The organism is Candidatus Poribacteria bacterium (assembly GCA_026706025.1).
Taxonomy (GTDB): Bacteria; Poribacteria; WGA-4E; order WGA-4E; family WGA-3G; genus WGA-3G.
The window spans coordinates 1-57,621 of sequence record JAPOZO010000021.1 but is presented as its reverse complement, the minus strand read 5'-3'; the positions used below and the strand labels follow the sequence as shown (position 1 = coordinate 57,621).

The window sequence follows — 57,621 nt, the reverse complement described above, 5'->3', positions numbered from 1 at the left end:
CACCTCTTTAATCACGAAGGACTTCCTGAAGCAGAAACGGAATCGGCGATTGCAGACCTCCATGAGCATCTCAGTTGGGATCCCATTTTTACAAACCAAGTCGTGAAATACGCGCTGAACAACCAATATGTCTCGCGAAAAGAGACGCAGTTGGCTTTAACAGAACACGGACGTACGATCGCGCAGCAGGCACTTGTGCAATAACCGTGCTATATGACATCTTCACACGTTATGTTCAATAGCAGAGGTTGCTACTATGAAAAACACTATACAGAAAATTCTTGTTGTTCTAATCTTACTTAATTTTATGTGGATAGTAAGTGCCGATGAAGCAGCACTTAAAAATCCAGACGGTTCATGGAAATGGACGAATCGGCTTATCCATGAAACCAGTCCGTATCTACTACTTCATGCACATAACCCTGTAGAATGGTACCCCTGGGGTGATGAAGCAGTGGCACTCGCGAAGAAAGAAAACAAAATAATTTTTCTCTCGGTCGGTTATTCTACGTGCTATTGGTGTCATGTGATGGAACGAAAGGTCTTCTCAAATCCAGAAATCGCCGCGGTAATGAACAAGAATTTCATCAATATCAAGATTGACAGAGAAGAACGCCCAGACCTTGACGAAATCTATATGACCGCGACGCAACTGCTGGTGCAACGTGGAGGCTGGCCCAATTCCGTTTTCCTCACGCCTGACCTAAAACCCTTTTACGCTGGCACCTATTTCCCACCGGCAGATATGCCGGGCAGACCCGGGTTCCCAACGATCCTTGATGCTGTTCAGGAAGCGTGGGTAACGCGAGAGGCAGAGGTCATCGAATCCGCAAACCAAATCTCAAATACCATTGAGATGGCAACCAGCCGTGGGTTCACCGCACTTAACGCGAGAGTACTGGATAGAACGCTCATTACTGGTGCCTTGGATTACCTTCGGACGAACTATAGCCAAGCTTATGGTGGGTTTGGCACAGCACCGAAATTTCCGAGTCCGGCTAATCTCGAATTCCTACTGAGTGAATATCAGAGAGAATCGGGGATACAAACCTCTCCCGAAAAAGACGAATCGTTATTGAAAATGGTGACACGGACGCTGGATATGATGGCTTACGGCGGTATGTATGACCAAGTCGGCGGCGGGTTTCATCGATATTCCGTTGACGCGAAATGGCTCATCCCACACTTTGAGAAGATGCTTTACGATAACGCGCAATTGGCGAAAGTATATCTTCAGGTTTATCAATTGACACAAGCACCGCGTTACCGACGCGTTGCCGAAGAAATCTTCAGTTTCATTTTCCGGGAGATGACGGCACCCGAAGGCGGTTTCTATTCGGCATTGGATGCTGAAACGGATGCCGAAGAAGGGAAATACTATGTCTGGACAGCTGCTGAAATCCAGAAGATTCTCGGAAACCCAAAAGACACGTCCGACTTCAACGAAGTTTATGGCGTGAATAAGGGACCCAATTTTGAAGGTAAAAACGTTCTTTATGTCCCTGAAGGGTCAGCAGTAGAGAGTTCTGTGAAAAGATTGTCAACAGCACGCGAAAAACTTTTGACAGCACGCTCTGAACGCGAATATCCGTTGTTGGACACAAAAATCATTGTCAACTGGAACGGTTTGATGATAGACGCGCTCGCCTACGGCTATCAAGTGCTTGGTGAGGAACGTTATCTCGCCGCAGCATCGAAGGCTGCTCGGTTTATTCTTGACGCCTTGAGAAAACCCGATGGTGAGTTATGGCATACCTATACGGCTGGTGTTGTCAAGCAGGATGCGTATCTTGATGACTACGCCTTCTTTGTCCGTGGCCTGCTCGGATTGTATGAGGCGATGGATGAGAATCAGTGGTTAGATTCGGCACGTACACTTACCGATAAGATGATCCAACTTTTCTGGGACGATAAAAACGGTGGTTTCTATTACACGAAAGCGGATGCGAAACATCTTATTGTACGTACCAAGAAACCTTATGACTCCGCCATTCCGTCTGGTAACGCTGTCGCTGTTAAAAATCTGTTAGCACTTGGAGCAGACTATCGGGATTATGCTGAGAAAACATTACGCATTTTTGCAGAGTCCATGGGACAAAGTCCATCATCTTTCATGTATATGCACTTTGCCCTTAACGACTACCTAACACTGGAAGAGGACCAAGATACCTCCGGATCATCAACAGTAACCGCAACGGCTAAAGTTAAAGAGAAAGCCGATGCAGTTTTCAACGTGGAACTTCAGCTTAAAATCGCTGCAGGTTGGCACATTAACGCCAACCCTGCGGGACAAGATAATCTGATTCCGACAACTGTTACAGTGGATGTGAACGCTCCGGTAGAGATTGTCGATATAGCATATCCGAAAGGTAGATCCACGCGTTTTGAGTTTAGCGACCAGCCTTTGAATATTTATGAAAAAAGTCTGACGATCCCGCTACGTTTAAAACAGAAACCGAATGTAACGCAGAAGAAAAACGTCCCAATCACACTCAAACTCACCTATCAGCCGTGTAACGACACTGAGTGTCTGTTCCCGGAGACTTTGGATGTTCTCTTAGAATTGCCATAGTTTCTACACAGATGTTGTCCGGCTGGGACTAAATGCAATACCGCTTGTAGGTAGCAATTTGAGTCGATTCACGCCCAAAATTTTACACACTCACCGCTCAAATTAATTTGACAAATAGGTTCTTCCTTGCTATACTGGTATTTGACCGTTTGTTCTACAACTCTTACCATACCTTAGTCCACCCCTATTCATAGGAGGCACCTAAAATGAGACATATTGTTTCAATTTGCACCACACTGTTTTTCGTATCAATAGCGTGCACCGTCGCATTTGCGAATGTTGTTGCTGATCCCGTCCTGTATCTTAATGCTGCTGATAACCCTGCTCATCCAAAAGCTTGGAAAAATCTCGGCACTGAAGGTGGTGAATTACTTGAAGCAGATACAGCACCCGAACTCGAAGAAGGCGCAATTAAAATTCCAGCACTCGGTATCAACGAACAGAATGTGAAATACTACACAACCAAAGAATCACTGCAAACTTTCGGAGGGCCACCCGCCAAAAACACACCGCTGTTTTTTCAGGACTGGACGTTAGAGTTTCTTTGTAGGCGCAATGGTGACTTTTTTGTTGAGGAACATCATTTCGCCGGTTTTCAGAACAGTCCAAGGGAAGGCAAGCAGGGGATTCGGCTCTGGATCGTTGGCGGTCAGAATCTGGACACCTCTATCCATGCCAAGGGCGGCAAGCAAGGCGTGCAACCCCTTAACATTAAACTTGAGGAAGGTGTATGGACCTGGATAGCAATTGTTGGCACAAGCGGCAAGTCGATTATCGCGTATCAAGACGGTAAAAAGGTCAGCGAACAAGCCGGTTTTGAATTCGACAAGAAGTTACCGATAAACGACATCTCAATCGGTGCGAATTCTTACGATGAACGCCGTCGAACTTTTAACGGATCATTTGCAATCGTCCGAGCGTATGATAAAGCACTCAGCGAAGCAGAAATCAACCAAAACATTGGCGGCACATTTGCTGTTGATCCAGCAGACAAACTCTCAACGACTTGGGCAAAAGTAAAACGTGGCTATTGATAAAATCACAAGGGCATGTCATCTCTCTCGCTGGCGAGGTTTTGCGGCGCACGCGCCCAAATTTGGTTGCCCACACGCGGAAACCAAATTGCTTCGCAGCGAGAATGCTTTACATTTGCGATCTGCCTTCCAGTCTCGCCCACCTAACTATAATAGATATGATAAAAATAAAATAAAATGTCCTTCATACTTACTTTCACCGTCAAATCATGGAGAACACAATGAATACATCCTATGAAAGACCGTACAGACCGGTAGATTTGAATACGACATTAACCAAAGCGTTTCCATTTATGTCTATGGCTGAAAATCTCATGGAAGAAGCCGAATTCGCCACGTCGGGTCGAGCTTCGTTGACGTTAGCCCGAGGAGATGAACTGACACTCGTTCTGGTCGTTATGAAAGCCGGAACGACATTGGAGGAGCATTCAGCCCCTGCTGGCGCAGTGGTCGTTATGCTTGACGGAAAGATCATATTTACATCAAGTGCTGACAAGATAACGCTCGAACAGGGTGAGGGGGTTACCTTTACAGGCGATGTCCTTCACTCGGTCCATGCCAGCGAAGATAGCGCATTCCTAATTGTGATTGGGGGTAAAGTATCTCATTAGAACGTCGAAGCATAATTGGAGTCAATACGCTGATATGATGTCATTTAAATCTATCTTCATTTCGGTATTCCTGGGAGCAGTCCTGATTACTGTTGTGTTAATCCTGAATGCAAGGCGTCCGGCAATGGAAGTAGAGCAGCCGAGTGCTGATTTTGTGCGGGCGACGGGGAAGTGTGCGGAGTGTCATCGCCGGGAAACGTCTGCGGTTGTCCATCAATATGAACGGAGTGAGCATGCAAAGCACGGCGTAAGTTGCTTGGATTGCCATAAAGCCGTAGAAAATCAGGAAACGCAAGCACACCGGAGCTTTACAATCGCGAAACATCTCACGGCAAAAAATTGTAGCGAGTGCCATACGACCGAGTATACACAGTTTCTCCGAAGCCGACACGCTGCACCGGCTTGGGCAGCGGTATGGGGTGCGAAAGATTTTACAGCAGAACAGATCACCTTCGCTGAAAGGTATCACAAGGGTGCAGTGGAGCGTCCTGTGAACCCCTTAGCGATGGCAGAGGGTGAGAGTGCTATTGATGTTGGATGCTTGGGTTGCCATGATATAGGTAAACCCAATTCGGATGGTTCTATTGGGACGTGCACAGCCTGCCATGCGCGGCATTCAAGTTCGGTTGCGCTGGCGCGGGAGCCGGAAACCTGTGGGCAGTGCCACATGGGACCCGACCATTCACAGATCGAAATTTACCATGAATCCAAGCACGGTGTGCTTTACAATGCGCAAAAATCGGAGATGAATCTCAAAGCACCACCGAAAGCACTCACGACAGCAGATATGACAGTACCGACATGCGTGACGTGCCACTTGAGCGGCTTGGATGGCTTGAATGTGACGCACGATACAACCGAACGACTCTCGTATTGGCTGTTTGCGGCGGTCTCTGAGAAGCGTCCGACCTACCAACAAGGTCAAGACGCGATGAAAGAGACGTGCTTAAAATGCCATGCAAGTTCACAGGTAGAGGTTTACTATCAGGAGGCTGAAGGTGTTGTGGCTGATACCAACCGCAAAATTTCGGAAGCAGTTACCCTGATGAAATCGCTTCGTGAAGATGGATTGCTGACGGAAACACCTTTTGATGAACCTATCGAATTTCTTTACTTTGATCTGTGGCACTATTACGGACGGACGGCAAAACATGGCGCGTTCATGGGGGGCGCGGACTTTGTTCAGTGGCACGGAAATTATGAGATTTTGTTGAAGATGACGGAGTTGAAAAGAATTGCCGGAGAACTCAGAGAAAACGCTGCGAAACCGTAAAGGGTTGGCTGCCAGACTGCTCGACTTTTTTATAGTTGCGAACCTTGCGTTTTTAGCACTTGATGTGTTTTTAGCGCACTCCGTCAACGCATTTGCACATCCTGCGGAATGGATTCCTTTCTACTTCTCGTTAGGTGCGTCCGTCCTGCTCGCGCTCATACTTTTTAGAAAAAAAGGGCGGTGGCGAGCGTGGTGTCGGTTTGGTGTTGGGTGGGGTGCTATCTGTATCGGCATCTTCGGCATGTTTTTTCATCTCGGCAGCGAATTCTTCTCCGACTTGACCCTCAAGAACCTTGTCTACACAGCTCCGTTTGTAGCACCACTGGCTTTTACAGGGGTAGGGCTGCTTTTAATCATGAACGGTATGATCCGCGATACGGATTTAGAATGGGCACAATGGGTTGTGCTTATGGCGGGTTTCGGGTGGTGTGGTAATTTTATTCTCTCGGTTTTCGACCACGCGCAGAACGGGTTCTTCAATCCATCTGAATGGTTGCCCGTGTTTACGAGTGCTATCGCTGTCGGTTGTTTGACAACGCTATTTCTTGTGCCTCACCGCCCCACTTTCCTTAGATTCTGTGCCGTTGTTTTAGGCATCAACTTCATCGTGGGTATTGCGGGGTTCTTCTTCCACCTGACGGTAGATCTGCAAGCCCCAGGTGTTACGCAGATAGATAAATTTCTCTATGGCGCGCCTCTGTTCGCGCCACTTCTCTTTCCAAATCTATCGCTCCTCGCGCTCTTAGGTATCTGGAAAATGTCTACCACAAACTGAGTCCGCGGTTTAGGACAGGTGCGTTGAGATAAGGATAAACCTCCTGATAAAAGAAATTTAGGCGGTTTCTTCCTGTTTTCTACGCTCCTGCGATAAGTATCTTCAACGTCGATTTTTGAGCAGCTGCCACAAGTCACAGTTCATCAACATGTGTCCGAATTTTTTGAAAAGCGTCTAAAATCAGTTGCATATCGTCTGTATCGCCTAAAAACATGGCGTGGCTGAAACTGCAAACCTCTTCGCGATAAACGCGTTCTGCCTCTGGACAGTTGAGCGTGCTGTAGTCGATCGCTTGGTCACCGAGATATTTGCGGGGCAAGCCTAACTGATCAAATAATTCTGGGTTACCGAAGGGTCCCTCGTTATAGATAGGCTCCCCATGCGCACCGACACCACATGAGATTCCCTCTGCACTGAGTGCTTCCATGAACCTTCCGCGTGAGATACCACCAAATTCTTCGGAGACGAATCGGAAATCCCAATAGTAAAAACACCAGCGTGTGACACGCGCGTCGCGCGGGATCGGATGGAGTCCCTCTATCGCTTCCATGCCTTTGGAAAGATAGGCGATGTTTCGTTCGCGCGTCTCGACCTGTTCCTCAAACCGTTCGAGCTGACACAACAGAAGTGTCGCTTGGAAGTTTGTCATCCGCATGTTCAACTGTGCGAAGCTGCCTGCTTTTCCTGCGAGTTCCTCGTCGTTTGTTATCACCATCCCGCCTTCGCCACAAGTCAGCGTCTTTCCCATCTGGAAACTGAATGCGCCAAGGTGTCCTATGGAACCCATCCCTTTTCCACGCCATTGTGAACCGTGTGCATGCGCGCAATCCTCAATCACCTTGAGATTGTGCGTTTCAGCAATCTCCATGATGGCATCCATATCTGCCGGATAGCCGCCGTTGTGTACTGGAATGATTGCCCGTGTCCTTGGTGTGATGGCTTTCTCAATCGCGTCAGGGGCGATGTTATAGGTGAGTGGATCAATATCAACGATTACCGGAACGGCGTTGACGCAGACAGCGGATGTCCCTGTCGCCACAAATGTCAGCGCAGGAACGATGACTTCGTCGCCTGCCGTGATGCCAGCAGCCTTTAGCGCGCACTGCAATGCTACGGTGCCGTTGGCGAGCGGGATTCCATATTTTGCGTCCTGAAACGCGGCGAATTTTTCACCGGCTTCATCGACTTTCTCGCGTCGGTTCCAGGCACCACTTTGTAAGGTTTCTAAAAGCGCGTTTTCTTCGGTTTCATCGAAGATGGGCCAACCTTTTCCTAAACCACCTTTGACGACAGGTTCACCGCCATTTATTGCTAACTTGGTTTCCATGTCCACGTTCTCCTTTTTTGTCCCTATTTACTGGGCATCTTCTATATCTACCTCTAATGAATTCAGTCTCTGTTTACGAAGCCTCTGTATTGGTGCCATATCCTCAATTGGGTTCTGACCGATCCATAATTGATGGAGTCTTGTCAATCCTTCGAGAGGTTTAACATCCATAATTTGGTTCTGACCGATCCATAATTGATAAAGTTTTGTCAACCCTTCGAGAGGTTTTATATCACTGATTCCATTGTTTTCGAGATTTAAAATCCGAAGTTTTGTCATACCCGATAAGGGTTCTATGTCGCTTATCCGATTATTGCTAAGATTTAGGTGGTATTCGAGTTTTGTTATACCGGCTAAGGGTTTTATATCGCTTATCTGATTATTACTGAGAGTTAGGTAGTCGAGTTTTGTCATACTGGCTAAGGGTTTTATATCACTTATCCGATTATTCTCAATGAATAAAACTCTAAGTTGAGTTAACCTAATCAGTGGTGTAATATCGCTAATTGGATTATTAGAAAGTGATAACTCGCGCAACTTCGTCAAATCTGCAATAGGGCTAATGTCACTGATTTCATTCTTGTGAAGGAATAAAGACTGAAGTTGTTTTAATCCGGTGAGGGGTGGAATGTCACTAATTTGATTATCCGGAAGTATCAAGGTTCTAATACGGGGTAAACGAGCGAGTGGTGTAATATCTACAATTTGATTAGTGTGAAGATTTAAGTATCTTAAATTTGTCGCTTTTTCGAGTCCAGTTAAATTTGTGATACCACTTGAGTTAACACGCAGAGATTTTAATTTTTTCAAATTCCTGTCCGTGATAGATGCGTTGGGGTCTAAGTTTAACACCTCCCGCACAGCTGCAGCTAAGTTGGCATCGGGGATATCTACAGGTTCCGGTGGCGAACAACTGATGAAAACGGTGAAAAAGGCAAAAAGCACGCAAATATGTTTCATAATGCTGACCCCTTTTTAATCCCTTGATTAGCGATTAAATTCTATAATTTGCAAATTTGGGATCTGTTTGCGGAGTTCACGGATCGATTTCATATTTTGAATCGGATTCTCTTGGATATTTAAATATCCGAGATTCTTAAGATTTCCAAGGACGCTGATGTCGCTGATTTGATTATTCCTGAGTGACAGCGCTATAAGTTCTGTCAAGCCAATAAGTGGTGAAATATCGCTGATTTGATTATCCGAAAGATATAACTCTGTAAGTTTTGCCATCCCCGCAAGTGGTGAAATATCACTGACTTGATTATTCACAAGTGATAGCCGCTTAAGTTTTGCCATCCCCACAAGTGGCGAAATATCGCTAATTTGATTACGGTCAAGAGCCAAAAAACTGAGATGCTTTAGTCCAGCGAGAGGCTCTATATCGCTGGTATGACTATTGGTGAGTGATAGAGATCTCAGCTGCTGCAATTCGCTGCAAAATTTTATATCTTTGATTCGCTGATCACTGACACCTAAGGATTCCAAGTGCATTAGTCTTGCAATTGGCGTAGTGTCCCGAATGTGATTACGCCCGATCCATAACTTTTTAAGCTGCGTTAATTCAGCGATGGCGGTAATGTCGCTAATTTGATTATTTGCGAGCGTTAATTCTATGAGTTGCGGCATTTCAGCAATCGGCGTGAGGTCTGTAATTTGGCAGTTCCGAAGTGACAACTTTGTGAGTTGTGCCATTTCAGTGAACAGTGTAATATCCACAATTTGGTTGCTATTAAGTAATAAACTCGTCAGCTGCGTCAAACCTGTGATTGGCGCAATGTCACTGATTTGATTTAGTTCAAGCTTTAACTCCGTAAGTTCGGGCAATTCTGTGAGTACGCTAAAGATATGCGTTGCGTCACTAATCTGATGCCGTTGGAGCTCTAAGTCTGTGAGTTGTTTTAACGCTGCGAGGGGTGTAATATTATCTATTTTGTTGTTGGAAAGTCGTAATCTGTTAAGTTTAGTCAAACCAGTGAGCGGGGTGATGTCGCTAATTTCATTACGACTGAGTTCTAAGTCTGTGAGTTGTTTTAACGCTGCGAGGGGTGTAATATTATCTATTTTGTTGTTGGAAAGTCGTAATCTGTTAAGTTTAGTCAAACCAGTGAGCGGGGTGATGTCGCTAATTTCATTACGACTGAGTTCTAAGTCTGTGAGTTGTTTTAACGCTGCGAGGGGTGTAATATTATCTATTTTGTTGTTGGAAAGCCATAAACTTCCTAAATTTGTTGCTTTTTCCAAGCCGGTCAGATCTTTTATGCCTCTATGCATGGCCATCAGACGTTTTAACGCTCTCAAATCTTCTTCTAAAATAGGTTCGTTTGGGTCCAAACCGAGTTCTGCTCGCACGGCAGCGGCTAAGTTTTTATCAGGTATTACTTTCGGTTTTACAAGTGAACAGTTGAGGAAAACAGCAAGAATCAGGAAAAGTAGATAAAAACGCTTCATAACATTAGTTCCCTATTCGGTTGATGTTAGTTGGATTAAGGTTTCTAAAGGTGAGTTCTCTTCAGTTTCGTCGAAAATGGACCAGCTTTTCTCTAAGCCGTCTTTGACGATAGGTTCGCCACGATTTATTGCTAACTTGGTTTCCATATTCATATCCTCTGTGTTTTTCAACGCTCAGTCAAGTAGATATTTTCCGTGTTCAGTTCCAAATGCGGAATCTGTTTACGGAGTCTGCGAATAGGTGTCATATCCCGAATAGGGTTCTCCTTGATATTTAAATGTGTGAGATTCTTAAAGTTTTCAACAATACTGATATTGCTAATTTGGTTATGTTGAAGCCATAAAGCTTTAAGTCTCGTCAATTTATTAAGTGGCGCGATGTCACTAATTTGATTATCCGCGAGTATTAAGTACGTCAGTTGTGTCAAATTTGCGAGAGGTGCTACGTCGCTGATCTGATTCCCCTCAAGTGATACACCCTCAAGTGTTGTCATCCCGCTCAATGGCGCGATATCACTGATTTGATTCCCCTCAAGTAATACACTCCCAAGTGCTGTCATCCCGCTCAGTGACGCAATATCGCTGATTTGATTATTTTTAAGTAATAGGAACTCGAGCTTTGTCATCCGGGCAAGTGGCGCAATATCGCTGATTTGATTGTTCTCAAGGGATAGGTGTTCCAGCTGCTTTAGCTCACCAAGGGGGCCTATGTCTTTGATTGGGTTATACCTAAGTATTAGGTGGGTCAACTGCTTTAGCTCACTAAGAGGCGTTAAATCATGAATATGATTATACCCAAGTGATAAGAAAGTCAACTGTGTCAATCCTGTGAGCGGCGTAATGTCAATAATCTCATTACCACCAAGGCTTAATGTTTTAAGCTGCGTTAATTCGGCGATAGGGGTAATGTCATTAATTTTATTTTTGTCAAGTAGTAAATCTGTAAGTTGGGGCATTTCAGCAAACAGTGTGGTATCCGTAATTTGACAGTTATAAAGTGATAACTGAGTGAGCTGCTTCATTTCGGTGAGCGGTGTGAGGTCGGCATTTTGACAGTTGTAGAGCCATAGTGCTGTAAGTTGTGTTAATCCCGTGAGTGGCGTAACATCCGTGATTTGGTTTAGTTCAAGTTTTAGGTGTGAAAGGGCTGTCAATGTCTTAAGCACTGCAAAAAGCTGCGTCGTATCGCTGATTTGATTCTGTTGAAGTTCAAGATGCGTAAGATGTTTTAACCCTGTAAGCGGTGTGATGTCCTTGATCTTGTTTTGCTCAAGTTCAAGGTGCGTGAGCTGTTTTAACCCTGCGATGGGTGTAATGTCCTCTATTTTGTTGTTGGGAAGGATCAACCTATCAAGTTCAGTCAAATCAGCAAGGGGCGAGATGTCTCTAATTTCGTTCTGCTCAAGCCACAAAGTCATTAAATTTGTGGCTTTTTCCAAACCATCGAGTTTTTTGATTCCTCTACCCACAGCCATCAGGAAGTTTAATTCCCTCAAATCTTCTTCTGAGATAGGTTCGTTTGGATCTAAATCGAGTTGTTCTCGCACGGCAGCGGCTAAGTTCTTATCAGGTATTACTTTCGGTTTTACAAGTGAACAACCGAGAAAAACGGTAAGAATCAGGAAAAGAAGGGAAAAATGTTTCATAGCATTAGATCCTATTAATTGCGGAACATGGTGTCCACTAAAGTGAATTAGAACTTTAAGAGGCAATTTGTTTGATGTTGATTGGATTATAGCATCTTGTGGTAGAAATTGTCAATATTGTCTGAAGTGCGTTTGTAGTCGTGCGATTCATCACATATTCTAAAAGCATGTTTGACGGGCAATAAATTGCCCTACTACAAACCAGGACAAGCGTGTATAACGGGCAATAAATTGCCCTACTACAAACCAGTAGCGGATTTAATCGGAATCTGTTATAGTAATCTTCAGAAACCTAAAACGGCATGCAGCTTATGCAATCGATGAACCAAACACTCACGGCAATAGAAGGTCTTACAGTAGGCCACGCAACCGACGCAACTGCTCGGACAGGATGTACCGTTGTCCTCTGTCCAGCAGGTGCGACAGCAGGGGTTGATGTGCGCGGTGCTGCACCGGGGACGCGCGAGACGGAAGCACTCCGTCCGGGACGCTTGGTACAGAAAGCCCACGCGGTGCTATTGACCGGTGGAAGTGCGTTCGGTTTGGATGCTGCTGGGGGTGTCGTCCAATACCTTGAAGAACAGAATATCGGTTTTCCTGCGGGTCCCGTTCGCGTACCGATTGTTCCGGCTGCTGTGATTTTCGATTTGGGTGTCGGAGATGCACAGGTGCGTCCTGACTGTGAGATGGGGTATCAGGCGTGTCTTAACGCCACAGATGAACCCGTAGCGATGGGTGCTATTGGTGCTGGCACGGGTGCTACCGTCGGCAAGGCTCCTGGCGTTATGTCTTCTCCGGGGGGGATTGGTTCGGCGTGTAAATATCTTGATTCGGGTTTGATTGTCGCCGCGATTACAGTTGTCAATGCGTTGGGAAATGTTGTGTGCCCAAATACGGGTGAAATTCTCGCAGGCGGGAAAGAAGATGATAGTTTTGTGGACATCACAGAACGGCTGTTGGATGCGAATTTGGTTCCGGGGACAAACACGACGATCGGTGTTGTCGCTACAAATGCAACACTTACGCCTGCGGAGGTGAACCGAGTCGCAGAGATGGCACACGATGGCATGGCGCGTGCGGTCCGACCGTCACATACGATGTTTGATGGGGATACGCTTTTTTCGCTCGCTACAGGGGCACACACTGGAAGCGGTGTAAATACTGTTGGAATCTTAGCAGCAGAAGTTGTCGCGGAGGCGATTGTGAACGCTGTAACTGCCTAAATTGGTTTTCCTTGCATCGCTTCGGGGATGTTGATGCCGAATTCATTGAGTACCGTTGGGGCAATGTCGTATATACTCTGTTGTCGCGACCCGGAGGGTGCTCCTACAGAGGAATGAGACGGAGACTTGAGAATGAAAATGCCCATTTCTGCGTGGTTACAATCATCAGGTCCAGTATCGTTTTCATAGGTATAGATGCTGTTGTATCCGACGCTTCCTACGGAACGCCAAAAGAGGTTGCCGAAGTAGACAATAAGATCTGGTGCGATATTTCGGCATTCTCGGTAGACTGCTTCGGGTTTGAAGACCCGCGTGTTGATGTTATTTCCGTCTTCGTCTACGATGGCTTCAAGTTGTGCCTTTAATTCATCTCGGACGTTTTCATAATCTCCCGCGCTAACGGTTCCGTGAGGTTCTCTGCCTTCAACATTTATAAAAATCCGCCCGTAATATCCACCTTCTCCCCACGCTTTTGTTTTTTGCCAATCCACCATATCCGGTGTCCATCGTGTAATCTCTTGTGGTTCAGTTTTAAGCGTTAGGTAACCGTGTTTTTGGAGCCATTCGTTGACGCAAATCCCGCCGTCCATCCGTTTTGCCCCGTGGTCGGAGACGACTATGACAGTGGTATTCTCGTCTACACATGCTAATGTCTCTCCGAGTTCTGCGTCGAGAACGCGATAGTAGTTCCGCATCGTCTCAGAGAACGGCGAATTCGGCTCATATTCCCGATGCGTTGTATCCCAAAATCGCCAGAAGGCGTGATGGAGTCGATCAGAACCCATTTCGACCATCGTAAAGAAATCCCAATCTTTTGTCTTAATCAGATGACGTGCGAGTTTAAAGCGTTCGGTGGTCATCTTGAGAAGTTGTTGTTCCAGTTCGGCGCGCCGGTCGGTTCGGAAGTTGGGAATGTCAATCATGTAGTCGCTTGCGACCTGATCAACTTCCCGCGATAGTCGCCTTGGAAACGTCCACTGCGGATTGCGGTCAGGTGTGAGGAAACTGGTGACCATCCAACCCAGGAACGGCTTGGCGGGATAGGTGAGCGGCACTCCAAGAACGACCGATTTCTTTCCAACTTGCCCTAACAAGTCCCAGAGCGTTGGTACTTTTATGGCGTGTGCGTTAGCAATCGTCAAAGCATCGTAGGAGTAGTCTTTGCGGTTCCGAAAGCCATAGATACCAAGTTCACCGGGATCGCGGCTGGTCATCATGCACATCCAGGCAGGCACGGTGATAGGCGGGATAGTGCTTTCCAGTCCGCCATACGTACCTTCTGACATCAAGCGATGTGTATTTGGCATGTCGTCTTTAAACGCTTCAAAGACGAGTTCAGGTGCTGCGCAATCCCAACCGATAATGAGTACTCGCTTCTTCATATTTTATTTTAGATCACGGCTTGTGATCGGTATTAACAGGCGGTTCGTCGTTGTCAAGGAACCGCTCAATTGTGTTTCGCGTTGCCGGTCGCGTCCGGAAATCTGCAACCCATGGTTCCCGGAAGTACGCCTGCTTTTCACGCGGTAAAGCGGATAGCACTGCAGGCGGAATCCGTAGCCGGTGCCAATGTGTTGCGAGATGTGCATAAGCGTTTAGCACTGCCACACGCGGTGTCTCTCGTTGCCATACGGGACCGGCGTGACACAGGTTTTCCGTGAAGAAGATTGCACTGCCAGCGGGGCATTCGTAGGTCATTAGGAACGGACTACGCTTCCCCTCCTCTAACGACATGTGGTCAGGGTGCATCGGGAAGTTAGACTTGTGACTCCCGGCTATAAAGTGCGTCGCTCCATCGTTTTTAGAAATATCTGTCAGTTCAAAGACGACGCGCACCATGCCAGCATGGATCTGTCCGTTGTTGACGCGATACCCGAAGATCGGATCTGCCTGTCTCGGTCCACCCCCGTGGAGTTCACCGTGTCTCCGCCCTTTTTCGCGCCAGACGGAGAAGGTGCTCTCTAACCGGACCTCGGGTCCGATGATTTCGTGTAGGACATCAAGGACTTTGGGGTGATCAATCAGCACGCTCGCGGGACCACCCGGTACAGCACGGTGTTCCGGCGGTAAGGATTCTTTGTTATGATGTATCCGGTCAATCTGCTCAACGATTGCCTCTACTTCGTCGCGCTCAAGGATCGCGGGACGCACGAGGAATCCACTTAAGTCAAATCGAAATTTTTCTTCATCAGTCATAGGTTGAGTCTCCTATGTTATACCATTTACCAATAATGTTATCACATTACCGGTCTTCGCGAAATGCGTAGCACTGCGGAACAAACTAACAGTTTATCCTACATAAAGAGGTTTATTAACAAAAATGGTATTAGCTTCGTGGTAAAGCATAAAACACGTAGATATTTCGGTAATAGTTTATGACATCAAGATCGCGAGCGACAAGAAATCCGCAGAAATCCGCAGAAACACCCTATCAAATACCCCAAGCAAAAACACTCGCTCCTACAAGCCAATACCCATCAGCATAATCGAAATTATGCCCAGCGGGGTTTTCCACCGCCGAATCGCTGCTCACTGATATTCCAGAGTTCAGATAGACCGAGTTGTCGGATGTGTTCAATTCCGGGTAGGAATGGATCGTTTACTCGGGTTAGCCATTGCTGAAGTTCCGTCTCTAATTCTGCACGAAGTCCCTGTGAGTCGGTGTCGTCTATGAGGTTGTTCAGCTGGTAGGGATCGTTATCGTTATCGTAAAGGAGCCAACCTGTGCCATCATAATGGCGTGCATAAGTGTGGCGATGTGTTCGGACACCGCGCCACTCGCGGATACCGAAGTGGAAACCTTCGCTCCCGTGTAAAGGCACCCCAAGCAGCACGGACTCTGGTTCATCAACCGTTTCACCGAACATCGCTCTTGAGAGGTCAAGACCTTCAACACCATCAGGGATAGGTAGGTCACATAAAGACAGCATTGACGGCATGAAGTCAACGAGACTGAGCAAGGTATCGCGGGTAACGCCTGCGGGTATTCTGCGGGGCCAGCGGATCATAAAAGGAATACGGCTTGATTCCTCCCATGGTCGTTCTTTTCGGACGTGTCCGTGGCTGCCGAGCATATCCCCGTGATCGGATGTATAAACGAGAATGGTATCGTCTGCAATACCGAGTTCGTCGAGTGCTTGCATCAAGCGTTCGAGGTTTTCATCTAACGCTGTGATATGGGCGTAGTATCCAGAGAGGTCTTTCCGTGTTGCGGGTGTGTCTACAGCATTCGGACGTAACTGAATCTCCTCCGGCGGGTACATCTCCTTGTAGCGTTCAGGGACGTGTTCATAAGGATTATGTGGCGGTCCCCAACTCATATAGAGGCAGAAAGGTTCATCAACGTGTTCGCGGCAGTATTGAATCGCTTGATCGGTTTGGAAATCCGGTTCGTAGCCTTCAATCTGCATCTGATTTCCATCAGAGTCGTGATAAGGCGCGTTGAAATAGTTATGGTGGCAATTCCATCCGATCCAATGATCAAAGCCGAAGCGCATCTCAGGTGTGATAAACTTATCTCTCGGCATCCCACCGAGATGCCATTTACCGATGTAACCAGTTGCGTAGCCAGCATCCCTAAAGACCTCCGCTACACCTGTTTCGGACAACGGAAGCGGCAGATCGTTGGAAACAGCCTTATGGTTCAAAGGATACTTGCCTGTCATGAGGCATCCACGCGCAGGCACACATATCGGGACGTTAGTGAAGGTGTTCGGGAAAAACATCCCCTCCTGTGCGAGTTGATCCATCGCAGGTGTTTGCACTTGTGGGTTGCCTGCACACCCGACATCACATTGACGGTGCTGGTCACCAAAGACAAAAATTAGATTGGGTTTACGAGTGGTTTCCATATTTCTGAACCCCCTAAATCCCCCTTATCAGGGGGACTTTAAGAATTCGCTACTGCATCCAGGTATAAATTTGACGGAGTGCGCCTTCGCTTTGGGTCCACAACGCCCTTTTGAAGGGTGAAATGACCTTTGTATAACTGGCGAAATCTGTTTGGGTTGCTCGATACTGCTCTTTGTGCGCAATTAACCCTGCGTTCTCCGGCGGTGACGCGCCAAAATCGACCCATTCGTATTCTTCATGACACGCTTGTCTGATGATATAGTGGAAAATCGCATTGTTGGGACGGTATTTCAGGAATGCTGGCACAGAAGCCTCACACCACAACGTCACCGTCCGATTGAAATGTAGGTAGAGGAGTCCGGCGATGATTGTGTCCCGATATGTAGCGATGGCAAGTTTGGCTATTTTCCGCTGGAGGAGCGTCTGCATGAGTACTCTCGGTTTCGGCGTGCCGGCTAACCGTTTGACAGTCATGAGATACATATCGTAAAATGTAGATAACGCCTCTTCACTATCTGTATCCGTAACCTCTACCCCAGATTTTTCCGCCTTCCGAACGGCACCACGCACCCTTTTGTTGTAGGCGTACCAGAGGGCATCAACATTTTGGTTCGTTTTTAAAAGATGTGTGAAATGATCCGTCCGTTCGTATCCAGTTTCAATGAAGACATCGCCGTAGGTTGTGGTATGCTCTGGAGACAAGGTCCAACGGATTTCACACCACCCTTTTTCCACTGCAGCAGTTTCAATGGATGTTATCAATGCTTCGCGATTTAGGTGCGAGGTATCTGTAAGATGTATACCGCCGAAAAGATTCCACGGCATCGAGTGCCACAAACGGATACCCGGTATCGGTTGAAAAATGAAAGCAGGCAGCCCCCCGATCACTACATCTTGTTGCTTAACGAGCATATAGACCGGAGTGAGTTGTTTGAATGCACTCGCCAAGGCATCTCGCCACGCGAGACTTTGGAAGGCAGTCGTGTTTGGGCATTGCTGAAAGACAACATCCCACTTGTCCTGATTTTGAGGGGTAAGGGGTTCTACCGTATACATACGCAGCTTGAAGGCTATACGACCAACGCCGCGAACAACGCCTTGATGTAACCGACGGAATAGGCTAATCCTACATTGCCTTCTAATCTCGGAATGTGATCGGCGTTGATGCATCCGTCAAATCCAACCTTCTGTAATTCTCGGACGATTTTGAAGGCGTTCATATCACCGTCGTCAAGGAGTACCTCTTCAAATGCCCCAGCAGTCGCGAGGCTTCCGCGGACATTCCGCAGGTGAACCATGAAGATACGCCCTTTCCGTCCGTAGTTATTAATTTCATCAAGGACGATGGTGCTGCCACCGGCTTCAGCACGGGTGCCGCAGCAGTAAAGGTAACCGACGTTCTTGCTTGGGAACGCGTCAATGACCCGGTGGAAACCGAGGCTACCGAGTGGGGTGTCTGGATTCGGGACATCTGACGGATGGATAGCGAGTTTAATATCGTGCTCATCGGCAATAGGGACGAGTGCGCCGTAGACCTCGATAAAACGTTTCCACCACTCGTCAAGTGCTTCCATCGTCGGTGTGTCTGGCGGATTCTTCGTTGCGGCACGGCTTTCGCCACGTGAGGTATACCCACCTCTGTGAACAGAAGAATAGCGCGTCATGAGATAGTCAAACGTATCTCCCCAGAACCGTTGGCGTGCGATAGGCACACCGGCTTCAGCGAAGACACGGAGTGCGTTACACGTGTTCTCGAGTTCCTTTTCGCCGTCGGGTTGTCCTGTCATAAATTTCTCAGTGATGTTCGGGAGCGTCACACGGTTGATGTCGAGTCCCCAAGAACGGATACGTTTTTTGATTTTCAGTAGCTCGTCCAAATCGGGATAACCCTGTTCGTTAACACCGGGGAAAGCCCCACCATTCCCAAAGTCGATGCAGTCCGCACCGAGTTGCGTAACTTGTTTAAGATAATTCTCTGAAAGTCCACCATCCCAGACTGAAATTTTCATATTTTTAATTTTCCTTGCGGTTCAACGAGCGTGATTAGCAAATTGACATGCCTTTCTGTAGAGTCGCCCTCCATTTCATTACGGGCTTGCCATTTAGTGTCTACAAAGAAAAATAAAATTTTCCTTGCGGTTCAATGGGCGTAATTAGCAAATTGACATGCCTTTCTGTAGAGTCGCCCTCCATTACATTACGGGCTTGCCATTTAGTGTCTACAAAGAAAAATAAAATTTTCCTTGCGGTTCGATGAAGAGGGTTAAGCATTCACACCCGCCGCCGTAGCTATGAAGAAATACTTAAGCAAAAACACCCTCTATTTCACCATGGGCTTATAATAGCGGTTTCATGAAATGTGTAGCCATGCGGAACAAACTAACAGGTTATTCTACAAAAGAGACACCTACTTATCCCACTTGCCATTAAAGAGGTAATGGAACGGGTTGCCCGCTCTCAACGGATTGATATGCGGCAAGCGCGATTTCGACCGCAGCGCGACCGTCTAACCCTGTAATCGGCGGGGGTGTATCGTTGCGGATTGCATCTACGAAAACGCGAATCTCCTCTTGCACCGGCGGTGGCACTTCAATGTCTGAAATTTTGATCTGTCGTCCTTCGCCTTCAAAAGGTTTAATCTGGATAGTTGCGTTCCCACCCCAAGTCTGTGGGAAATAGATAGAGCCGCCTTCGCAATCAACGCGCCCGCCATATCCACCGATAGCGGAAATGTGGCTGGAGTGGAGTAAACCGATTGCGCCGTTCGCGAACTGCAAGGACGCAAGAACAACATCAGGATAGTCGGATTCTTCTTGCACATACTGTCCACCAGCAGCGTAGACAGAGGTAACGTCACCACAGGTCCAACGCATAAAATCAATTTCGTGGGCATTGATTTCCATGAGACTTCCACCGGATTTCGCGCGTTCGAGTCGCCACGGGACATAACTCCCGCCACTACGCCAAGGTCCGCCGATCCGATGTACCATCATACACGCCGGGGCACCAAGTTCACCACTTTGGACAATTCCGCGAACTGCGGAATGTGTCGCGTGGTAACGACATACCAAACCGATGGTGAGTTTAACACCGTTTGCCTCAGCAGCAGCGATCATCGCATCGCAATCGGATAGGGTTGGTGCCATCGGTTTTTCGGAAAAGACGTGTTTCCCTGCTTTCGCGGCATCAACAGCGATCGGTGCGTGCATAAATGGCGGTGCCGCAATCAGTACGGCGCGAATCCGATCATCAGCGAGTAGTTCGTGGTAGTCCAATACATAGGATGCATTGAGGTCTGCAGCCAGTTTTTCCGCTAAGGCTTCCTGCAAATCGCTGACGCAGATAACCTCTATTCCCTCAACTGCGTGTGCACTGGTGGCAAGGCTTCTGCCCATCCCACCGCATCCGATAACACCAACTCCAATCGTTTCCATATTTTTAATTTTCCTTGCGATTTAGAACTTATGAAGAAAAGAAAAACTACTTTTAATTTTCCTTGCGGTTCGTTTAGAGGGGGTTGATAAAAACGTTCCGAAACATATATTCAGCCCGGTGCGATGCTTGGGCTTACACGCTTTGGTTGTCTATCTCCGCCTTGCTTTGATGTGTCCCCATGTAGTACTCAAGTGGTTTGCCGAGGGGCTGACATCAAGTCCTGTGGCTTCCATGTTGTTCTGAACTTCTGCCGCGCTGAGGACTCGATCGTAAATTCGGAACTCGTCAAGATAGCCTTGGATTGTATCACAATCGCATCCATCGGACCGGTCACCAATACCGAGGAGAAGTCCACCTTTAGTGATTTTACCGCCCTTCATGGCGTACTTTTTCTCCTGTTTTCCGTTCACATAATAGTGAACTGTTGCGCCGTCATAAGTGCCAACGAGATGTAGCCACTGTTCAAGCGGAATATCTTCTAAAACATTGTCCTTTGCCGCCTGGGTTGATTGACCGCCTGCTCTGACGAAAAAGCCGTGCTGGTTATCATCATCGTCGTAGTAAAGGCTGGCAACTGCACTGTTCGTAGGCATATCGTCGAGTGAGATAATCCGGTTCCAACTGTCATCCAAGGCAGTGATATAGACCCAGCATTCCAAAGTAATCTCATCCCAATCTCGGTCGATTTTTGGCGGTTTTGAATCTTCGACAAGGAAGCGATCAACACTGCCATCAAAAAGGATACACTCGCCGACCTTGCAATCGGAGGCGGGTGCAAGTTCAGGATCACCGTGTACGGCTGCAACAAGTCCTGATAAGACATCCGCAGCCTCTGTTTTAATCTTTACTGTATCCTTGTTGAAGGACCAGTAAGCGACTAAACCGTTTTCAACTGCCCCAACACGTGCGTTAACAGGTTGTGCACTCCACACTTGCATCACAAGCAGGATAAGGATTATTGTGAGGAATTGCGGGTTTTTCAGAAAATATCTTTGCTCGGAATGGACGCTCTTTTTTATGTACATAATGTCCCCCTTGTATCTGATAACATGGTGTAAGGAAACCGAGGATGGAAACCGCCAGTTTCCTATTACAACTTCAATTCACAATGATACAACACACAAGCACATCACACTACAGCAAAAGAAGCGCGGTCAGGTCTTAAAACATGTCGCGCATAGCACGCTCACGTCTGTCAGCGTCTCGGCGTTCGCGTTCTTCATCAGATATCTGACCGGTCTGTTCGGCAATAACGGGACGGTATTCGGCGACTTCGCTTCTCCGCTTGAATACACGGAAATAGTCGAAACGGGTTAAGGTTGGTGGAATGTTTCCGGGACACAATGCATGTAAGCCAACATCGGCTGCTTCTCCCATACCGACATTGGTTTGCCCGCAGCTTTTCCACTGGATACCATCTGCACTCGCGAAAGATGAGAATTGATTCCCTCGACGTTCCAAACGTAGGAACAATTCCCGGACGTTTCTAAGTCCGGCACCGCGCCCGCGTAGATTAAAAGAACGCCCGACGTGCCGTTCAAATCGGACATCGCCTCTGAAGGCGTGCGGTCCTGAGGTTTTTTCAAGCCGTAGGAATCGGTTAGCGTTTTTCCAAACCAATAAACCGCCGTGTTCTCTGAGCTGTGGTGTAATTCGCATACGTGTTTCAATGGCGAAGTCTCCAGGTACTCTCATAAGGAGGCGTGGCGCGCTCATATCACCACCACTCCCATTTCCGTGCCAAAGGTCTTGCCCGGGGTCGGTCCGCATTTCCAGGTAGCCTTGCCGTTCTGCCCACGCCCCTCCGCCTTGCGGGTCTTCCCATCGCCACTCTGGCCGCATACGATTGCCAATAAACTCATCTTCAAACACGAGTTCAGTGAACTCACCAGAGGATGCCCAGCCCTCAATCTTGATGGCGGAGATAGAATCTCCGAAGTTTTGAGGGAGTAGATGGAGGTTCGGCAACTCTTTTTTATATTCACTCGGTTCCATACGGATCGGTATGCTGGCTCCCTCAAACTCTGGGTGTTCGTAAAAGACGACCTCCGCGCCGTCCCGTGGGAAATCGGGTCCTTTAAAGATACGGATCGATGAAATTCTGTCTTCAAACCATGTTCCACCTTGCGGATCCCGCAGATTAGCGATGTCACGGAGGATAGTGATTTTTTTTCCGCGGAATTCGACGTGCTCATAACAGTCAACAATCAGTGGGATCGTACCCCACTCAGGTCCAGCGACATCTAAGGATGACCCGAAATTGATTGATGAGATTCTGTCCGCGAAGTTGAAAGCGGTATCATGCAGGTTCGGATAAAACCCGGGACCGAGTGCCAACCTTTTACCGCGGAAGTCCCGATGTTGGTGAAGGATTACCTTATAGTTCGGATTTGATGAGAAATTTGGCCCCTTATAGACCCGAAGCGAAGAGATATTGTCTTGAAATCCGATGTGTGCCGTAAATGGAACGGGTTCCACAACATAACCCATTCTACCTCGGAAGTTTGTATGTTGGAATATTTCAACAATGAGGCGCGGTACGACGACTGGCATTTTTTTCTCCTTTTTTGTGAGTTATCAGTTATCGGTTTTCAGTTTTCAGTAAAAGAGAGTTTCATTTTAATACTGTTTCTTTGCTATCAAGGTTTCCAAACTCTTGTTTATGTGTTATTGATGGTTGCCTCATAAATTTGGGCATACCCGCTTCGATCAGATGTGAATACGACATGTTGTCCGTCGGGACTGAAAGATGGATGTGGATGTGTATGTTGAGGGGCATACACCTGAACAGGGCCGTTTTCATAAGGGAAGGGTCCGTTCCAATGTTCACCGAGAGACGAAGCCCCGGGGTAACATAAAGTCTGCGGTTCGCCGATCCCATCAAGCACATCGAAAATCTGGATACCAATGTCCGGGAAGTTCGTATCTGCGACCATACGTGTGCCAGCGGGATTGCTAATAGCGTGCCAAGCGTTGAAGGTCGTCACCTGTCGTTCTGCTCCCGTGTCAACATTGATACACCTGACCCCTCGGGGCCAATCGACAAAAGCGAGTTCACGGGTTCCCGGAATCCAAGTTTCGTGTGTAATCCACTCATTCTTTTCGACATTCCGTGCGTAGAGACGACGATTGGCACTGCCATCACGATGAATTACCCACACACGGTCGGTGAGAGGCCCTGCGTAATAGAGCAAATTAGCATCATCAGGGCAGAATTGAAGGTGCGCAATACTGTCCCTTTGCAAGATGATGTCGTGCTCGCCGGTGTCTGTATCTACGATAGCGAGGGCAGATGCCTTCCCGATTTTAAATCTGATTGCCCACCACTGATCGTCGTGACTGAGCGCGGTTGTTCCCATAGCGGCAGCGACCATGCCTTTTTCTTTCATTGCTGTCGCCGTGAAGTTCACGAGTTCTCGTTCCTCCAAGGTCTCCAGATCGAGTCGCCATCCACTTGTACCAGCGGTGAAAAAGACTGCCTGACCATTATGTGATGGATGCACAGACCATTCCGATTCTGCGAGGTCAGATCTGTCTGTCAATTGGCGCAGTTCACCGGTAGCCCGTTCTTCTGCGAATATTTGCGGTGCCCCGGTTCGGTTAGAGACAAAAATCAGCCGCTGCATCGCGTCATCATACGCAGGTATGATAAAGAAGGGGTGATGATGATGCGCGGACGCGGTCGTGACCTGCCTGATACGTGTCCCTGTGCCTCGGTCATAAAAAGTTCGAGATTCCGAAGGGCGGACTGTGCCTTTCGCCATGCGTATATCCTATAAAGTCGGCGGACATAAATGCCCGCCGAAACGGTGTGTAAAGGTCCTATTCTTCAAAGGCAGCATCAAACGCCACAGCGGAGGGTTCAAAGTCGTAGCCTTTGACAGCCCCACAAGATTCACTGGCACCGTGTTCTCGATCCATACCGCTGTCTTCCCATTCAATGGAAAGTGGACCGTCATATCCCATGTTGTTCAGTGCCCGGATGATTTCTTCAAAGTTAATATTACCGCGACCGATGGATCGGAAATCCCAGTTTCTTCGCGCATCGCCGAAGTTCAGGTGTCCACCGAATACACCGGCTAACCGCGGTGTATCTGCCCACCAGACATCCTTCATGTGGACATGATAAATCCGGTCGCTCAACCGTTCAAGGAAGGCGACGTAGTCAACGCCCTGATAACCGAGATGACTCGGATCGTAGTTGAATCCAAACGCTTCTCTGCCGTTGACTGCCTCGATTGCGCGCTCGGCAGTGACGATGTCGAAGGCAATTTCAGTCGGATGGACTTCAAGTCCGAACTTAACACCAACTTCGTCAAAGACATCGAAAATTGGGTTCCAGCGATTGGCGAAATCTTCAAAACCGGCATCAATCTGCTCTGGCGCGGTGGGTGGAAAAGAGTAGAGGAGATGCCAGATCGAACTGCCAGTGAAACCGTTGACGACGCTTACACCGAGTTTCGCGGCGGCGCGTGCGGTGTTTTTCATCTCTTCCGCTGCGCGTTCTTGAACGCCTGCGGGATCGCCATCGCCCCAAATAGCCTCAGACAAAATACCCTGATGTCGGCTATCAATATTATCACAGACGGCTTGTCCAACGAGGTGATTGCTGATGGACCAGACCTTTAGTCCGTATTTCGCGAGTAGGTCGTGCCTGCCTTGGCAGTAACTGTCATCTGCGAGTGCTTTATCGACTTCAAAGTGGTCGCCCCAACAGGCGAGTTCTAAGCCGTCATAGCCCCAACTGCTTGCTTTTTCTGCTAATTCTTCGAGTGTTAAATCTGCCCATTGGCCTGTAAAGAGTGTTACAGGTCTTGCCATAATAATCTCCTTTTTTCTGGCTGTCGGCTGTCGGTTATCGGTTTTCAGTAGACTTAATCAGAGACCTCTCACCGACTGCTGAGAATGAGCGTAGCGAACGCCCTGACTGCTGACTGCCAACCTAAAATTACGCGGGCGGTGTGTAACTCGCGTCAATCCATGCACGTTGTTTGCCGCTTTCTACAGCCGCGTTGATGAAATGCACACCGCGGGCTCCATCTTGGACGGTCGGGAAATCCGTGTCAAACTCAGTCGGAGTTTCGCCTGCGATTTTTGCAGCGATGGTGCGTGCGGCGTTGACATAGATATTTGCGAATGCCTCAATAAAAGCCTCTGGATGTCCGAAAGGTATCCGTGAGTTGTGCTGGACAACCTCTGCCAAATAGTCGTTGCCGCGTTTGTAAACTTGCTCGGGACCGTCTGGGAAACGGACGGAGAGATAATTCGGGTTCTCTTGGTGCCATTCGAGTGAGGCATCGGTGCCGTAAACGCGGATGCGTAAGTTGTTCTCTTCACCTACAGAAATCTGTGATGCGTACAGGACACCGCGGACCCCATTTTGATAATGGACTAATAAATTCCCGTCATCTTCTAAGAGCCGTCCCTCTACAAAAGTCGTCATGTCTGCACAGATTTCTTCGATTTCCAGTCCCGTGATATAGTGTGCTAAGTTCTCGGCGTGTGAACCGATGTCCCCGATACACGAGGACGCGCCTGCCTGCTTAGGATCAGTGCGCCAGACGGCTTGTTTCGCGCCTTCGTCTTCCAAGAATGTGGCGAGCCAACCTTGTGGGTATTCTACAACGATTTTCCGAAGCGTTCCGAGTTTCCCCGCTTTCACGAGTTCGCGTGCCTGCTTCACCATCGGGTATCCCGTGTAGTTGTGTGTGAGTGCGAAGACAACATCGTGCTGTTTGACGAGGCTACAGAGTGTCTCGGCATCGGCAACCGTTGTCGTCATCGGTTTATCGCAGACGACGTGGAACCCGGCTTCAATAAAGGTTTTGGCGACATCAAAATGGACGTGATTCGGTGTCACGATTGAGACGAAATCGATACGTTCGCCTTCGGGCAGTTGACTCTCCTTTTCCGCCATTTCTTTATAAGAGCCGTAGACTCGGTTTGCGTCGAGAAAGAGTTCGCTCCCTTGTTGACGCGACTTTTCGGGTGATGATGAGAACGCGCCAGCGACGAGATCAATTTCTCCGTCAAGAGCCGCAGCTTTACGATGGACGGCACCGATGAACGCATCCGGTCCGCCACCTACCATGCCATAACGTATTTTCCTATCCAGTGGCATCTTGCGTATTTTCTCCTTTTGAAAATAAGATGTTTTAGTCCCACTTTATATTATTCCACATTTGATGATTTTTTTCAAGCGTTTGTTTTCGTTTCCCAGAGGCATTCAATTGTCGGTTTTTTTCATCATTTTCGCGGTGGTATCGCGAGCGACAAGGAATCCGCAGAAATACCCAAGCAAAAACAGGCCCCTTTATCCCCCCTTATCAGGGGGCAGGGGTAGGTGAGTACACCGCAAAACCGCACTTACCGGGCCTGGGGAAATTAGAATTACCCGAACTTTAGTATAATTTATAAAGGTAATGTAAACAAAATTTAGCAAGTTATAGTTAAACGGATAAAAGCAATCACGTGAAGGTTGCAGCATTATCATTTTCACACCTAATTGGAACACACCTCAAACCGATTTAAAATTTCAAACTTCGTCCACAAATACGAAGGATGTGCGTAAGTTAGAAAAAAGGAAGCATATCATGAATAGCCATTTGAGAATTCTCACAGCAATCGCTTTTACGCTGATATTGATAGCCGGTATTACCGGATGTTCAAATGATGAAGAAACTCCCGCTACAGAAAATCCAATCGCTGCTGGCGCAAGTGACGAAGAGTCGTCAGTCCGCTACGGTCTTACCGATACATACGACAATGTCCGAAACGGTGCCCGTCTGGTTATATCCTATAATGCGGGGACCGATGCCTTTACAGGCACTGTTACAAATACGACCAATGCGATTTTAACGCAAGTTCGCGTTGAAGTTCATTTATATGACGGTACGGTCACTGTTGATGAACTCGGTCCAACACCGAACGTTGACCTTGCGCCGGGCGAATCGCACGATGTCACACTTCCGGTCGGGGGCCTATCCTTTACCGAGTGGGTAGCACACCCCGAAGTCGGCCCTAGCACTGGCAGTGGTGGTGAAGGTGCTGAAGGCGGCGGGCATGAACATGGCCCAGGTGGCGAAGGGGCTGGCGGTGGTTAAGCCAACCACTTCAGCGGACGATGTTAGCGGATGCCTCCAGGCGAGCAATATACCAAATCGCTCGCTTGGCTATAGGGCAAACGATAGTAAGTTACATTTTATTTTTCATCGATTCATACCAATCCAGACAATTCATGCTTTTAGAGAGGAACCTACTCATGAAACGCAATTTTGGAACCCTCACGCTACTGGTCGCCATACTGATGGCGGCGACGCTTATCGGTTGTGAACGGACAACGCAGCAGACAATCCCTATGATGCCAGTAGCAGATGACGAAGAGTCGGCAGTCCGACTCGCTATTACCGATACTTATGACAATGTCCGAAACGGTGCGCATCTGATTATATCCTATGATGCAGTGACCGATGCCTTTACAGGCACTGTTACAAATACGACCAATGCGATTTTAACGCAAGTTCGCGTTGAAGTTCATTTATATGACGGTATGGTCACCGTCGATGAACTCGGTCCAACACCGGATGTTGACCTTATGTCCGGTGAATCGCACGCCATCACACTACCAGTCATGAGCCAATCCTTTACCGAGTGGGTAGCACACCCCGAAGTCGGTCCCAGAAGTGCTGGCGGCGGCGAAGGTGGTGCCGAAAGCGGTGCTGAAGGTGGTGCCGAAGGCGGCGGCGAGCATGGCGGCCAAGGCGGCGAAGGTGCTGAAGGCGGCGGTAATTAAGCCAAGCACTTCAGTGCTGATACAATTTCAGAGGAGACTCTGTCAAGGGAGCAATACACCTATTGCTCCCTTTTTCGTAGATGCATCTACCAACCCCTAATGTGCCGTTATAGTAAAACCTCTAATTAATTGGGCACTCTCAAACAGTCTGAATACCTATAACAGGCATTCAGACTGGCACAGGAGACCAACGGTTTCCTATGCTACAAAGATGCCCGCTTATTTATGGGCTTCACTATAAAAACTAAGTTTTGGACAATTTTAGAGCGGGGCGGGAGACCCGCCCCCTACGAAGAACACAGAGTCGTAGGGGTTGGGAATGTAATACAAGGAATGGATTTAGTCTATTCCCAGACTAAATCCCCCAATCAGCAGAAAAGCGTCTGTTTTTTCTACGAGCGCCGTGAATGAGGGAAACTGATAAAAAAATAGATAGACCTTTGAAAACGCAGACCATCAGACGAGAATTGTCCAAACTTTAGTAAAAAAAAATAACGTTTGCAATTCCTATCTTTACACAAAGAGGTACATTCATGAATCCGATTTATGGCGTTCTTGCAGCAAGTACTATCATATTGATGGTTAGTATAAGTGGGTGTTCAAAAAAGAAAGAGGTGCCCATTGACAGTGGCGGTGAAGAATCTAATGTTGAATTCGCATTGGACGCGCAATACGATAAGGTTCGTAACGGTGCCCGACTCATTTTAACGTACGATGCCCAAAGTAATGCCTTCAAAGGCACGGTCGAAAATACCACAGACGAAACCTTGAAGCAGGTTCGAGTTGAAGTCCACTTATCAAATGGAAAAGAGTTAGGCCCAACAGTCCCGGGTGACCTTGCTCCCGGCGAAAAGAGAGAGATATTACTCACTGCGACAAGCACGAACTTCGACGGATGGACTGCACATCCGGAAGTCGGCGAGGGTGAACATAGCCATGGGGAAGAAAATGGTGAGCATGGCCGGGAAAGCGAGGGTGAGCATGGTCATGGAGAAGAGCGTGGTGAACATGCCCAAGAAGGTAAAGGTGAACACAACTAAAGGCTTCTACAAGGAAATTCGGTTCGGTTAGGAATGCAGATCGCCAATGTAAAGCATTCTCACTGCGAAGCAAAATTTGGTCTCCGCGTGTGGGAAACCAAATTTGGGTGAGTACACCGCAAAACCGAACCTACCGGCCTGGAGGTCGCGACGGTTATTTTTTCTTAAATTGACACCTATGGTGTTTAATTCAACAGGACTTACGCAAATTGAGCGAATATCAGGTATTTAGGACGCAAAAAGCGGTAATTGGGTTCCCTTTAAACCCCCTAAATCCCTTAGAAGAAACACCCCCCATATCCACCCTTATCAGGGGGGTAGGGGGACTTTAAGACGAAATGCGTAAGTCCTATTCAAAATTACCACAAGATAAATAATCCGGCATTTACGTCCCTCGCAAATTCTTTAATATCAGCGAAATGCTTTCTCAAATTGTATTCGACAGCACTTGTCGAACAATTCCCTATCCTGATCCAAATCACTTTTGGCGGGTAACCGTGAATAACGCTCCTATTCCTAAAGTCTGTATCTTTTGAAACGATGAGATAGTCGTTATCACGGGCGTAATCCCATAACTCGGTATCCGCTGCCGTATTTAACCCTATTGTTTTGACATGGATAGAATTAGGAAACAGGTCCGCCAGTAGTGTCACCAGTTGGTCGGATAGGTTCTGATCGAATAGAAGTTTCATCTGTGTAAACGACCATCTGCGATTTTTCTTTGTCCGCAGCGTAAGCAAAACAGGCGCGAATATCTGTCTCGGTCAACTCGGGAAAATCGTGAAGCACTTCCGCGACTGTCATACCCGATGCCAGGTATTCAAAGACATCGTAAACGGTAATCCGCATGCCCCGAATACACGGCTGTCCGCTGCGTTTCCCCGGTTCAATGGTAATAATATTTCTATAGTCGTTCATGGTATTCACCTCTTTCTATAAATGGTTAAGAAAGTATATCACAACTTGTGTTGATTAGCAATTGTTTCAGTAGGAAATTTCTAATTGGCAGGGTTTGGGATGCGTGTTTTTGTGAAGATAATGGATTTCTCTGTTGTCTGAATGCAGATCGCATTTGGTCGAGTACGCCGCAAATCGCGGATTAGCACGGAGGACGCGGAAGACGCGGATTGGCACTCTGTAACATCAAGTGGTTTGCTAAGCGGACAGTTTTTTGTTGGACTGCTATGCCTGCGCGGGGGTTAGAAGGGCGGTGATGTCCTTTGGTAGTTTGACATTGTATTTCTGTTCAAAGTCGGCAACATTTTCGTATTCTTTGCGAAACTGTTCAATGATGATATTTTCTTGTTTGTTTCTGGCAGTTGTAAGATCCTCTTTGGCTTTTTCCCATTTCTGCAAGCGTACAAATATCATACCGCGATTGTAGTATGGTTCTGCTAAATCAGTGTTGCGTTCTATCGCAGCGTCGTAATCTTTAATGGCACGTTCATAATCACCTTTTTTAGTGTAAACATTCCCTCGATTGTTATAAGGATCGACAAGGTCGGGTCTCAGTTCTATTGCTTTGGTATAATCTATAATTGCGAGATCATATTTCTCTGTTTCGTAGTAAATAATACCACGATTGTAATAAGGATAAGCAAAACCCGGATCGAGTTCTATCGCTTTGGTATAATCTTCAAGAGCTTGATTTATTTCCCCTTTGCGTTTATAAACTATCCCTCGATTGTTATAGGCTTCTGGCAAATTTGGGTCAAGTCTTATGGCTGTATTGCAATCTTCAAAAGCACGATCATAATCACCTTTCATGCGATAAACTGCGCCGCGATTGCTGTATGCCTCAGCATAGTTCTCCTTGCGCCTAATGGCTGTGTTAAAATTTTCAATAGCGCGGTCAATTTCACCTTTATTACCGTAAGCGATGCCTCGATAGTTATAGCCTTCGGCAAAAGTGGGTCGCCGATCAATTGCTTTGCTAAAACGTTCAATGGTGATATCGTAAGGTGTCTGTTCTGCTTGTGCCTGCATGTTTACATCTCCTTTTTGTCGCTCGGTTGAGATGGAGCGATTTGGAAGACCTCCTCCTTCGGCTGCGTTCCGACTCTGAAACCTTCTATATTCCTCTTTTGTCTGAATCGCGGATTATCACGGAGAACGCGGAGAACGCGGATTGTCACTCTGTAACATCAAGTTATTTGCTGAGCGGGCGGTTTTTTGTTTTCCTGCTATGTCTGCAAGGGAGTTAGCATTGCAGCGATGTCTTCTGGCGGGTTGACATCGGGGCTCCCTTCAAGATTTACGATGTTTCTGTTAATATGGTGGAATGCGTTGATACTGTTTTTTCCTATGATATTCGCAACAGTCAGGTCCAATCTTGCATTTTCCCACTGCTGCAGCCTTGACCATACCACGCCGCGATTGTAATATGCTTCGGCATAATCAGGATTAGATTCAATCGCTTTGCCCATGTCGTCGATGGCAAGTTCCAGCTCACCTTCAACTAAGTAAACAAGACCACGATTATTATATGCTTCGGCAAAGTTTGGCTTGAGTTCTATTGCTTTGTTGTAGTCTACAATAGCTCGGTCAAATTCGCCTTTGGCATAATAAGCGTAACCACGACTACCGTACGCGTCAGCGAAGTCTGATTTGATTTGTATCGCCGCATCAAAGTCTTTAATGGCAAGATCAATCTCATCTTTTTTATTCTGAACCACTCCGCGATTGTTATACGCTACTGCATAATCAGGTTGAAGTTCTATCGCTTTTGTATAGTCTTGGATGGCACATTCAAGTTCACCACTATTTTCATAAGCAACGCCGCGATTGCAATAGGCTTCGGCAAGTTCAGGATTTAGGCGTATCGCTTTGTTAAAGTCCTTAATAGCGAGACTTGTTATCCCTTTCATAACGTAAGCGTTTCCACGATTATTATAGGCATACGCCAAATTAGGCTGGAATTCTATTGCCTTACTCGTGTCCTCAAGTGCTTTATCAATATCACCTTTATCTTTGTAAACCGAGCTGCGATTGTTATACGCCTTGGCAAAATCGGGTCTGAGTTCTATTGCTTTGTCGAAGTCTCGAAGGGCTTGGTCTACTTGATTCATCTGATGGTATGTCAAGCCACGACCGTTATAGGCATCGGCGAAATTTGGTTTAATTTTTATCGCCTTTCTGAAGTCCTGAAGGGCACGCGCAAATTCACTTTTTTTGCTGTAGGCGATCCCGCGATCACAATAGGCATCAGCATTATCGGGCCTGAGTTGTATTAGTTTATTATAGTCTTTGATGGCAGATTCAAAATCACCTTTGATGCGATAAGCGTAGCCGCGTATACTATAGATAGGGGCGTAATCGGGTTTCAGTTCTATTGCCCTACTGTATTCTTCAATGGCTTCGTCGTATTTTCTCGCGAACAGCCTCTGGTTCCCGCGTCGCGAATGTTTGGAAAAAAGGTCGTCCCTATCAGTTAATTTGTTGTTCATAACAGTGTCCCTCAGGAGTCAAGTGCGTCAACTGATAAGTTATAAGGTTGTGTAGCATTATTTCTTTCAAAAAAACCGAGTAAGTCGGAAAATAAGGTTTTTTCCGAGATTCCCATTTTTTCTAACGCCGTTTTGATATCTGCTTTGTCACCGCTACGGATTGTAATTTCTTGTGTGATCATTTCTGTATCTATTTCCGGTAAGCCGAATAGGAACACCGATTGCTGCATAATCAACCGTTGGGTTTCCACTATTTGACTGTCCAGCGTCGGAGACCATAGATACCAATCTTCTTGATCAATCGGAAAAAATACTGCCAAATCCTGTTGAAGCTGTTCAATAGTTGTTATCTCTTCAATTTTCTCACTATTGTTTTCCAGCACAATAACCTTGCCATTTATGTTCTCACTAGTGCACGCGAACCAGAGAGCGACTAACGGAGCAAAGGTAAAATCAATTAGGCCTGTAGCAACACGATTATGCTGTAAATGCGCCATGCACTCTAAAGCGGACAGGTCTCTATATGTAGATGGATACCTCAGTTTAATCTCATCAATAATTTCAAGGAGATAATTTTGGTACAAATCGCGCAACGGATAAGGCAGAAGATCGTCTTCCCGTCCCAAATCCTCGGAACTGCTTACCAAGCGACGATAGGCACTACTAGTTATACGCCATGTCTCGTTTTCCTGACCACGATAGAGGTAGCTTTTTTCGGGATCGGTTATCGTGTCTATTTGGTTGATGTAGTCTGCTAAACTGGATATTTCTACCGGTGTGTTCATGCGATATTTCTTGATTCTATGTTCCTTCAACCACAATCCTTAATCAGATTATACAATTTAGGGGTGTGTTTGTCAATTGCTATTTTATACGAATCGCAGATTACCACGGACTGAATAGATTACGCGGATTTTAAGAGTGTTTCTGTTTGTAGTTGCGCAATTCGTTGCGCCTTTTCTGAATCGCGGATGACGCGGATTTTGTTCTTTGTGCATCCAAAATTTACTTTCACGAAACAAGATCAATGGTTGATTACGCGGCTTGAACGGAATAAGCATTGGAGGGCTGCATTGTGGGTTCGTCTGAATCGCGGATTTTCGCGGAGGACACGGAGGACGCGGATTAAAAACAGCGGGATGTGCTATCTACCAGCCTGCTGAGCAGCTTTTTCTATCCAACTGCCAAGGTTGTCACGCCCATTGTCATTGACCCAATCGTAATATGAGCAACAAGGATAAACCAAATTAGTGTTGGTGGTAGGTGTAAGGTTAAATGGGGGTTGCCTGAAAGGGCTTGCTCCCTTAGTAGATGTCCAACCGTGCCTATCTTTTACATTATGGATATACACACCAAGCAACCCATTTCCCTTTTCAATGCTTTGCTCAATTTCGTATTTTACCCATCTGCTATTAGCAGTTTGACTGCCAATCAAGACACAAGTCACAGATGTACCATCCATCTGCTTACCTATCCATCGTTTGATGGCAAGATCAGTATTTCTTTTCAGCGTTTCAATTTGGGCACTGTCAACAAAACCCGCTGCAGTATAACTTCCCTTTGCGACCCAACTGTGTCGGACTTGGTTGACGCGCCAGACATCATCCCAATCAAAACTAAAAAATACGTGTCGCATACTACCTCCAAAATTTAACAGAAATAAGTTATTATAAATACAACAATGGTAAAGATTGCCTCTACACCATAAAAAATACCAAGTACAATTGAAGAAAAAATGGATCTCCACCTACAGTTCGATTTGTTCGTGTGCTTGTTAATATCCATCTCAAAGTTAGTATCAGATTGATTTCTGACCTCATCATATATGTGTCGAAGCAACCGCTCCTGTCTGATAAAGTATCCATCAAGTAACCAAAATCCTATGATGGGAAAAATAAGTGCTAGGATCAAAAATGGACTTGGTAGATCAGTTCTCGTAATTAGAACCTTTGCTGCAACAAGGATTGTCATACTCCAGCCTTTTAACTGAAAACTGTTCCTTCCGATACGGTCTATAACAGACTGGGTCATTTCCAAATGCTTCGCGATTCTCTCCGCGTTATTCATCAATTTACCGTCCTTCGTCAAGGGCAGGTATATCCGATTATAGCTTAATCTTTCACTATTTTTGTGATGTCATAATCATCTTTGTTATCTCTTATTTCTTCCGCTGTATCAAGGTATTTATCCGTATCCCCGATAAAATCGCACCATTTAACTGAATAAATATAAGAAGAATGACCTTCGTATACAGTCTGGGGTAGATGTTTAGGGCAATCACTATATGTTGGTTCCTTGATATTAAACATATTATCGCGTAGTATCTGAAACAGTGTACTCGTGTGTAGGATTCTGCAATTGCAGGCAGAGCATGTGTCATCTTCAAGAAAATAACTATATGATGAATCTTCGTCCGGTAAGACGACTGCTAACATACCATTGGTTTGGCTTGTCCGATCATTCCGTGTGATTTCTTTCAAAGAATATGATATTTCCCAAGGAATCCATTGGTCAGACTCATTTTCAGATTCGTCTTTCATATTTGGTGAAATTAGGACAAGCGTTAAACTACTATCGTATATTTTATCTTTCAGATGTGTTTCAATCGTTTCATCTTTGAATTCACTTAAATCTTCATCACCTTCCCCTTTATAGATTTCATCATCTTCAAATAGTTCAATTAGTTCATCAACGTAAGCACGGGCAGTTGTTTCACCGTTAAGGTTTTCAACGCTATCATCAGAATGTTTATAGGAAACAAAAATTTTTCTAGCCATTTTAGAGTCCCTCCGTATCAATATTTCTCCAATAATCTCATTTCTACTTTCCTACGAAAAGCGGACAATTACCTAAGACAGTCAACAAATTTAAAACTATAGGTGGCAAATTTGCATTGCTTTTCGCAAAACTAAATTTCACGAGTAGTACACATAGACAACAAAGCAATTTTCGTGCCAATAGAAACTACTCAAAAACAGGTATTTAAAGGGTTTTATTCACCTTTTCCTCTGCCAATTTGACTTACTCTGCCAAACTGGCAAGGTAATTATAAATAGGAGAAGTCAATGGGAGAGTATTTGTCAGAGTTGAAAGTTAGTTAGGGGAGGGAACATATCCAAAAATCCGCGATTCAGACACTCCCCTCCACAATCGCAATCTCATCTTCCGTTAAATTATACAATTCATAGACCAGTTTATCAATCTCATTTTCCAAGTCTGTGGTGTCAGCGTCTGGGTTTTCGGCTTTTGTTGCAATGATATTATTGACAAAATCGGTAATAAGGGCTTTTTGAGCGGGGTTAATGTTAGGAACACAGATTTGCTTCATAAAGATACTGAATCCACGAGAAGTTCCACTTCCCAATGTGTTCGCCAACCGTGAATAATACCACTCTACAGATTTGGAATTGAGCAAACCGCATAACCAAGTTTCCTCTGTAGGTATAAAATAACAGGTATTACTACAGTAAGAAGCAGAGGTATCTATAGTGAAACTTTGGTGTCGGTAAATATCAGGATATACGATTTTATTCTTGTCAAATTCGGAGTAGTAAGCACAAGCCCTGAGATTCCACCAATTTTCACCTTGATCGTCTCTATGGAAAAGTCCTTTACCTCTCACTGTTATTTCTCCCAATTCTATCTGTTCCCCTATAGTCTCAAGGTGTTTGTAGATTGCTGGATATCTTCTTGGAATATCCAGATCATAACCAGTTGCAAGCACGTATAATCCTGCTTGCTTGGCATGGTAGCGGTTAATATCACGTCCACGCAGAAGTGGTTTTATGATTTCTGCTGACTTTGGATCTTGATCTATAAGTTCTTCACGTTTTGCTTCGTCTATGATGAACGCTTCGTTACAACCTGTTATGATTCCACGATAGATGTTTATATTCCAGTCTTTAAGCGGTTTGCTGACATCCTCTATTTTGCGTTTCAGGTTAAGTTCAGCAGATGAGAGTATCGCCCACGGTTCACCTTTAGCGGGCATTTCTATACTTGCGCCATTATCACTCAAATATCGGGCGATGTTGTCGGTCTGTCTGTCAAAATCTGCTCCGAGAGATACGCCTACAAAAGCAGTAGGAGCATTGGATACAGTTTTTTGGAACAGCAAGATATTTGTATCCACAGTAGCATCAAACACGTCTGGTCCCATATCCAGCAGTTGAATCGGTTGGGTAAGGGTTACAAAGAAATCTCTCAACTTTTTACCGTAGCCAGCGCGCATCCATTTGTTGGAAGTAATCAAACAGGCATGTCCATTGTTTTTCAAAAGTTGGTTCGCTTTTTCATAGAACAAACAGTAAATATCGCCGGTGCGGACAAAGGTTTCAAAACCTGCGTCTTGATAAAGATTTCCAAGTCTCCCATTCTCTTTTTGCAATTGGACATAAGGCGGATTTCCAAGTACCAGATCAACCCCGTCCCTGATGCCAAACATCCGCTCCGGTTCAAACCAATCTGTCTTTGCATTCTGGTCGTATGGTTTCCAGCGAACAATTTTGCGAGCATTTTCAAATTCGGCATCAAATTCCTGCTTACGCGTTTTAAAGGTTTTCTGTTCCTTTTCCCGCAACTGTTCACGCAGTTCAGCGGTGGGAAGTTGGTTCACTTTTTGATCTATTTCTCGTTGTCGGCTCTCTATCCATTCTGTTCGCTGCCGCTCCAATTCTTTCTCCAATTGTTTGCGGCACTTCTCCTCCTGCTCTTCAAGTTTACGTTTTTGTGTTCGATTATTTGCAAGAAAAAACTTTTCACGAATTCCGTCAATCTCTTTTAGCAATTGCTGTACGGTATCATCTTGGAACAATCCCCTTGTTTCGGATAAATCTATGCCTATCAGTGTATCCGCTGCGACAAAACGCGTCTCTAAATTCGGTAAGGGTTTAATACCGAAATTCTCTGCGTTCTGCTCGGGTTCCTGCTCAATTGCGAGGGATATGAAAAAGCGGAGTTTGGCGATCTGGCATGCTACGGGTTGGATGTCTACACCGAAGATGCTGTTTTGGATGAGGTATAACTTGCGCCCGAAGTCTGAATCTCGGTAACGCTTGAAAGTTTCGTCAATTTCAACGAGTTCTTCACGGCGTGCTTCGTCGTCTTGTGTATCAAAGGCGATTTCTGTGCGTTGGACGGCGCGTTCCTTCTGTAATTGTTCCCATCGGGTGTTATCTGGATCAAGTCGCCGGAGTGCAAGCGTGAGTTTGTGGAGCATCCCCATCGGGAATGCGCCGGAACCTACTGCCGGATCCAGTATTTTCAGTTCAGAAATTGCTCGGACGATGCCATCTGTCTCGGCATCGTCAAACCATTCGTTGGCATCGTCGAAGGCTTGGGCATAGTCGAGGAGATAGTGTAAGCGTTCATCCCACAGTTTGGTGTCGTCATCGGTTGGGTCGCATTTCTGGGATAACGTGGCGACTAAGGCTTCTTCTACCATGTAGTCAACGATAGCGCGTGGGGTATAGTAGGAGCCTGTCTGTTTTCGCACCGTCGCACCGGTTTCAGGGTTATAGGCGGCGAGTAGATTTTCAAACACTCTGCCGAGCAGTTCGGGGTCCAACGCCACTTCTTGCTCTATCGGTGTGTTTTCCTCGACGGTGAATTTGTAGTGTTCAAGTAGGGGGATGAGTCCTTGTTGTGTGTCAAAAAAGAGGTGGTTGGGGATGGATAACTTGTGGTACTGATTATCGGAGAAACAATCTATCCGATAACTCTCTTTGCCCGTCGCTTCCCAGCTATCCAAGCAATCGAACAGTCCGCCGTTGATGAAGGGTGTTTTGCCGAAAATCTCTAACAGTTTATCGGGGTCGCGCATCTGATCTTTATAGCGATAGCGTGAGAAATCCCGATTTGTGGCGTAGCCAACGGTGCTGAACTTTCGCTTGTCTATTTCGGTGTTCAGCGTGGCGAAAAAGAGGTTTTGTAACACGGCGCGATAGTAGGCATCACCGTTGTCGAAATCATTCTCTGCCAATAGGTCTTGGATTTGTGCTTTGTTGAACAATTCATCTGCTACCAGTCCATTTTCCTTGATAAACCAGATAAAGAGTAGACGCGTGATTAAGCGTATGACATGCTCTTCCGGTTGTAAAGTGCGGTTTTCGTCTGTTGGGAACATTGCTGTCTCTATTGCCCATTCATACCACGCGAACAGTTTTTTATAGAACTGTTTGTTGAGTTCCTCGGTGTCCAGTTTGGCGAGCCACGCTGATAGTAGACCGTCGAAGTTTTTCGTTTTTTTGTTGGCATCCATATAGTTTACGCGATCTTCAAATGAGAGTTCAGACAGAATGTCAAGATGTGCGCGGTGGGGATTATCCAAGCGAATGTCCTTGATGAGTGTAACCTGTCCTAAAACATCACGATCCCCTTCAGTTTTGTGGGGACGGCGATCGGTAAACCCTATAGTTAGACGGTTGGCAACGCGGAATAGTCCGACAGTCGGCGCGCCCAGTCTCTTGTTGATTTCTCGTGTGAATTCGGCGTATTTGGTTCGGGAATAGTTGTTGTTTTTTAGTTCGACTGCAGAGAAAAGGAAGCTGTCTGTATTTCCCTTGTCGAAACCATCTGACTCGAAAAGTGTCTGCTGAATGTCATCCGCGATTTCGTGGCTTGTAAACTGGAACACGATTTGCACGGATTCGGCGTTTTTGCGGAATTCTTGTTCGGTTCTGGTGTTCGGGTTCAGCGATGGGAATTCTTCAAGAAAGTCGTGGACGGTGCCGGAGAGTTCAAGCGTGCGTTCGCTTCGGTAGCCTATTGTTGCCAAGAGTTCTTTTGATTTTTCTAAAAGATCGCCGGTTGACATTGCTGCGAGCGCAGATTTGATTGCTTCCTTGTTCATTATGCTGTATTCCTACAAAAAATGGGGTGGCAGTGTGCCAACCCCTGTTATTTTTAATTGTTTAGAGATAGGTTCTAACGATTCGCGCTGCCCTATTCACGCGTACCCCTCCTTTCTGTCTTGAAACGTGATGTTAATCAAGGTTATGATTTGGGTTTACGGCATCTAAGGGGGCATCTGCAGATCCGTCAGTTGCGACTGTAATCGGGACAGTTTCTAAAGACGCAAGTGAAGGATGGCATCCCAAAGCACTGAGTACGGTTCTAAGTGTGTCAATCTTTGGTGTTCTCGTGCTATCTAACACTTCCGATAGGAGGCGTGGTTCAATGTCTATTTTCTTAACGAGTTCAGAAATTCCGCCCTGTGCTTCAACGACATACTGAAGTGCCAACTGAATTATGGCGAGATTCTCGTGGGCCTGATATTCTTCTATGACTGCATCGAGATAACCGCTCACATCATCCTGTTCTTTAAGTTGTTCTACAAGGAATGCATGCCATGTTCCATAAATTTTCATTGTTTATGCCTCTCTTTTGAAATATGATACCATGCCTCAAGATAAAAAGTCAAGATTGTCGTGTTGTGATGACAGGGCGATTTAGTTTTCGGCTCGGATATTGGTTTTGGTTGACAGATGTTAACCTTTCGACGCAAGATCGCGAGCGCAGCTCGCTCCTACAGAAGAAAATATAGACACATATAAGGTGAATTTTTAAAACTAAATAGTCCTTGTTGTGATGATTAGCCATGTAACGAGTTCAAAATCGCTGGAGTCTCTGGGAGCTTCGGATGCGGCTGGTAGTTTGAAACCGCGCGTGCCGCTTCTGCCCAAATTTTTAGCCTGCGTCTTTTGATGCGACCGTGTGACGTGCGCAATGACGGCGTTCAGGAGTTTGTTGTAATCTTCCATGTTCTCACCGTGTTGGGTTTCTTGATCGAATTGGAGGCAGAATTCTGACAACACATCGTCCTTGCCAATAGCGGACGCTTCAAACAGATCTAACACCTGTTTGGTGTTTGCACAGCCATAACGGATGTCGCCATTTTTGCGGATGTAGACTGTGTAATATGGATAGACAGGACTCGGTGTCTTTTTCTCCTTATCTGTGATGATGTTGCGTTGTCGGAGAAAGAAGATGACACCGGTTTCTGTGGGATTGTTTTCGTTGAAGGTGACGGCATACGCGCCTTTCGGTGTGGCTTCTAATTCATCTCTTTTTCTTTCGAGATACTTTAGCAATTGCGCAAAGAAATAATCAAGTGTAAAGTCGCTGATGACAATACCATCAGAGAGGTCGTCGAGGTCCAGGACATCTTGGCGAAGCTGCTCCAATTGCGCGTCCCGAAAATTGAGTTCCATCTGTGCCTGTTCATAGGTGAATTCATTCAACGGATCGTCATCGCCGCTTGCGGCTGCATCGGCGAGTGCCATACGGGATGCGACGCGACTTTGTAAACGGAGATAGACTTCCATATCTTCGGTGGGCCAGTAGTTAATCATCTTTATTGTAGCATTGCGGCTGCCGATTCGGTCGATACGACCAAAGCGTTGGATGATACGGACGGGGTTCCAGTGGATATCATAGTTCAGCATGGTATCACAATCCTGGAGATTTTGCCCTTCTGAGATGCAGTCCGTGGCAATGAGTAAGTCTATTTCGTCAGATGCGTTATCTATATTAGTCCGTGCTTTTGGTGCGAAATTGTTTAAGATGACGTTGAAGTTATTTTGTCCACAGGCGGTTTGTGTCAGGTCCCCGGAAACCATTGCCATGTTCAGTTTTAATTCATCGGCAAGGTCTGATAGTTTTTCATAGAGATAGACTGCCGTATCTTTGAAGGTTGTGAAAACCAGCAGCTTGCGATTAATTTTTCCGTCTTTGTCGGTTGTGGGGTTTTGTACCTTCTTCTGAATATGTGCTTTAATTGCCTTGAGTTTACCGTCCCTTTCCGGTGTGATAGCTTTAACGTTATCCGATGCAGCGGTTAAGGTCTCTTTGTCCTTGATAAGGTCATTCTTCCAGCGGGTACAATCCAATTCGCGGAGGTGATAGGGGTTGCGCGCTCGGTTGATCAAAAACTCTTCATCGTCTTCATCGTCGTCGGGCAAAACATCGGCTTGTGCGTTCTGCATATTCGGGTTTTGTTGGTATCGGTGAATCTTCTCCAGCATATCGTCGATTTTGCCGATGGTGCGTTGAAGTGTTTCCGACAGTGAGTGAGCGGAACTCTCGAGACGTTTCAGAAAATTGGTCTGCATCATGCCGATAAGGAATCGTTCACGGTCTGCTTGGTTGAAACGGAATCTCTGCTTTTCGTTTGCGAGTCGCTGTTTTGCTGCCTCACTGATGACGTAACTGGAAGGTCTATAGATGGCTAACTCGAATTCACCGATCTGGTCTGCCAGTGCCTTATAGGAGAGTTCACCCGTCAAATCTGTTGGAGGATGGCAATTTTCGGGTTTCTGTGGTGTCGGAAACTCGCCGATGCGTGTCATCTCTTCAGCGTAGAATGTCTTAATATGCCGTCGGGAGCGAGCAATAGAGACACCACCAAGCAGTTGAAAGAAATCGGCACCGAGTGCCTCCAGCAACTTCGTTTTCTCTCTTTGACCGTTCTCGCCGCTATCTTCTTCCCATTTCTTGAATTCTTTTTGCGCTTGGCGCAGCAGTGAACCAATATTACTGATCCCGAGACTATCGCTGAAGATATCCTCACGCTTTTCAGTCATAAGATAGATTTGGTTGCGGAGGTCAATGAGTGATGTATTCACGGGTGTCGCTGACAGCATCAACACTTTTGTTTTCGTGCCTTCCTTGATAACTTCTTCCAAGAGCCGTGTGTAGCGACTGTGTCGGATAAATTTACCGTCTGAGTCACGGACGGGTTTTGTATCATTTCGGAAGTTGTGGGATTCGTCAATCACAATCAGGTCAAAATTATGCCAGTTGAAATTTTCCAAATTAATACTGTTAGATTCGCCGGTGTAGCGGGAAAGGTCGGTATGCGATAGCAGCGTATAACCGAACTTGTCATCGAGGAAGGGATTGGTGTCTTGCGAGTTGTAGACGGGGTAGAGTGACCAATTGCCATGCAGTTTTTTCGGACATAGCACAAGGACACGTTGGTTTCGTAACTCAAAGAATTTTATCACTGCCAGTGCTGTGTAGGTTTTTCCTAACCCCACACTGTCTGCCAAGATGCAGCCGTTGTGACGCAACAGACGTGCGATTACGCTTTTTACGCCCTCTTTCTGAAATTCGTACAGCGTTTCCCAGACTTTAGTATCATACAGATGTGTATCTTCAAGGGTTTGGTCGTTGGTTTTTCGGGTTTCGATCTCGTCCCGGAAGAGTTCGTAGAGGGTTTTGTAATAGATGAGTTCCGGTGCGTGATCTTTCCCTATCTGTTCTAACTTGGCAATCACTTTTTTCTTGACATCTTCAACGAGTTTATCGTTATCCCAAATTTCGTCGAACCACGCTTTCAGGTCACGGCGATCTCGGTCGCTATCCACCTCAAGGTTGAGTTCAATGTTGCTGCTCTCATGAATCAAGCCTAAGCCGCGCATTGTAAAATTGGAGCTGCCCATAATCGCCTTTTCAACACCGTCGTTGGCGATATGATACATTTTCCCGTGCAGGAGATTTGATTTTCGTGTTGAACGGATTTCAACCTTTTCTTTTATCCATTCGGCGCAAGCTTTGGCAATCGGTTTCTGCTGAAGTTGTTTATGAAGTTCTAAACCTGTATCCGTAATACTAAAGGCTTTTTTCTCAGTGTTGGTGGGATCAAGGCTTTTGATGAAATCCGGATCACCGAACAAAAAACGGAGTTCTTTTATCTCGTTTAATGGTTTCTGGAGTGCTTCAAAGGCGTTGATAGTAAAGTATGCGGATACAATGGAGAGTGCTGAGCCGTTTTTGATTTCTTGCTCTAAAAACTCGTAGACTTTTCCTCGGCTGAGGTTGTCCCGGATACCAGATTTAAGGGATGCGTTTTTATTTGACATACAAAATCATTCCTGTGGTGCTCTAAAACACTAATTAACCCAACTTGCTACCTTTATGATTTTAGACGCACGCACACCGTTTTTCAGTGAAAAGCGGTCATTTTTGCGAAAACTTGGCGTGTTTCCTACCATTTTCGGCGCAAAGAGCCACAGGCTAACAGCCTATGCTACAAAGTGGCAACTTGGGTTGCTTCGGATTTTATGCAAGATATTTTCTAACTTGTTTTTAGTATAGTATAATTATACTATGGTTTTATGCGGGTGTCAAATTTTTTTAGAGGATAAGCAGGGCGATTCAGTTTTCGGTTTTTCAAGCACTTTGCTGGGAAGATCGCGAGCAAAACTCGCGCCTACAATCGGGAGGTGACAAGATTTTGCGTAAAACATGGATTTGTGGTATACTATTGCAGAACCGAAAGCATTTTGCTATTTGCAGAGAACTTGGAGGAAATTGCATGCATACACCACCAGAAAGAAAGTGGGATGGGACGGTTGTCCGCTATCCGGATCCGGCGATTGAGGTAATAGACTCTCGTTTTGGCAAGTATAAGATTGGCAACTCCGTCGTTGAACGGTTGTGGACAGGGTCGCGCTGGGCAGAGGGCCCCGTCTGGTTCGGCGATGGCGGATACTTACTCTGGAGCGATATTCCAAATAACCGGATACTGAAATGGGAGGAATCTACCGGTCAGGTAAGCACCTATCGAAAACCGTCAAACTATAGCAATGGACATACCCGCGATCGGCAAGGCAGACTTATTAGTTGTGAACACGGCGCACGGCGTGTCACACGCACAGAATACGACGGAACGATTACTGTGCTAATGGATAGTTTTGATGGCAAGCCACTCAATGCCCCAAATGACGTAGCAGTTCACCCAGATGGTGGCATCTGGTTTACGGATCCGGGGTACGGTATCATGCTCAACTACGAAGGGCATATAGCGGAATTTGAATTGCCGACTTGTGTTTATCGCCTCAATCCGGATACTGGGGAAGCAACTGTTGCAACGGCTGAACTCGAAAAACCGAACGGTATCTGCTTTTCTCCAGACTATGATAAACTCTATATCGTTGACACCGGTGTTACACACCAAGAAGGAACCCCGCGGTATATCTATGTCTATGATGTTATAGATGGTGAACGATTGGGCGAGCAAGCGGTGTTCTGTGATATGGCACCCGGTATTGCCGACGGTATCCGATGTGATGTTGATGGAAATCTGTGGGCGAGTGCTGGATGGGTTGGTGACGGCTACGACGGCGTGCATACCTTTGCATCAGATGGAACGCTTATCGGGAAAATCCACCTTCCTGAAATCTGTGCGAACCTCTGCTTCGGCGGCGTGAAACGGAACAGGCTGTTTATGATGGGTAGTCAATCGCTCTACTCGGTGTATGTCGAAGCACAAGGTGTGCCGCTTTTTTAATCGGGGTTATTTATACCCCAACTTGCTACCTTTATGATTTTAGGCGCACGCACACCATTTTTCAGTGAAAAGCGGTCATTTTTGCGAAAACTTGGCGTGTTTCCTGCCATTTTCGGCGCGAAAGTCCACAAGGAACCAACGGTTTCCTATGCTACAAAGTGGCAACTTGGGTTATTTATAGTAAAACCTATAATTAATTGAGCACTCTCAAACAGTCTGAATCCCTATAACAGGCATTCAGACTGGCACAAACTAACAGTTTATGCTACAAAAAAATCGTGAGCACAGCTCGACCCTACAGAAGAGACCCTTTGAAAAGTGGTGGTGTTGATGCGTACTTTAGAACATATTGACTGCCCTATATGTGAACAGGATGCGACGGAACTGCTTTTTGATAAAGATTCCTTGTCGGTGGTTATCTGCAAGCGGTGCCAGTTACGTTATGTGAATCCGAGAATTAGCCGTCAGACGCTTGAGGCGGCGTATACCGAGTCCTATTATCCACCTGATAAAGTGGAACGCATCGAGACGGATAGCATGGAGTGGTTGCAGATGACTGAACGCCTCACAGAATTGGAGAAACAACACCGAAGCAAAGGACGACTGTTAGATGTAGGCTGCGGGATTGGTACTTTTCTCTCACTCGCTCGCGAACACGGATGGGACCCGCAAGGCATTGATCCTTCCAAGAGTGGAAGCGCATTTGCGCAAGAGAAGTATAAACTTGATGTCCAATGCGCGGATATTTTTGAAGCAGACTTCCCGTCTGCGTCCTTTGACGCGATTGTGCTTTATCATGTGTTAGAACATATTTCCGAATTAAATCCGTTCCTTAGTGAGTTACGTCGCGTTTTGAAACCGGGAACAGGCACCTTAGTTATTGAAGTGCCGAATGGTGAGAGTCTACAGAGTCGGCTTCAGAAAGCGGATTGGCCTTACGTCCATCCGCACGACCATCTCTATTATTTTTCAGCACATTCTTTGCCGAAGTTGCTGCGGAAGCACGGGTTTCATAACGTTACGTTGGGTAGACCGAAGCGCGTTAGCCCAATAACAAGTCTCCGTTTCGCGCTTCGCCAAGCAGCGACTGCCGCGTTAGTTCGGTTTCACTTAGGCACAGTGATTCGGGTGTATGCGAGTTAATGTGTGTCTCATAAGCTATTTGCCAGAACCCCCTAAATCCCCCTTATCAGGGACTTTAAGAAGGAATGCATAATGTTCCTTATGATGAGGGTTTTTGGTAAGAGAACGTCTGGATGACATCGTTCATGAGGAGACGTTGTGCAATAGTCTCAACAACTTCAGCGTTTAAGGCACCGGTTAGCCAGTACTTATGTCCGGTACGGATGGTGGTGACACCGGTGATGCCTAAATCGTTGATACCTTTGACAGTGCTATCGCCAACTGCATCGGTAACGCCGGGTTTGAATTGTACTTCAAGCGTCCAACTTTTTGCAGCGTCATTTTGCGTAGCAAAGGTGTATGTCTGTGTAATCGGATCGGCGAGGAGCTCTGAACCGATTCGGTCAATACTTTGTGTGTCAAGAGTGCCTTCAATCCAGTAGACTGTGGCGGTACGGACGGAATCAACATCACTGATACCGAGGTCAGCAATATCTTCAAGGATGCCTTGCCCAACGGTATCGGGGACTTCAGGTTTATAGGAGACTTCAACTTTCCAATTATCCATAAAATAGAAATTCCTTTGTCTATATTAACACGCTTTTCTCAATTGTATAAAAAGTTGAGATAAAGTCAAATTGAAATTACGTTTTCATAAGAAAAAAGTAGCTGATTTGAAATGGACAGAACATTATGTCATTAAATATATTAGTTTTCGGGGCACATCCCGATGATTGTGATATTAAAGCAGGTGGTGTCGCGGCGCGGTATGTGCAACAAGGACATCGCGTTAAGTTTGTCTCTGTTACAAACGGTGATGCTGGACACCACGAAATGGGTGGCGGTTCTTTGGCACAGCGACGTTATGCAGAAACACAAGCCGCAGCCGAAGTTATCGGTATTGAATATGAACTTTTAGACAATCACGATGGTGAACTGATGCCGACGTTAGAAAACCGGTATCAGATTATCCGCACGATTCGCGAGTTCCATCCGGATTTGATTATGACCCACCGTCCCAACGATTACCATCCGGATCATCGGTATACGTCAATTTTGGTGCAAGATGCGGCGTATATGGTTACGGTCCCGAATATCTGCGCGCTTACGCCCCATCTGGAGAAAAATCCTGTTATCGTCTATTTGAGTGATGGTTTCATGAAGCCCTACCCGTTCACGCCGGATGTGGTTGTCGGTATTGACGCTGTCGTTGAGCAAAAGATTGACATGCTCCACTGCCACGTATCGCAGTTCTATGAATGGCTTCCCTATAACAGTGGCACGTTGGCTGCTGTCCCTTCAGATACTTCGGCGCGACGGACATGGCTCGCTGAACGGCTTTTAAATCGGTTCAGTGCTACAGCCGAAAAGTATCGCGACTTGCTCATAACACTCTACGGCGAGGCATCAGGCACACACATCCAATATGCTGAGGCATTTGAAGGATGCGAATATGGGACCTCGCTAACAACAGAAAATATACCGACCCTTTTCCCATTTTTTGAATAAGGAGTTTTGTCTTAAATACATGCCAACAGAACAAGCCAGTGCCAAGACGCTTATGTATATTGTCTGCGTTATCGGTCTTATCTTTGCGATTGTTATGGTGATCCTCTTTTTTAACGCTGCACCTGCGCGTTCCAATATTGAGGTGCATCGCGCTTCAAACGAAGATGCGGAGTGTTTGAAATGCCATCTAAGAGGCGATGAAAAATCGCCGACGATGCCGCATCTGAATCTCGGTAGGTGCAACCTCTGCCATGGGTTATCGAAGGAGGAGAAACAAGAGTAAGTGATTGGTAGTCTGTGATTTAATTTTAAATCCTTCTTTATAATCCGGTGCGGTTTCAAATCGCAGCATAGGTGTCAATTTAGGGAGTTTTCGCTGTATCTTATAGGAGCATCCCTACAAATGCTGCAGAAACACCCTATCAAAAACCTCCTCTGGGGCTTAGGTGTGTGAGGTCCCGTTTTTCTACACAGATACTGAAGAAACACCCAAGCAAATAAACCCTACGGAATTCAAGAGGTTTTTTGAAGTATTCAAGGGTTCCGCAGAGTATCCGGTTCGGTTGGGAAACCGAACCTACCGGACCTGGGGAACCGGATGGTTATTTTTCTAAAATTGACGCTTATGGTGCGGTTTGAGATCGGAGTCTCGCTTTAATTCCTACCCAAGTGATATTGTCTTCTGCTTCGCTTATGACCTGAAGACATTCAAACTGATTTGCCCCTAAAACCGATTCAACTTGTGCGAGTTCAGTCTCCAAAATACCAGAAAAGATGACAATCCCCGCAGGATGTAGCCGCGATGGACACTCCGGAATAATCGGTAGAATCGCCTTGGTCAGAATGTTTCCGACGATGAGATGGTATTTTCTTTCTACATCTTTGAGTCCATCGCCTTGAGATAAGCACACGTGCGGTGTCACAGTATTTGTTTGGAAATTTGCTGCTGCGATAGGTATTGCTGTCGGATCAAGTTCAATAGCGTCAACCCGTTTCGCGCCTAACTTGACAGCAGCGATGGTTAATATCCCGGAACCGGTCCCGATGTCTGCAATGTGGTAATACGGTTCAATGGTGTGTTCTAACAGTTCAAGGGAAAGTCGGGTGGTCGGATGATAGCCTGTGCCAAACGCCATGCCGGGGTCGAGTTGAATCAAGATGTCTGTTTCATTGTGAGGGGTATCGTGCCATGTCGGTGTGATAAGCATCCGTTTTCCGACCCGTTGCGGTGGGAAAGCGGCTTTCCACGCTTCTTCCCATTTTTCAGATTTGACGTGTTGTAAATCGATAGTTGCCGGGCCCGGGTGGATGTTCCAGGTTGGAAGTTCCGCGAGGAAATCTCGGAGTTTTTGCATTCGCGCGCCAACCCTATCATCTAAAGGATAATAGGCGATGATATCTACTTCAGTGTCAGCGTTTTCCTTGAACTCAACGCCAACCGCGTTCATCTCAAAGAGAGAGTTCGAGACCGCCTCGGATGCCTCTTGAGAAGTGGTTACAGTAATTCTTGCCCAGTCCATTTTTCACGTACCCCTCAAAAACTGAGCGATCCGTTCTATTCGGGTTCTTCGTCTTCATGACGCCCAAGCAGTTTATCCCAAAATCCACCGTGTTCGTGCTGAAAGGATTCACCGCGTAACTTCGCAAATTCTTCTAACTTCCTACGCTGCTCACTGTTGAGATTTTTTGGGGTTTCAATTTCTACTTCGACCACCAGATCACCTGAATAGGAGCGTTTATAATGTGGGATGCCTTTGTTGGGAATACGTAGTTGTGCCCCGTACTGTGTCCCCGGTGGGATATGCAACTCTTCGCGTCCATCAATACCTTCAACATCAATTTTCCCACCGAGCGTGGCTTGGACGAACGAAATTTTGGCGGATGTAATGAGGTCGTTTCGGTCGCGTTCAAAGCGTTCGTGCGGAGCAACGTTGATGACAACAAATAGGTCGCCGGGGGGTGCGCCGTTGGCACCCACCTCGCCTTCACCGCGCAATTGGTATTTAAAACCGCTATCAACCCCTTTGTCAATATTGAGTTTAATATCGCGCGTATTTCGGACAAGTCCTTGCCCCCTGCAAGCTGGACAGGGTTCTTGAATGATTTCACCTTCGCCACGACACTGTGAACAGGTACGGGACATAGTAAAGAAGCCTTGCGATTGACTGATTTGCCCTCTGCCGTGGCATTGCGGACAGGTTATGGCTCGTGTTCCCTTCTTCGCCCCGCTGCCATCGCACTCCGTGCAGTTTTCAACACGTGGCACCTGAAGCGTGACCTGCTTACCATGAATGACATCTTCGAGTGTTACCCCAAGGTTATATTGTAAACTGCGTCCACGTTTCGGGGTGCGTTGCCTGCCACCGAGTCCACCGAAGAGGTCGCCAAAAACATCGCCGAAAATATCATCCAAATTCACACCGACGCCACCAAAATCGGTTCCCATACCTTCGAGTCCAGCATGACCGAATCTATCGTACTGCTGCCGTTTCTCAGCATCACGGAGGACTTCATAAGCCTCTGTTGCTTCCTTGAATTTATCTTCGGCTTCTTTGTTGTCAGGATTTTTATCTGGGTGAAATTGGATGGCGAGTTTACGATAAGCCTTTTTTATGTCGTCCTCGTCAGCATCTCGATTGACATCCAAAACCTCATAGTAGTCGCGTTTTTGCATCATAACTATCCTTCCTATGCTCTATTCGGCAGCGTCAGTTTCATGCGTATCGTCCGCGGTTTCGTTCGATGTTTCTTCTTCTTTAGCCGGTCCCTGTGAAACGACTACTTGTGAGGCGCGTAGCACACGGGTATGTAACATATAACCGCCCCGGAACTCTTCAATCACTTTCCCCTCGGGCACATCATCTGATGGGGTAACAAGGAGTGCCTCGTGCTGATTTGGATCAAATGTTTCACCAACGGCTACGATTGGCACTAATCCGTGGATTTTGAGTGCATCCAGCAACTGTTTGTGAACCAGTTGCACCCCCTCATTAAAGGTTGTGAACGCCGGTGAGACAGTGTTTTCTTGAACTTTCTCAGTCACGCTTTTAATTGCGGCATCCAAGCTATCCAACACCGGGACCATCCCCTCAAGTATCCCTTCGTTCGCGAACTTAAGTTGCCGCTGATAATCGGTTTGTAAGCGTTTTTTGGTATTCTCAGCTTCTGCCGCTGTCCGTAGCAGCCGATCACGTTCGCCTTTGTATTCTTCATGAACTGCTTGTACGGCTGCTTCTACCTCTTTATCAATTTCTGCACGCAATAGTTCTTCGCGCTCCGTTTCGTATTGATCCCGAACGCGTTGGACAATTGCCTCTACCTCTTTCTTTACCTCCGATGTAAGATTGGTAGCAGTCTCTTCAACAGGAGAAATACGTTCTTCGATTTCTTGTTTGACTTCCGACTTGATCGTATCAAGAGCCACCTCCGCGATTTCTCGCATGCGCGTGACAAGCGTTTTTTCTTTAGTCTCTTTATTGTCGGTGGAATCGTTATCTGAAGCCTCTTCCACTTCCGCCTTTATGTGTATCTCTTTAACTTCAGCCATTATGACTTCCCTTTATTTTTTTGTAGTAGATTCAGTATGTGAACTTGTCACGGCACAGGCTAACGGTCTCCTATGCTACAAGTGTAAACATATTTTCGGGTTTTACTTTAAATGCGTGTTTGAAAAGCACGCGTAAAACTATATTCTAACCGTGAACAGCGTTGGCAAAATCTCTCATCAATTCAAAGGAACCATTTTCTTCAAGTACATTGCCAGTGACGATGAAATCAGCACCAGCCTCTACTTTTTTTCCAGCGATTTTCGGTGTGCGGATACCGCCACCAACGATTAATGGGATACTAATTTGGTTTTTCACTGCGGAGATCATCTCGTCTGGCACAGCATGTGCTGCGCCGCTGCCAGCCTCTAAATACACCATCTGCATGCCGAGGTATTCTGCAGCTAATGCATGCGGTCCGGCGATATCTGGCTTATCACGCGGAATAGGTGCCGTCCCGCTCATAAATTCAACAGTGGTTCGATTACCACTCTCAATAAGCATATAGCCGGTCGGGATAGGTTTAAGGGCATAGCGCAGTATCCACGGTGCTGCCTTAACTTGTTCGCCAATGAGATAGTTAGGGTTGCGTCCACTGATCAGGCTGATATAGAGAATCGCGTCTGCATGCGGCGTAAGGTGCATTGAATCACCGGGGAAAAGCACAACAGGGAGTTCTGTCTCCTGTTTAAGTGCTTTCGCAATTGGATGCAAATCGTTGGTTAAAAAACTGCCGCCTAACAAAATTGCATCTGCGCCAGCCTTCTCAATCTCCCGTGCGAGTTTAGCGCATTTAGCGACCTCACACTGCTCCGGATCGATTAAAACAAAATAGCCAGCGTTATGCTTTTTCAGTACTTCGTTAAAGTGGTCCAGAACCCAATTTGACCTCAAATGCAATGTGTCCTTTTCATTTATAGTAAAACCTATAATTAATAGGGCACTTTCAAACAGTCTGAATACCTATAACAGGCATTCAGACTGGCACAAACTAACAGTTTATGCTACAAAGATGTCCACTTATTTATAGGCTTCACCACAATCGTTAAATTTTGGCTTGCAAACTGGTATTTTTTTACGGGTTTGCGCGCAGCCGACTCTTTTAGAATTGTACCATATTTTTGGCGATTTGTCAAATGCTACGCTGTCGCGCTAACTCATAGAGAAGCACACCTGCTGCGACCCCTACATTGAGCGATGATTGTCCAGATGCCATCGGAATACGGACGAGTTCTGTGCAAGATGCTCGCGTTTCTATAGACACCCCTGTATTTTCATTGCCAACAACGATAGCGGTAGGTAGTGAGAACTTCATAGCGTAGAGATCTTTCTCAGCATTAGATGTTCCACCTAACACATTCCAACCGGAGAGACGCAGTGTCTCAATCGCGGCACCGATATCTGTAGCATGGTACAACGGCAAACGTCCAACCGCGCCCCGTGACGCGCGTACACAATTTTTATGGAACGGGCTTGCGCCTATACGACTCAGCAAGACAGCAGACACTCCGACTGCATCTGCTGTCCGTAATGTCATACCTAAATTGTCTGGGTTCGCGATGTTCTCCGCAATGAGCATTGTGCATCCCGGATTAAAGTGGAAATTAGATTTACCTGATTCTGACAAAAAGTCCCGAAAGTTAAAGTATACCGATGCGATAACTGGTGGCACGGGACGGGTTGTAGTGACTGAACCCATCACACCATCGTTAACTTGATAGCAGGAAATATTATCGGCAGATGCGCTCTTTAAAAGGCTTTGTCCTTCCGATGCTTCAAGTAGGGCAGTCGTATAAAGGATTTTCTCGATAGGCAAACCGTCTTTAACTGCTCGTTCTACCATCAGATCTCCTTCAACAACAAATTGCGAAGACTCAAGTTTCCCCTTCAAGGTGGCTAATTTACGCATATCCGCAGCAATTGCATCTTTGCGTTTAGAGATCGTCCGTTGTTCTACGACTGCCCCACTCCCTCGTTTAACACCTTGATAAAATGTGCCATCATCCGTATGAACAAACTCACCTTCTAAGACATCGTGTATTCCGTTGTCCATCCACTTTTCTGTTGGGTGGAACATTCCAGTGTATCGTCTTGGAAAAGCCAAGAGTAGTTCTCTCAAACTTCGTTCGGTTGTAGCAGTGAGGTAGACCCGATAATCGGCATCAAAGACATCCTCTGGGGTCATCAGTAAAACGCCATCAAGTTTCTGCCAACCTGCGGTAAGTACCTGATACGGACGGTGCCATTCACCTGTCTTAGAAAAGGTATGGTACGCCTGTTTAAAGCGAGAGACTTCCTCAGCATCCGAGTTTTCTCTTTCTAAGAAAGCGATGATTTTATCATAGTTTATCATAAAAACGTTCCGAGGTAGATTGCGCCGAGTCCGACAAATATATCCCACTTCATCCAGCGTTGGATGGCGGCACAACTTTCTCTGGAAGCGTCCCGCAATAAGCGAATTACCAATCCGATAAGGACTAAATCAACTCCGAGTACAACTACCAACAGATAATGCCAAGAGTACGCCCCAAATAGATAAGGGATCGGACTGAATAGAATAACCAACACCATGAAACCGATAGCAGTCTTTACAGCGAGTTTCGGGTTGAGAATCGCGAGTGTTTTCACACTGTTTTTCAAGTCGCCTTCTGTATCTTCAAGGTCTTTGATGATTTCCCGGGCCGCTGTGAACAGAAAGGCAAAGATTGCTGGAATCAGTGTCCCTTGCCCTGATTCTATAGCGACACCACCAGAGATAAAGGTTAAAGCGGTTAAACCGCTGACGACTAAGTTACCGATAAACGGTATACGTTTCAGCCAAATCGCGTAACTTGCGAGTGCGACGAATACGAGAATAGCAATCGCTGTTGCGTTTCTATTAATAAGCGTTCCCAAATAGATGCCGATGATAACAAGGATAATAGCGAAAATCAGGGCATCTACGCGCCGAATGCGTCCAGAAGGTAGTGGTCGCCGTGGACGATTAATTTGGTCAATCTTATAATCGCAATAATCGTTTATGGCGTTTCCCGCCGAAAGCATGACGAATGCGGCGATAGAAACCAACCAAAGCCGAATGTCAACAAGATTTTCGATCGTGCCTTGGTTGGCGAACATCCCGCCAAGCCACGCGGAGATAAAAGCGATAATTCCGTTAAGAGGACGCGCCAGTTCAAGATACGCGAACAGCGTTTTCATTTTTTAGATCCTTGATCGTCAGTGAGCGAGTGTATTTATGGAAATGGGCTTTCCTCCCTACCTGAAGACAGGGATAGCTAACCCGAAGATTAGATGAAAAGAGAACACTACCCGAACCGAGAGCATTTTCACATCAATTTGGCAATGGGTATCTGTTTTAGGTGGTAGGGGCGTACAGAGCAGGGAAACCCAAGTGTACCTGACAGCAGGATATGGGTGAGGTACGCGGCGTATTTTGAAAAAATGAGCAGGCTTCATAGATCAAAAATGCCGCTACGATGCGTCCTCCAATTCTTGAATTTTTGCTTCGAGTTCTTCTACGCGTTTCTGGAGTTTTGCGAATTCAGGGAGCAGGTCTGGCAGTTTTCGAGTTGCGGCGTGAATTCGTAATTCCTGTTTATGGGGTCGCGCTGGAAATCCAGAGAGATGGCTCCCGGCAGGCATATCCTTTGTAACTGCGGATTTCGCGTAAACGACGCTATCATCCCCGAGCGTCAGATGTCCTGCAGCACCGCCGTGTCCTGCGATATTGACCCGGTCTCCGAGCGTTGTACTCCCCGCGATTCCAACTTGTGCGGCGAGACAGCAGTCCTCACCGATCACAACGTTGTGTGCGATTTGGACAAGATTATCTAACTTTGTGCCACGTTTGATGAGCGTTTCAGAAAGCGTTGCTCTATCAATGGTAGTATTGGCACCAATTTCAACATCATCTTCAATAACGACAGTCCCAATCTGCGGAATTTTGTGATGTCGGTTGCTGACGGGTGCGAACCCAAAACCGTCACTCCCGATAACAGCCCCACAATGGATAATCACGCGATCGCCGATGGTTACCTCTTCTCGAATATTAACGTGCGGATAGATAAGCCCATCAGCCCCAATTTTAGTGCCTTCGCCGATATAGACGAACGGTTGAATGACGGTATCATCGCCGATCTCAACATTGTCAGCAATGTAAGTAAACGCTTGAATTGAGACGCGCTCACCGAGTTTGACGTTCTCACCTAAAATTGCTGTCTCATCAACTCCTGGAAGTGCGCGAGGGTTTTTGTCCCATGAGAACATTTCCAAAACTTTAACGAAAGCCCAGTAAGGATTATCTACCCGGATCGTCGGCTTTCCATTGCCGGATACACCGTGCCCAATAATAATAGCAGCGGCTTGGGTTGTCGCTATAGCGGCGAGATACTTCGGATTGGCAACAAAAGTAATCTGAGTCGGGAGTGCCTCTTTGATTCCAGAAACTCCTGTAATTTCAATCTCACCATCGCCAGAGAGATCTCCATTGAGGTGTTCACAAATTTCTTTGAGTTTCATAGGTACTTACCCTAATCCTTTCTCCGTGGATTTGATTCGTTTTACATTCATACTACGGAGTTGAGGCGATGCGTGTAGCGTTATTCAGGATTTTCGCCATTTTCGCCATCTTCATTCATTAAGTCGGTTAACCGCTTTGTTAGATCGTATTCTTCTTTCACATAAAGCGTGATGAGCCGTTTTTCGAGAATGATGTCATAGTTGTCGTCTTTACCGACTTTGATAATCAGGTCTTCAAGACTTTTGTAAATGGGTTCCAGCAATTCCCGCTCTTTTTCAAGGAGTGCTTGTTGACCCACTTCTCGTTCGCGTTGGTACTCCTGCTGTTTCTGGAGGATTTCGTTGTTTAAATCCGCAGTCTGTGCTTCTTCAACGAAGAGTTCCGTTTTGGTTTTCTTCTCTTGCAGGATAACGATTTCTTGGCCTATTTTTTCCAACTTTTTCTGAAGTTTTTCGCCTGCTGCTCTGAGCGTTTCGGTTGCCTTCGTGGCTGCTGCAGATCCTTTTAGGACCTCTTCTGTGTTCACGACCCCGATTTTGAAGGCTTCCTGTCCAATACTTCCAGGACTAAAGCAGAAAGCGGCGATAGAGATAATTAATATAGTTAGATGTGCTCTACAAGCACCCAACCGAAATGACTTCATAATGTAAGATCCCTTCCTTTGAGAAAGAAATTAGTAGGCTTATCTCCTTAATTTCTGGCATTTGCCGCCAACTATTTAAGTTTATAAGCTTGCCTATAAGTACCCCACTCTCGTTAGCGAGGCGTTTAGACAGATAGTGTATCTATCCGAAATTTTTCTATTCTGCTCAATATTACTACTCAAACTATTTAGAACCCGGGCCCGATCGTGAAATGGAATTTACCTGCCGGTTCCCCGCCAAGGCGATCTAAACCGTAGCCCCACCCTAACCGGGCTAACATGCCGAACATGTTGAGTCGGGCTTCAACGCCGAGGCCTTTTTTCATGTTAATTTGACTAAACGGATTTGGCACATTTTCATCCCACACTTGTCCTATATCGAAAAATAGGGCTGCTGTGAGCTGCTGTGAAACCGGAATCCGATACTCAAAGTTCGCGAAGAAGACTTTATTACCACCGTAAGGATTATAAGCTTCGGGTTTATTAGGGTCATCCGATTTCTTAGGATCAGGGTAAATTTCATAGTCTTCGTAGCCGCGAACGGTATCTACGCCGCCGAGGAAAAAGCGTTCATAAAATAAGAAGTAGGAATCAGTGCTTTTACTGACCATATAGCCAGCGCGTGCATGTACAGCAATGACATGGTTCCACCAACCGCTATAGAACCAACTGGTATCTGCGGAGTATTTCTGGAACTCATTATCTGCGCCTAAGATTCCGCCCGAGTACTCATAGGAGAGTGTATGGGATGCGCCCGCTGTCGGATCATACAAAGAGGTTCGATAGTCCCGAGTATCTCTGCCAACGGCAAAGAGAATACTCCGCGTAGAGCGGTTAATCAATTCGGCATCGGGGTTATGCGCTTCAACATGTTCATTCCGAAGCCGGACGGACAGATCAATATCATAGGCGATTGGACGCCCCAGTGTTACGGACGCGCCGCGTCGCCCCCAAACGTATCTATCGTATCGATAATTAGGATTTGCTCGGTTATATAAAGCCCCGACGGTTCCGTAATAGCGTCGGAAACGTCGATTATCGTAGATGCGTGCGTTAAGCCGGGTGGGTGTCCCAAAAACCCAAGGCGTTCCAAAACTGAGTTCGGCTGTATGATGGTCCCGCGTGCCTAATTCACCTTTCAGGTGGATCCGATAGGCGCGTCCGAGGAGATTGTTTTGTCCGACCTCAGCAGTGCCAAAGATCCCGCCTTCGCTGCCATAACCGCCGCCAAGGCTCAGCATTCCGGTTCGCGGTGTTTCAGCGATATTCACCCTTAAATCTTTTCGATTTTCTTCATCAGTATCACTCGGCACAAAGTCAACAGCCCGGATGAAAGACCCCATCTGGAACAAACGCTGGCGTGCTTTTCGCAAAGATTTCACGTCTAAGAGTTCATCGGACTCGATCCCCAAAAAATCCAATTCGCGTTTAACGACGTGTTCATTGGTTTTTTCGAGTCCAGTGATAATCACCTTACCGATAATTATGACATCACCTTCGTTGATTTTCAAGGT

General features: G+C 46.4%; 49 protein-coding genes and 1 pseudogene. 14 read left to right on the top strand and 36 right to left on the bottom strand.

The window, feature by feature from the left end:
* The 6 genes from OXH00_04915 to OXH00_04890 form a co-directional block, all read left to right on the top strand.
* Positions 1–204 (top strand): metal ABC transporter permease (locus OXH00_04915; GenBank protein MCY3740340.1); only part of this gene is annotated, 204 nt, incomplete at its 5' end.
* A gap of 52 nt (positions 205–256) precedes the next feature.
* Entirely contained in the window at positions 257–2,572 is a 2,316-nt protein-coding gene (locus OXH00_04910) for a DUF255 domain-containing protein (GenBank protein ID MCY3740339.1), read from the top strand.
* 206 nt (positions 2,573–2,778) lie between these two features.
* Positions 2,779–3,606 carry a hypothetical protein gene (locus tag OXH00_04905; GenBank protein ID MCY3740338.1) on the top strand — a complete coding sequence of 276 codons (828 nt, stop codon included), beginning with the start codon at positions 2,779–2,781 and terminating at the stop codon, positions 3,604–3,606.
* A 221-nt stretch (positions 3,607–3,827) separates the two neighbouring features.
* Complete coding sequence (locus tag OXH00_04900) at positions 3,828–4,217, top strand: cupin domain-containing protein (GenBank protein ID MCY3740337.1); 390 nt, start codon at positions 3,828–3,830, stop codon at positions 4,215–4,217.
* A 34-nt stretch (positions 4,218–4,251) separates the two neighbouring features.
* Positions 4,252–5,490, top strand: coding sequence for a multiheme c-type cytochrome (locus tag OXH00_04895; protein ID MCY3740336.1), 1,239 nt, complete (start codon positions 4,252–4,254; stop codon positions 5,488–5,490).
* Positions 5,453–6,265: a hypothetical protein gene (locus OXH00_04890; protein ID MCY3740335.1), complete on the top strand. Its 813-nt coding sequence runs from the start codon at positions 5,453–5,455 to the stop codon at positions 6,263–6,265. Before OXH00_04895 ends, OXH00_04890 begins: the two co-directional genes overlap by 38 nt.
* A 133-nt stretch (positions 6,266–6,398) precedes the next feature.
* On the opposite strand, the gene OXH00_04885 is transcribed toward OXH00_04890, so the two are convergent.
* Genes OXH00_04885 through OXH00_04865 form a run of 5 tightly spaced genes read right to left on the bottom strand, consistent with a single transcriptional unit; the run spans position 6,399 to position 11,689 of the window.
* Positions 6,399–7,592, bottom strand: coding sequence for a DegT/DnrJ/EryC1/StrS family aminotransferase (locus OXH00_04885; protein ID MCY3740334.1), 1,194 nt, complete (start codon positions 7,590–7,592; stop codon positions 6,399–6,401).
* Positions 7,593–7,619: 27 nt separating this feature from the next.
* The gene (locus OXH00_04880; GenBank protein ID MCY3740333.1) at positions 7,620–8,552 is read right to left on the bottom strand and encodes a leucine-rich repeat domain-containing protein; all 933 of its coding nucleotides are present in this window, start codon (positions 8,550–8,552) and stop codon (positions 7,620–7,622) included.
* A gap of 27 nt (positions 8,553–8,579) precedes the next feature.
* Positions 8,580–10,043: a leucine-rich repeat domain-containing protein gene (locus OXH00_04875; protein ID MCY3740332.1), complete on the bottom strand. Its 1,464-nt coding sequence runs from the start codon at positions 10,041–10,043 to the stop codon at positions 8,580–8,582.
* A 12-nt stretch (positions 10,044–10,055) separates the two neighbouring features.
* Positions 10,056–10,190 (bottom strand): hypothetical protein, encoded by a 135-nt coding sequence (locus OXH00_04870; GenBank protein ID MCY3740331.1) that lies wholly within the window; start codon positions 10,188–10,190, stop codon positions 10,056–10,058.
* Positions 10,191–10,210: 20 nt separating this feature from the next.
* Complete coding sequence (locus tag OXH00_04865; GenBank protein MCY3740330.1) at positions 10,211–11,689, bottom strand: leucine-rich repeat domain-containing protein; 1,479 nt, start codon at positions 11,687–11,689, stop codon at positions 10,211–10,213.
* Positions 11,690–12,009: 320 nt separating this feature from the next.
* Here OXH00_04865 and OXH00_04860 point away from each other — a divergent pair, with 320 nt between their 5' ends.
* Positions 12,010–12,912, top strand: coding sequence for a P1 family peptidase (locus OXH00_04860; GenBank protein MCY3740329.1), 903 nt, complete (start codon positions 12,010–12,012; stop codon positions 12,910–12,912).
* Here the strand turns inward: OXH00_04860 and OXH00_04855 are convergent.
* From OXH00_04855 to OXH00_04805, 11 genes are all read right to left on the bottom strand, one after another.
* Entirely contained in the window at positions 12,909–14,294 is a 1,386-nt protein-coding gene (locus tag OXH00_04855) for an alkaline phosphatase family protein (GenBank protein MCY3740328.1), read from the bottom strand. The two genes, OXH00_04860 and OXH00_04855, sit on opposite strands and share 4 nt — an antisense overlap.
* A gap of 13 nt (positions 14,295–14,307) precedes the next feature.
* The gene (locus OXH00_04850) at positions 14,308–15,108 is read right to left on the bottom strand and encodes a phytanoyl-CoA dioxygenase family protein (GenBank protein MCY3740327.1); all 801 of its coding nucleotides are present in this window, start codon (positions 15,106–15,108) and stop codon (positions 14,308–14,310) included.
* Between the two features lie 296 nt (positions 15,109–15,404).
* Complete coding sequence (locus OXH00_04845; protein MCY3740326.1) at positions 15,405–16,763, bottom strand: sulfatase; 1,359 nt, start codon at positions 16,761–16,763, stop codon at positions 15,405–15,407.
* 49 nt (positions 16,764–16,812) lie between these two features.
* Positions 16,813–17,820 carry a GNAT family N-acetyltransferase gene (locus tag OXH00_04840; GenBank protein MCY3740325.1) on the bottom strand — a complete coding sequence of 336 codons (1,008 nt, stop codon included), beginning with the start codon at positions 17,818–17,820 and terminating at the stop codon, positions 16,813–16,815.
* A 14-nt stretch (positions 17,821–17,834) separates the two neighbouring features.
* Positions 17,835–18,773: a mannonate dehydratase gene (locus OXH00_04835; protein ID MCY3740324.1), complete on the bottom strand. Its 939-nt coding sequence runs from the start codon at positions 18,771–18,773 to the stop codon at positions 17,835–17,837.
* Between the two features lie 417 nt (positions 18,774–19,190).
* Complete coding sequence (locus tag OXH00_04830) at positions 19,191–20,198, bottom strand: Gfo/Idh/MocA family oxidoreductase (protein MCY3740323.1); 1,008 nt, start codon at positions 20,196–20,198, stop codon at positions 19,191–19,193.
* A 150-nt stretch (positions 20,199–20,348) separates the two neighbouring features.
* Positions 20,349–21,224 (bottom strand): LamG domain-containing protein, encoded by an 876-nt coding sequence (locus tag OXH00_04825; GenBank protein MCY3740322.1) that lies wholly within the window; start codon positions 21,222–21,224, stop codon positions 20,349–20,351.
* A 136-nt stretch (positions 21,225–21,360) separates the two neighbouring features.
* Positions 21,361–22,752, bottom strand: coding sequence for a beta/gamma crystallin-related protein (locus OXH00_04820; GenBank protein MCY3740321.1), 1,392 nt, complete (start codon positions 22,750–22,752; stop codon positions 21,361–21,363).
* A gap of 107 nt (positions 22,753–22,859) precedes the next feature.
* Complete coding sequence (locus OXH00_04815) at positions 22,860–23,963, bottom strand: oligogalacturonate lyase family protein (GenBank protein MCY3740320.1); 1,104 nt, start codon at positions 23,961–23,963, stop codon at positions 22,860–22,862.
* Positions 23,964–24,021: 58 nt separating this feature from the next.
* Positions 24,022–25,020, bottom strand: a complete 999-nt coding sequence (locus OXH00_04810; GenBank protein ID MCY3740319.1) for a sugar phosphate isomerase/epimerase — start codon at positions 25,018–25,020, stop codon at positions 24,022–24,024.
* A 127-nt stretch (positions 25,021–25,147) separates the two neighbouring features.
* Positions 25,148–26,320 (bottom strand): Gfo/Idh/MocA family oxidoreductase, encoded by a 1,173-nt coding sequence (locus OXH00_04805; protein MCY3740318.1) that lies wholly within the window; start codon positions 26,318–26,320, stop codon positions 25,148–25,150.
* 472 nt (positions 26,321–26,792) lie between these two features.
* On the opposite strand from OXH00_04805, the gene OXH00_04800 reads away from it, so the two are divergent.
* The 3 genes from OXH00_04800 to OXH00_04790 all read left to right on the top strand — a co-directional run bounded on the left by OXH00_04800 (position 26,793) and on the right by OXH00_04790 (position 29,031).
* On the top strand, positions 26,793–27,302 hold the full coding sequence (locus OXH00_04800) for an FxLYD domain-containing protein (protein MCY3740317.1): 510 nt from the start codon (positions 26,793–26,795) through the stop codon (positions 27,300–27,302).
* Positions 27,303–27,460: 158 nt separating this feature from the next.
* Positions 27,461–27,991 (top strand): FxLYD domain-containing protein, encoded by a 531-nt coding sequence (locus OXH00_04795; protein MCY3740316.1) that lies wholly within the window; start codon positions 27,461–27,463, stop codon positions 27,989–27,991.
* Between the two features lie 533 nt (positions 27,992–28,524).
* Positions 28,525–29,031, top strand: coding sequence for an FxLYD domain-containing protein (locus tag OXH00_04790; protein ID MCY3740315.1), 507 nt, complete (start codon positions 28,525–28,527; stop codon positions 29,029–29,031).
* 359 nt (positions 29,032–29,390) lie between these two features.
* Here OXH00_04790 and OXH00_04785 read toward each other — a convergent pair whose 3' ends face one another.
* From OXH00_04785 to OXH00_04740, 10 genes and pseudogenes are all read right to left on the bottom strand, one after another.
* On the bottom strand, positions 29,391–29,723 hold the full coding sequence (locus OXH00_04785) for a DUF5615 family PIN-like protein (GenBank protein ID MCY3740314.1): 333 nt from the start codon (positions 29,721–29,723) through the stop codon (positions 29,391–29,393).
* A gap of 22 nt (positions 29,724–29,745) precedes the next feature.
* Positions 29,746–29,949: pseudogene (locus OXH00_04780) on the bottom strand (DUF433 domain-containing protein).
* A gap of 264 nt (positions 29,950–30,213) precedes the next feature.
* Positions 30,214–31,017, bottom strand: coding sequence for a tetratricopeptide repeat protein (locus OXH00_04775; protein MCY3740313.1), 804 nt, complete (start codon positions 31,015–31,017; stop codon positions 30,214–30,216).
* 197 nt (positions 31,018–31,214) lie between these two features.
* Positions 31,215–32,477 (bottom strand): tetratricopeptide repeat protein, encoded by a 1,263-nt coding sequence (locus tag OXH00_04770; GenBank protein ID MCY3740312.1) that lies wholly within the window; start codon positions 32,475–32,477, stop codon positions 31,215–31,217.
* Positions 32,478–32,488: 11 nt separating this feature from the next.
* The gene (locus OXH00_04765; GenBank protein MCY3740311.1) at positions 32,489–33,262 is read right to left on the bottom strand and encodes an FRG domain-containing protein; all 774 of its coding nucleotides are present in this window, start codon (positions 33,260–33,262) and stop codon (positions 32,489–32,491) included.
* 359 nt (positions 33,263–33,621) lie between these two features.
* Positions 33,622–34,113 carry a TIR domain-containing protein gene (locus OXH00_04760; protein ID MCY3740310.1) on the bottom strand — a complete coding sequence of 164 codons (492 nt, stop codon included), beginning with the start codon at positions 34,111–34,113 and terminating at the stop codon, positions 33,622–33,624.
* A 475-nt stretch (positions 34,114–34,588) separates the two neighbouring features.
* Positions 34,589–35,254 carry a TIR domain-containing protein gene (locus OXH00_04755; GenBank protein MCY3740309.1) on the bottom strand — a complete coding sequence of 222 codons (666 nt, stop codon included), beginning with the start codon at positions 35,252–35,254 and terminating at the stop codon, positions 34,589–34,591.
* A 353-nt stretch (positions 35,255–35,607) separates the two neighbouring features.
* Complete coding sequence (locus OXH00_04750; GenBank protein ID MCY3740308.1) at positions 35,608–39,327, bottom strand: Eco57I restriction-modification methylase domain-containing protein; 3,720 nt, start codon at positions 39,325–39,327, stop codon at positions 35,608–35,610.
* A gap of 133 nt (positions 39,328–39,460) precedes the next feature.
* Complete coding sequence (locus tag OXH00_04745) at positions 39,461–39,844, bottom strand: hypothetical protein (protein MCY3740307.1); 384 nt, start codon at positions 39,842–39,844, stop codon at positions 39,461–39,463.
* A 201-nt stretch (positions 39,845–40,045) separates the two neighbouring features.
* On the bottom strand, positions 40,046–43,339 hold the full coding sequence (locus OXH00_04740) for a helicase-related protein (protein MCY3740306.1): 3,294 nt from the start codon (positions 43,337–43,339) through the stop codon (positions 40,046–40,048).
* A gap of 455 nt (positions 43,340–43,794) precedes the next feature.
* Here OXH00_04740 and OXH00_04735 point away from each other — a divergent pair, with 455 nt between their 5' ends.
* Positions 43,795–44,769, top strand: a complete 975-nt coding sequence (locus tag OXH00_04735) for an SMP-30/gluconolactonase/LRE family protein (GenBank protein ID MCY3740305.1) — start codon at positions 43,795–43,797, stop codon at positions 44,767–44,769.
* A 330-nt stretch (positions 44,770–45,099) separates the two neighbouring features.
* Positions 45,100–45,912 carry a class I SAM-dependent methyltransferase gene (locus tag OXH00_04730; GenBank protein ID MCY3740304.1) on the top strand — a complete coding sequence of 271 codons (813 nt, stop codon included), beginning with the start codon at positions 45,100–45,102 and terminating at the stop codon, positions 45,910–45,912.
* A gap of 79 nt (positions 45,913–45,991) precedes the next feature.
* Here the strand turns inward: OXH00_04730 and OXH00_04725 are convergent, their stop codons facing one another.
* Positions 45,992–46,459 carry a phosphoribosylformylglycinamidine synthase subunit PurS gene (locus tag OXH00_04725; GenBank protein ID MCY3740303.1) on the bottom strand — a complete coding sequence of 156 codons (468 nt, stop codon included), beginning with the start codon at positions 46,457–46,459 and terminating at the stop codon, positions 45,992–45,994.
* 125 nt (positions 46,460–46,584) lie between these two features.
* Here OXH00_04725 and OXH00_04720 point away from each other — a divergent pair, with 125 nt between their 5' ends.
* Positions 46,585–47,400 (top strand): PIG-L family deacetylase, encoded by an 816-nt coding sequence (locus OXH00_04720; GenBank protein MCY3740302.1) that lies wholly within the window; start codon positions 46,585–46,587, stop codon positions 47,398–47,400.
* 19 nt (positions 47,401–47,419) lie between these two features.
* Complete coding sequence (locus OXH00_04715) at positions 47,420–47,683, top strand: hypothetical protein (GenBank protein ID MCY3740301.1); 264 nt, start codon at positions 47,420–47,422, stop codon at positions 47,681–47,683.
* 340 nt (positions 47,684–48,023) lie between these two features.
* Here the strand turns inward: OXH00_04715 and prmA are convergent, their stop codons facing one another.
* The 9 genes from prmA to OXH00_04670 form a co-directional block, all read right to left on the bottom strand.
* Complete coding sequence (gene prmA, locus OXH00_04710; GenBank protein ID MCY3740300.1) at positions 48,024–48,920, bottom strand: 50S ribosomal protein L11 methyltransferase; 897 nt, start codon at positions 48,918–48,920, stop codon at positions 48,024–48,026.
* Between the two features lie 35 nt (positions 48,921–48,955).
* Positions 48,956–50,077 (bottom strand): molecular chaperone DnaJ, encoded by a 1,122-nt coding sequence (gene dnaJ, locus OXH00_04705; GenBank protein MCY3740299.1) that lies wholly within the window; start codon positions 50,075–50,077, stop codon positions 48,956–48,958.
* 18 nt (positions 50,078–50,095) lie between these two features.
* On the bottom strand, positions 50,096–50,947 hold the full coding sequence (locus OXH00_04700; GenBank protein ID MCY3740298.1) for a nucleotide exchange factor GrpE: 852 nt from the start codon (positions 50,945–50,947) through the stop codon (positions 50,096–50,098).
* Positions 50,948–51,092: 145 nt separating this feature from the next.
* Positions 51,093–51,839, bottom strand: a complete 747-nt coding sequence (locus tag OXH00_04695) for a geranylgeranylglyceryl/heptaprenylglyceryl phosphate synthase (protein MCY3740297.1) — start codon at positions 51,837–51,839, stop codon at positions 51,093–51,095.
* 238 nt (positions 51,840–52,077) lie between these two features.
* Complete coding sequence (locus OXH00_04690) at positions 52,078–53,298, bottom strand: RNA methyltransferase (protein MCY3740296.1); 1,221 nt, start codon at positions 53,296–53,298, stop codon at positions 52,078–52,080.
* Positions 53,295–54,143: a geranylgeranylglycerol-phosphate geranylgeranyltransferase gene (locus OXH00_04685; protein MCY3740295.1), complete on the bottom strand. Its 849-nt coding sequence runs from the start codon at positions 54,141–54,143 to the stop codon at positions 53,295–53,297. Before OXH00_04685 ends, OXH00_04690 begins: the two co-directional genes overlap by 4 nt.
* A gap of 273 nt (positions 54,144–54,416) precedes the next feature.
* Positions 54,417–55,463: a UDP-3-O-(3-hydroxymyristoyl)glucosamine N-acyltransferase gene (lpxD, locus tag OXH00_04680; protein MCY3740294.1), complete on the bottom strand. Its 1,047-nt coding sequence runs from the start codon at positions 55,461–55,463 to the stop codon at positions 54,417–54,419.
* Between the two features lie 80 nt (positions 55,464–55,543).
* The gene (locus OXH00_04675; GenBank protein ID MCY3740293.1) at positions 55,544–56,107 is read right to left on the bottom strand and encodes an OmpH family outer membrane protein; all 564 of its coding nucleotides are present in this window, start codon (positions 56,105–56,107) and stop codon (positions 55,544–55,546) included.
* 188 nt (positions 56,108–56,295) lie between these two features.
* A partial coding sequence (locus OXH00_04670; protein ID MCY3740292.1) for a BamA/TamA family outer membrane protein occupies positions 56,296–57,621 on the bottom strand: 1,326 nt, incomplete at its 5' end.

What these genes read in the sequence shown, in the direction of transcription:
- OXH00_04810 (MCY3740319.1), bottom strand. Translation starts at nt 25,020, where the DNA reads ATGGCAAGACCTGTAACACTCTTTACAGGCCAATGGGCAGATTTAACA.
- OXH00_04765 (MCY3740311.1), bottom strand. Translation starts at nt 33,262, where the DNA reads ATGAACACACCGGTAGAAATATCCAGTTTAGCAGACTACATCAACCAA.
- OXH00_04860 (MCY3740329.1), top strand. Translation starts at nt 12,010, where the DNA reads ATGAACCAAACACTCACGGCAATAGAAGGTCTTACAGTAGGCCACGCA.
- OXH00_04820 (MCY3740321.1), bottom strand. Translation starts at nt 22,752, where the DNA reads ATGCCAGTCGTCGTACCGCGCCTCATTGTTGAAATATTCCAACATACA.
- OXH00_04905 (MCY3740338.1), top strand. Translation starts at nt 2,779, where the DNA reads ATGAGACATATTGTTTCAATTTGCACCACACTGTTTTTCGTATCAATA.
- OXH00_04725 (MCY3740303.1), bottom strand. Translation starts at nt 46,459, where the DNA reads ATGGATAATTGGAAAGTTGAAGTCTCCTATAAACCTGAAGTCCCCGAT.
- OXH00_04795 (MCY3740316.1), top strand. Translation starts at nt 27,461, where the DNA reads ATGAAACGCAATTTTGGAACCCTCACGCTACTGGTCGCCATACTGATG.
- OXH00_04910 (MCY3740339.1), top strand. Translation starts at nt 257, where the DNA reads ATGAAAAACACTATACAGAAAATTCTTGTTGTTCTAATCTTACTTAAT.
- OXH00_04815 (MCY3740320.1), bottom strand. Translation starts at nt 23,963, where the DNA reads ATGGCGAAAGGCACAGTCCGCCCTTCGGAATCTCGAACTTTTTATGAC.
- OXH00_04730 (MCY3740304.1), top strand. Translation starts at nt 45,100, where the DNA reads ATGCGTACTTTAGAACATATTGACTGCCCTATATGTGAACAGGATGCG.
- OXH00_04900 (MCY3740337.1), top strand. Translation starts at nt 3,828, where the DNA reads ATGAATACATCCTATGAAAGACCGTACAGACCGGTAGATTTGAATACG.
- OXH00_04855 (MCY3740328.1), bottom strand. Translation starts at nt 14,294, where the DNA reads ATGAAGAAGCGAGTACTCATTATCGGTTGGGATTGCGCAGCACCTGAA.
- OXH00_04740 (MCY3740306.1), bottom strand. Translation starts at nt 43,339, where the DNA reads ATGTCAAATAAAAACGCATCCCTTAAATCTGGTATCCGGGACAACCTC.
- OXH00_04850 (MCY3740327.1), bottom strand. Translation starts at nt 15,108, where the DNA reads ATGACTGATGAAGAAAAATTTCGATTTGACTTAAGTGGATTCCTCGTG.
- OXH00_04830 (MCY3740323.1), bottom strand. Translation starts at nt 20,198, where the DNA reads ATGGAAACGATTGGAGTTGGTGTTATCGGATGCGGTGGGATGGGCAGA.
- OXH00_04875 (MCY3740332.1), bottom strand. Translation starts at nt 10,043, where the DNA reads ATGAAGCGTTTTTATCTACTTTTCCTGATTCTTGCTGTTTTCCTCAAC.
- OXH00_04895 (MCY3740336.1), top strand. Translation starts at nt 4,252, where the DNA reads ATGATGTCATTTAAATCTATCTTCATTTCGGTATTCCTGGGAGCAGTC.
- OXH00_04805 (MCY3740318.1), bottom strand. Translation starts at nt 26,320, where the DNA reads ATGCCACTGGATAGGAAAATACGTTATGGCATGGTAGGTGGCGGACCG.
- OXH00_04690 (MCY3740296.1), bottom strand. Translation starts at nt 53,298, where the DNA reads ATGATAAACTATGATAAAATCATCGCTTTCTTAGAAAGAGAAAACTCG.
- OXH00_04845 (MCY3740326.1), bottom strand. Translation starts at nt 16,763, where the DNA reads ATGGAAACCACTCGTAAACCCAATCTAATTTTTGTCTTTGGTGACCAG.
- OXH00_04700 (MCY3740298.1), bottom strand. Translation starts at nt 50,947, where the DNA reads ATGGCTGAAGTTAAAGAGATACACATAAAGGCGGAAGTGGAAGAGGCT.
- OXH00_04770 (MCY3740312.1), bottom strand. Translation starts at nt 32,477, where the DNA reads ATGAACAACAAATTAACTGATAGGGACGACCTTTTTTCCAAACATTCG.
- lpxD (MCY3740294.1), bottom strand. Translation starts at nt 55,463, where the DNA reads ATGAAACTCAAAGAAATTTGTGAACACCTCAATGGAGATCTCTCTGGC.
- OXH00_04835 (MCY3740324.1), bottom strand. Translation starts at nt 18,773, where the DNA reads ATGAAAATTTCAGTCTGGGATGGTGGACTTTCAGAGAATTATCTTAAA.
- dnaJ (MCY3740299.1), bottom strand. Translation starts at nt 50,077, where the DNA reads ATGATGCAAAAACGCGACTACTATGAGGTTTTGGATGTCAATCGAGAT.
- OXH00_04785 (MCY3740314.1), bottom strand. Translation starts at nt 29,723, where the DNA reads ATGAAACTTCTATTCGATCAGAACCTATCCGACCAACTGGTGACACTA.
- OXH00_04870 (MCY3740331.1), bottom strand. Translation starts at nt 10,190, where the DNA reads ATGGAAACCAAGTTAGCAATAAATCGTGGCGAACCTATCGTCAAAGAC.
- OXH00_04720 (MCY3740302.1), top strand. Translation starts at nt 46,585, where the DNA reads ATGTCATTAAATATATTAGTTTTCGGGGCACATCCCGATGATTGTGAT.
- OXH00_04715 (MCY3740301.1), top strand. Translation starts at nt 47,420, where the DNA reads ATGCCAACAGAACAAGCCAGTGCCAAGACGCTTATGTATATTGTCTGC.
- OXH00_04735 (MCY3740305.1), top strand. Translation starts at nt 43,795, where the DNA reads ATGCATACACCACCAGAAAGAAAGTGGGATGGGACGGTTGTCCGCTAT.
- OXH00_04880 (MCY3740333.1), bottom strand. Translation starts at nt 8,552, where the DNA reads ATGAAACATATTTGCGTGCTTTTTGCCTTTTTCACCGTTTTCATCAGT.
- OXH00_04685 (MCY3740295.1), bottom strand. Translation starts at nt 54,143, where the DNA reads ATGAAAACGCTGTTCGCGTATCTTGAACTGGCGCGTCCTCTTAACGGA.
- OXH00_04790 (MCY3740315.1), top strand. Translation starts at nt 28,525, where the DNA reads ATGAATCCGATTTATGGCGTTCTTGCAGCAAGTACTATCATATTGATG.
- OXH00_04825 (MCY3740322.1), bottom strand. Translation starts at nt 21,224, where the DNA reads ATGTACATAAAAAAGAGCGTCCATTCCGAGCAAAGATATTTTCTGAAA.
- OXH00_04865 (MCY3740330.1), bottom strand. Translation starts at nt 11,689, where the DNA reads ATGAAACATTTTTCCCTTCTTTTCCTGATTCTTACCGTTTTTCTCGGT.
- prmA (MCY3740300.1), bottom strand. Translation starts at nt 48,920, where the DNA reads ATGGACTGGGCAAGAATTACTGTAACCACTTCTCAAGAGGCATCCGAG.
- OXH00_04840 (MCY3740325.1), bottom strand. Translation starts at nt 17,820, where the DNA reads ATGTATACGGTAGAACCCCTTACCCCTCAAAATCAGGACAAGTGGGAT.
- OXH00_04885 (MCY3740334.1), bottom strand. Translation starts at nt 7,592, where the DNA reads ATGGAAACCAAGTTAGCAATAAATGGCGGTGAACCTGTCGTCAAAGGT.
- OXH00_04800 (MCY3740317.1), top strand. Translation starts at nt 26,793, where the DNA reads ATGAATAGCCATTTGAGAATTCTCACAGCAATCGCTTTTACGCTGATA.
- OXH00_04760 (MCY3740310.1), bottom strand. Translation starts at nt 34,113, where the DNA reads ATGCGACACGTATTTTTTAGTTTTGATTGGGATGATGTCTGGCGCGTC.
- OXH00_04745 (MCY3740307.1), bottom strand. Translation starts at nt 39,844, where the DNA reads ATGAAAATTTATGGAACATGGCATGCATTCCTTGTAGAACAACTTAAA.
- OXH00_04750 (MCY3740308.1), bottom strand. Translation starts at nt 39,327, where the DNA reads ATGAACAAGGAAGCAATCAAATCTGCGCTCGCAGCAATGTCAACCGGC.
- OXH00_04775 (MCY3740313.1), bottom strand. Translation starts at nt 31,017, where the DNA reads ATGCAGGCACAAGCAGAACAGACACCTTACGATATCACCATTGAACGT.
- OXH00_04755 (MCY3740309.1), bottom strand. Translation starts at nt 35,254, where the DNA reads ATGGCTAGAAAAATTTTTGTTTCCTATAAACATTCTGATGATAGCGTT.
- OXH00_04675 (MCY3740293.1), bottom strand. Translation starts at nt 56,107, where the DNA reads ATGAAGTCATTTCGGTTGGGTGCTTGTAGAGCACATCTAACTATATTA.